The sequence below is a fragment of the Burkholderia sp. FL-7-2-10-S1-D7 genome, assembly GCF_001524185.1.
Taxonomy (GTDB): Bacteria; Pseudomonadota; Gammaproteobacteria; order Burkholderiales; family Burkholderiaceae; genus Burkholderia; species Burkholderia diffusa.
The window spans coordinates 508,200-550,600 of record NZ_LOWY01000100.1; the positions used below are offsets into that span (position 1 = coordinate 508,200).

Genomic DNA, 42,401 nt, shown 5'->3' on the forward strand with positions numbered 1-42,401 from the left:
ACGGCGACAACTGCCAGGTCTATTTCTGGCGCGCCCGCAAGGTCAGCGGCTGGCAGCGCGACGTATGGCGCTTCATGTACCGCAACCGCCTCGAGGGCCTGCACTGGGACGTGCTCGAGCAGGACCGCTACGTCCTCGAAAGCCTCGCGCCGAATGCGCGCGATCACGAATACCTGTACCAGCACGACGTCGGCGTGACGCGCGTGCGCCGGATGCTGCGCACGCGTGCGCAGGAGCATCTTGCCGCGCTCGACGCGCATCGCGCGGCGCAGGCGCAGGCCGCATCGGAGCCGGCAAATGGCTGAGCGCGCTCCGGTCGTGTCGCTCGCGGGTCGCCGCGTGCTCGTCACGGGCGGCGCGCGCGGGCTCGGCGCGGCGTTCGTGACGGCGCTCGTCGACGCGGGCGCGCAGGTCGCGTTCGGCGACGTGCTGGCCGACGAAGGCCGTGCGCTTGCCGCGCAACTCTGCGAAGCGGGCCACGTCGCGCATTTCTTCGCACTCGATATGGCCGATCCGGCGAGCGTCACCGCGTTCGTCGCGCAGGGCGCGGCGGCGCTCGGCGGCATCGACGCGCTGATCAACAACGCGGCGATCACGAACTCGGGCGGCAAGCTGTCGACGGAACTCGACGTGTCGACGTGGGACGCCGTGATGAACGTGAACGTGCGCGGCGTGTGGCTGGTCAGCAACGCGGCGCTGCCGTACCTCGCGCAGTCGGGCCGCGGCGCGATCGTGAACCTCGCATCGGACACCGCGCTGTGGGGCGCGCCGAAGCTGCTCGCGTACGTCGCGAGCAAGGGCGCCGTGATTGCGATGACGCATGCGCAGGCGCGCGAGTTCGGCGCGCACGGCGTGACGGTCAACGCGATCGCGCCGGGGCTGACCGAAGTCGAGGCGACGGCCTACGTGCCGGCCGAGCGCCACGCGTTCTACATGCAGGGCCGCGCGCTGACGCGCGCACAGGTGCCCGACGACGTGACGGGCCCCGTGCTGTTCCTGCTGTCGGACGGCGCGCGCTTCGTGACGGGTCAACTGCTGCCGGTCAACGGCGGCTTCGTAATGAATTGAATTGAAGTTTCACTCTGAATGAAGGAGAGGACGATGGCGGATGCAGATCTCGAACGCAAGTCGTGGGACCAGCCGGAAGGCGCAAGCTTCGGCGACTGGATGGAAGGACGTGTCGCGCGCTACGCGACGCGGCGCTACGACTGGGATGCGCTGAAGTTCCAGGCCGACTACGACCCGAAGTATCGCCGTGCGCAGATGCGCTACGTCGGCACGGGCGGCACGGGCGTCGCGAAGGACGTCAACACGGTGCCGGCCGGCAACTTCACGTTTTCGACGATGGTCATCCCGGCCGGCAACATCGGCCCGAGCCACATCCACATCGACGTCGAGGAGATCTTCTTCGTGCTGCGCGGCAAGATGAAGGTGATCTGCGAGCGCGACGGCGAGACGTGGGAAGCGATCCTCGGCGAGCGCGACCTGATCTCGGTGCCGCCGGGCGTGTATCGCACGGAAATCAACATCGGCGAGGAAGACGCGCTGATGTGCGTGATGCTCGGTTCGCCGAAGCCCATCACGCCGACGTATCCGCCGGATTCGCCGCTCGCGAAGATCAAGCGCTGAGACGGGGCGGATCAAGCAATGAGTGTCATCGACAAACGTGAACGCGACCGCACCGCGGCGTTCGCCGCGCTGCTCGGGCAGTTTCCCGAACAGCGCTGCGCGGCCGGCGCGGCGGGCACGATCGGTTATCGCGAGGCCGGCGCGCAGCATGCGGGCCACGCGCTGCCCGTCGTGCTGCTGCACGGGATCGGCTCGGGCGCTGCATCGTGGGTGCGCCAGCTCGACACGCTTGGCGCGTCGCGACGCGTACTGGCGTGGGATGCGCCAGGCTATGGCGTGTCGACCCCCGTGCACGGCGCGTCGCCGGCGGCCGCCGATTACGCGGCGTCGCTGAACGCGTGGCTCGAGGCACTCGGCATCGAACGCTGCGTGCTGGTCGGGCATTCGCTCGGCGCGATCATCGCAGGCGGGTTGGCCCGTGTGATGCCTGCGCGGATCGCCGGCCTGCTGCTGATCTCGCCCGCGGGCGGTTACGGCAGCGCGCCCGCGGAAACGCGCGACACGCGCCGCGATGCACGCCTTGCCATGCTCGAGGAACTCGGCCCGGCCGGACTCGCCGAGCAGCGCAGCGGCAACATGCTGTCGGGCTTCGCGAGCGAGGATGCGCGTGCGTGGGTGCGCTGGAACATGGCGCGCATCGTGCCGGCCGGCTATGCGCAGGCCACGCATCTGCTCGCGAACGCCGATCTCGCGACAGATCTCGCCGGCTTTCGCGGTCGCACGGCGGTGGCGGTCGGCGCGAACGACGCGATCACGCCGCCTGCCGCGTGCGAGCGCATCGCCGCGGCAGCGCACGTCGGCTTGCAGGTGATTCCGCAGGCAGGTCATGCGGGTTACGTGGAAGCACCGGGGGTTTATTCGTCGCTGATCGACGCATTCTGCCGTCAATGCGATCGTCAACGGGGGCTGGAATGAGCGAACCGTTGCAGCAGCAGGATGCGGACTCCGCGAAGTCCGAGGCCAACTACGTGGTGCCGGGCCTCGAACGCGGTTTGCGAATCCTCGCCGAATTCTCGCCGCGCGAGCCGGTACTGGGCGCGCCGGAGTTGTCCAAGCGGCTCGGCATTCCGCGCACGACGGTGTTCCGTCTGCTGCAGACGCTCGAATCGCTCGGCTTCCTCGAGCGCGCGGACAAGGATCGAAACTACAAGCTCGGCATCGCCGTACTGCGGCTCGGCTTCGAATACCTGAGCTCGCTCGAGCTGACCGATCTCGGCCTGCCCGTGATCGAGAGCCTGCGCGACGCGACCGGTTTCACGACGCACATCGTGATCCGCGACGGCCGCGACGTGGTGTTCGTCGCGAAGGCGCAGAGCCAGTCGCCGGTGTTCAGCTCGATTCGCGTGAACGTCGGCACACGCTTGCCCGCGTATGCGACGACGCACGGCCACGTGCTGATGGGCGACCTGTCGCTGAATGAACTGCGCGCGCTGTATCCGGAAGGCGCACTGAACCGGATGACGAGCGCGACGCCGGAGACGGTCGACGCGCTGTACCAAGTGATCCGCGAGGATGCGCTGCGCGGCTACGGCGTCAGCAATTCGTCGTTCGAACGCGGCATTTCGGTGGTCACGGCGCCGGTGCGCAACGACACGCAGAAGATCGTCGCGTGCATCACCGTGACGGTGCCTCGGCCGGAGATCGACGCGGCGCTGATCGCCGACGGCCTGATCGACAAGGTGCAGCGCGCGGCGGCGGAACTGTCGCGGCGGCTCAATTACCGCTCGGATGACGAGCACACGTTTATGAAGGCTTTAGGACTCCGATGATTGAGATCGATCTGACGGGGCAGGTGGCGGTGGTGACGGGCGGTTCGTCCGGCATCGGCCTCGCGACTGCCGAACGGTTCCTGCAGGCCGGCGCGTCGGTCGCGATTTGCGGCCGCGACGGCGAACGCCTCGCGCGCGCGCAAGCGCTGCTCGGCGAGAAATACCCGGATGCGCAACTGCTCGCCGTGCGCTGCAACGTGCTCGACGAAGCCGATGTGGCCGCGTTCGCGCAGGCCGTGTCCGATCGCTTCGGCCGCGCCGACATGCTGGTCAACAACGCGGGCCAGGGCCGCGTGTCGACCTTCGCGGACACGACCGACGACGCATGGCGCGAAGAGCTCGATCTGAAGTATTTCAGCATCATCCGCCCGACGCGCGCCTTCCTGCCGCTGCTGCGCGACGCGCAGGCGCCGACGATCACCTGCGTGAACTCGCTGCTCGCGCTGCAGCCGGAGCCGCACATGGTCGCGACGTCGTCGGCGCGCGCCGGTGTGCTGAGCCTCGTGAAGTCGCTCGCGACCGAACTCGCGCCGCAGCGCATCCGCGTGAACTCGATCCTGATCGGCATCGTCGAGTCGGGTCAATGGCGCCGCCGCTACGAAGCGCAGGCGCAGGCCGGCGAAAGCTGGGAGGACTGGACGGGCGCGCTCGCCCGCAAGAAGAACATCCCGCTGAACCGCTTCGGCAAGCCCGACGAGGCAGCCTGGGCACTTTTTTATCTCGCAACGCATCTGTCGTCCTACACGACGGGCAGCCATATCGACGTTTCTGGAGGCTTTGCACGCCATGTCTAAAAAAACCACGGTTGGCGAGCTGATTGCCGCCTTTCTCGAGCAGTGCGACGTCAAAACCGCATTCGGTGTCATCTCGATCCACAACATGCCGATCCTCGACGCGATCAACTCGCGCGGCAACATCCGGTATGTCGGCGCGCGCGGTGAAGCGGGCGCGGTGAACATGGCCGACGGCCTGGCCCGCGTGTCGGGCGGCCTCGGCGTCGCGTTCACGAGCACCGGCACGGCGGCGGGCAACGCAGCGGGTGCGATGGTCGAGGCGCTGACGGCCGGCACCGCGCTGCTGCACATCACCGGGCAGATCGAGACGCCGTACCTCGACCAGGATCTCGCCTACATCCACGAAGCGCCGGACCAGCTCACGATGCTCGACGCGATCTCGAAGGCCGCGTTCCGCGTGCGCACGGTCGAGACCGTGCTGCCGACGATCCGCGAAGCGGTGCGCATCGCGCAGACCGCGCCGACGGGGCCCGTGTCGGTCGAGATTCCGATCGACATCCAGGCCGCCGAAATCGAATGGCCGGAAGATCTCGCGCCGGCGCACGTCGCGGTGCGCGAGCACGACGACGCACGCGTCGCGAAGCTCGCCGATGCGCTGGCGGCCAAGCGCCGTCCGCTGTTGTGGATCGGCGGCGGTGCGCGCCACGCCCGTGCGGAAGTCGAACGCCTGGTGAAGCTCGGCTTCGGCGTCGTGACGAGCGTGCAGGGACGCGGCGTGCTGCCGGAAGATCACCCGGCGACGCTCGGCGCGTTCAACGTGCATGCGTCCGTCGAAGCGTTCTACAAGACCTGCGACGCGCTCGTCGTGGTCGGCTCGCGTCTGCGCGGCAACGAGACGCTGAAATACAAGCTCGCGCTGCCGCAGCCGCTGTTCCGCATCGACGCCGACGCGCTCGCCGACAACCGCGGCTATCGCAACGAGCTGTTCGTGCACGGCGATTCGAAGCGCGTGCTGGCCGAGCTGGCCGATCGCCTCGAAGGCCGCCTGTCCGTCGATCCGCAGTTCGCGGCCGATCTCGCGGCGGCGCGCGAGCAGGCCGTCGCCAGCGTGTCGGAAGGTCTCGGGCCGTACAAGAAGCTGGTCGATACGTTGCAGGGCGCGGTGGGCCGCGACTACAACTGGGTGCGCGACGTGACGATCTCGAACAGCACGTGGGGCAACCGCCTGTTGAAGATCTTCGAACCGCGCGCTGGCGTGCATGCGCTCGGCGGCGGCATCGGCCAGGGCATTCAGATGGGCATCGGCGCGGCACTGGCCGGCGCGGCGGCGAAGACGGTCTGCCTGGTCGGCGACGGCGGCCTGATGGTCAACGTCGGCGAGCTCGTGACGGCCGTGCAGGAAAACGCGAACGTGATGATCGTGCTGATGAACGACCAGTGCTACGGCGTGATCCGCAACATCCAGGACGCGCACTATGGCGGCCGCCGCTGCTTCGTGCAGCTGCACCAGCCGGATTTCGCGCAGTTCTGCGCAAGTTTTGGCCTCACGCACTACCGGATCTCGTCGCTCGACCAGGCCGAAGCGATCGTGCGCGAAGGGATGGCGAAGGAAGGGCCGGTGATGGTCGAGGTCGACATGCTGTCGGTCGGCTCGTTCGCATCGCAGTTCGCAGGCCCGCCGGTGAAGAAGGAAGAAACGCCGTCGGAGCGGCAGTATGCGTAACGCCCACGCCCACGCCCACGGGCATGCGCCCGTCGACATCGCGATGATCGGCTTCGGCGCGATCGGTGCGGCCGTGTATCACGCGGTCGAGCACGATGCTTCGTTGCGCGTCGCGCACGTGATCGTGCCCGAGCACCAGCGCGACGCGGTGCAGCGTGAGCTCGGAAGCGCGGTGGAGGTGGTGTCGTCGGTCGACGCACTGGCCCGCCGGCCCGAGTTCGCGCTCGAATGCGCGGGTCACAGCGCGCTCGTCGATCACGTCGTGCCGCTGCTGAAGGCCGGCACCGATTGCGCGGTCGCATCGATCGGCGCGCTGTCCGACCTTGCGCTGCTCGACGTGCTGTCGCAGGCCGCCGACGAAGGCGACGCGACGCTGACGCTGCTGTCCGGCGCGATCGGCGGAATCGACGCGTTGGCGTCGGCGAAGCAGGGCGGCCTCGACGAGGTGCTGTACGTCGGCCGCAAGCCGCCGCTCGGCTGGCTCGGCACACCTGCCGAGGCGTTGTGCGACTTGCGTGCGATGACAGAAGAGAAGGTGATCTTCGAGGGCACCGCGCGCGACGCCGCGCGGCTGTATCCGAAGAACGCGAACGTCGCGGCGACGGTCGCGCTCGCGGGCCTCGGCCTCGACGCGACGCGCGTGCGCCTGATCGCCGATCCGGCCGTCGCGCGTAACGTGCACCGCATCACCGCACGCGGCGCGTTCGGCGAAATGTCGCTCGAAATGAGCGGCAAGCCGTTGCCCGACAACCCGAAGACGTCCGCGTTGACCGCGTACAGCGCGATCCGCGCGCTGCGCAACCGCGCGGCCCGCTGCGTGATCTGAGCGGGCGACGCAGCCATTCGGGCCATTGAACGGCCGCCGGCGCCATGGCGCGGGCGGCCGCGCAGAGACAGATTAGTGGGACTTGTGACATGACTCCATTCGATACGAGCCTCGTACCCAACGGCGACATCCTGATCGGCGGCGAGTGGCGGCGCGGTCGCGGCGCGCCTTACGCGAGCATCTATCCGGCCGACCAGTCGCTGAACATGGAAGTATCGACGGCGAACGCGGAAGACGCGGCCGAAGCCGTCGTGGCCGCCGACGCCGCGTGGCGCCGCGCCGACTGGGCCGGCCTCAAGCCGCACCAGCGCGCGCTGGTGCTGTACCGGATCGCCGACCTGATCATGCAGCGTCACGAGGCGCTCGCGAACCTGCAGCGCCGCGACAACGGCAAGCCGATCGGCGAGACGCGCGTGCTGGTGGCGAGCGCCGCCAACACGTTCCGCTATTTCGCGGCGTGCCTGGAAACGCTCGACGAAGAACTGACGCCGTCGCGCGGCGACTACCTGACGATGAGCGTGCACGAGCCGATCGGCGTGATCGCGGCGATCACGCCGTGGAATTCGCCGATCGCATCCGACGCGCAGAAGCTCGCGCCGGCGCTCGCCGGCGGCAACGCGGTGGTGCTCAAGCCGGCCGAAGTCACGCCGCTCGTGTCGCTCGCGCTGGCCCGCATCTGCGAGGAGGCCGGCGTGCCGAAGGGCGTGCTGAGCGTGCTGCCGGGCAAGGGCTCGGTGATCGGCGACGTGCTCGTGCGCCATCCGCTCGTGAAGAAGGTGTCGTTTACCGGCGGCACCGAAGTGGGCCGCGGCATCGCGCGCATCGCGGCGGAAAAGCTGATGCCCGTGTCGCTCGAACTCGGCGGCAAGTCGCCGACGATCGTGTGCGACGACGCCGATCTGGATCACGCGGTCAACGGCGTGCTGTACGGCATTTTCAGCTCGTCGGGCGAAGCGTGCATCGCGGGTTCGCGTCTGTTCGTGCAGCGCGCGATCTACGACACGTTCATGCAACGCCTCGTCGAAGGCGCGCGCAAGCTGCGCGTGGGCGACCCGACGCGGCCCGACACGCAGATGGGCCCGCTGATCACCGCGAAGCATCGTGAATCGGTGGAGCGCTACGTCGCGCTCGGGCTGGAGGAAGGCGGCCGCCTGCTGTGCGGCGGCGAGCGGCCGTCGGGCGACGGGCGCGAGGACGGCTTCTTCTACCAGCCGACGATTCTCGAAGGTTTGCCGAACAGCGCACGCATCTGCCAGGAAGAAATCTTCGGACCGGTGCTGGTCGCGATGCCGTTCGACGACGAAGCGTCGCTGATCGCGCAGGCGAACGACAGCGTGTTCGGCCTTGCCGCCGGCATCTGGACGCGCGACTACAAGCGCGCATGGCGCATTGCGCGCGCGCTCGAGACGGGCACCGTCTGGATCAACACATACAAGCTGTTTTCGATCTCCACGCCGTTCTCGGGCTGGAAGGAGAGCGGGATGGGCCGCGAGAAGGGCCGTCTCGGCATCCGCGAGTACATGCAGCAGAAGAGCCTCTACTGGGGCTTGAACGACGCGCCGCTGCCGTGGGCGAACTGAGCGAAGGGGAATGACGCAATGAGCATCTTGGGTATCGAGCAGATCACGTACGGTGTCGACGACCTCGCGACGTGCCGGCGCTTTTTCGCCGACTGGGGGCTGAAGGAAGTCGCGCATGACGACACGCGCGCACGTTTCGAAACGCTGAACGGCTGCACCGTGCTGGTCGTCAAGGCCGACGATCCGTCGCTGCCGCCGGCGTTCGAGGCGGGTCCGACGCTGCGCGAAGTCACGTGGGGCGTCGCGACGCAGCAGGAACTCGACGCGCTGCGCACGAAACTGGCCGGCCAGCCCGGCTATTACGCGCACGACGATGCGGTGGGTTGCATCGATCCGAACGGCATGGCGATTCGCGTCGAAGTCACGCGCAAGCGCGAACTCGGCATCACCGGCTCGCCGTCGAACGTGTGGGGCCAGACGCTGCGCGTCGACCAGCCGAGCCCGATCTATCCGCGCGCGGAACCGGTCGAGGTCGGCCACGTGGTGTTCTTCACGAACTGCCTCGACGCGCAGGAAACGTTCTATCACGAGCTGCTCGGCTTCGAGACGTCGGATCGCTATCCGGGCCGCGGCGCGTTCATGCGTTGCGCGCCGCATGGCGGCCACCACGACCTGTTCCTGCTCGCGTTGCCGAATGGCAAGCGCGGCCTGAATCACGTCGCGTTCACGGTGCGCGACATCCACGAAGTGTTCGGCGGCGGCATGCACATCGATCGCTGCGGCTGGGAAACGCAACTCGGCCCGGGGCGTCACCCGGTGTCGTCCGCGTATTTCTGGTACTTCCAGAACCCGGCCGGCGCATTGATCGAGTATTACGCGGACGAAGACGTGCTGACGCCCGAATGGCAGCCGCGCGAATTCGAACCTGGCCCGACCGTGTTCGCCGAATGGGCGGTCGACGGCGGCCTGGACGGCAACACGCGCCGGCAGAAGAACGCGAAGGCGCCGGAAGGCAAGTTCATGACGGAGCGCAAATCATGACCGAAGCGAACACGCAGGCGCCGGCCGTGCCGGGCACGGTCGTCGTGGTCGGCGGCGGCCAGGCCGCCGGCTGGGTGCTGAAGACGCTGCGCTCGGAAGGGTTCGCGGGCCGCCTCGTGATGATTGCCGACGAGCCGCACCTACCGTACGAACGCCCGCCGCTGTCGAAAGCCGTGCTGGCCGGCGATGCCGACATCGAAACGGTGCGCGTCGTGCGTCCCGACGAATTCGACGCGCTGAACGTCGAGGCGTGGCAGCCGGAACGCGCGGCGTCGATCGACCGTGCGCGCCGCGTGGTGAAGACCGAAAGCGGGCTCGAGATCGAATACGACCGTCTCGTGATCGCGACTGGCGGCACGTCGCGTCGCTTGCCTGATGCAATCGTCAGGACGCCGAACCTGCATTACCTGCGCACGCTCGACGAAGCGGCTGCGCTCGGCGAGAAGCTGCGTGCGAGCCGGCGCGTGCTCGTGATCGGCGGCGGCTGGATCGGCCTCGAAGTCGCTGCGACCGCACGCAAGCTCGGCGTCGAAGCGGTCGTCGTCGAAGGCGCTGCGCGTCTGTGCGGACGCTCGGTGCCGCAGATCGTGTCGGACTTCCTGCTCGACCTGCATCGCGCGAACGGTGTCGACGTGCGTCTCGGCGCGGCGCTCGCATCGCTCGATGCGCAACCGGACGACGCGTCGAAGGTGCGCGCGACGCTCGCCGACGGCACGACGATCGACGCCGATTTCGCCGTGGCCGGCATCGGCCTCGCGCTGAACGCGTCGCTCGCGAGCGACGCGGGCCTGGCGATCGACGACGGCATCGTGGTCGACGAATTCGGTGCGACCAGCGACCCGGCGATCTTCGCGTGCGGCGACGTCGCGAACCATCACAACGGCTGGCTGAAGCGGCGCGTGCGGCTCGAATCGTGGGCGAACGCGCAGAACCAGGCGATCGCGGCAGCGAAGGCCGTGCTCGGCGTGCGTGCGCCGTACGCGGAGATTCCGTGGTTCTGGTCCGATCAGTACGACGTGAACCTGCAGATCCTCGGCGATCTGCCGGCCGATGCGCAGCTCGTCGTGCGCGGCGATCTCGCCGCGCGCCGCGCGACGCTGTTTTTCGTAGGCGATGGGCATGTGAGAGGTGTCATCGCCGTCAACAACGCACGCGAGCTCAAGCTCGCACGCAAGTGGATGAACCAGGGCCGGGCAGTGGATACGGAAGCCCTGGCGGACACGACCAAAGCGCTTGCCTGACCGGCGAACGATCCAGGAGACACTCCGCATGAGCACTTTCGACAACGTCGTGGCCGGCAGTGCCACGATGGAAGCTGCCGCCTCCACGCCCGGCGCGATCATCGCGCGGCTCGAGCGGCTTCCGGCCAACGCGATGCAGATCCGTGCGCGTGTGCTGATCGGCACCGCCACGTTCTTCGACGGCTTCGACGTGATCACGATCGCGGCGACGCTGCCGCTGCTGATTCACAAGTGGGGGCTGTCGCCGACGCAGATCGGCATGCTGATCGCGTCCGGCGCGATCGGCCAGCTGATCGGTGCGTTCCTGTTTCCCGCGCTCGCCGAGAAGCATGGCCGTGTGAAGGCGATCGCGTGGAGTTCCGCCGTGATCGGCATCACGAGCATCGCGTGCGGCTTCGCGCCGACGTTCGAGGTGTTCGTGCTGCTGCGGATCTTGCAGGGGCTCGGTCTCGGCGGCGAACTGCCGGTCGCGGCCACGTACATCAACGAAATCACGCGTGCGCACGGTCGCGGCCGCTTCGTGCTGTTGTATGAAATCGTGTTTCCGGTCGGGTTGCTGGTGTCGATGGCGCTGGGCGCATGGCTCGTGCCGCGGTTCGGCTGGGAGATCATGTACTTCGTCGGCGGGCTGCCGTTGATCCTCGCGCTGGTGCTCACGCATCTCGTGCCGGAATCGCCGCGCTGGCTCGCATCGCGCGGGCGCCTCCCCGAAGCCGGGCGCGCGGTCGGTGTGTTCGAATCGTCGGTGCGCGGCGAACTGCCGCCGGTCACGCAGGTGGCCGCGTACGACGAGATGGTCCGCCAGCACCCGAAGCGCCGGATGAGCGACCTGTTCCGCGCCGCGTATCGCAAGCGCACGCTTGCGGTGGCGACGCTCTGGGCGACCTGCGGGTTCATCCAGTACGGGCTGTCCACGTGGCTGCCGACGATCTACAAGAACTTCTATCACGCGCCGTTGCAACTCGCGCTGAATCTCGCGGTGATCGGCTCGGTGATGGGCGTGCTCGGGTCGCTTGCGTCGGCGCTGCTCGTCGACAAGCTCGGCCGCAAGCCGGTGATCGTGTGGTCGTTCGTGCTGTGCGCGCTGTCGTTGGCGTTCGCGGGCATCTATCACGCATCGTCGGTGTATGTCGTCGCGGTGTTCTGCTCGTTGTCGCTGGGGCTGATGGCATCGGGCTTCATCACCGCGTACGTCTATACGCCGGAGCAGTATCCGACGAGCATCCGTGCGTCGGGCTGCGGGCTCGGCAGCGCGTGGCTGAAGATCGCGTCGTTCGCGGCGCCGATGATCGTGCCGCACGCGATCATCGGCGGCAGCCTCGCGCCGGCGTTCTACCTGATCGGCGTCGTGCCGCTGATCGCGGCGGTGACCGTGCACTTCGTCGGGATCGAGACGAAGGGGAAGGTGCTGGAGGCGCTCGAAGCGTAAGTGCATGTCGCCGCGGTGGATGGCGTGAAGGGAAAGGCCCGGGCGATACCGTCCGGGCCTTTGTGCTTTTGTCTGCGGGCATGGGCTGATCCGGCATCTCTTTTCACTTTCTCGACTTGTGCGTATGGCCCGGTCGAACGTACTCTTTGTCGACAACCCCGGCCCACCAGCAGGTTATCGACCATGCAAGCCCATCCTTTGCGTCTTTCCCCCGGCGACGATCTGCGCGCATCGATCGAACAGGCATTGTGTCGGCTCGACGCACACGCGGCATTCGTGATCCAGGGGATCGGCAGCCTGACCGTCGCGCAGTTGCGCTTTGCCGGTGTCGACGCGCCGACCGAACTGCGCGGCGATCTCGAGATCCTGACGCTGGCCGGCTCGGTCTCGCCGGACGGCGCGCACCTTCACATGTCGGTGTCCGACGCGAACGGCCGCGTGTCGGGCGGACACGTCGCGAGCGGTTGCGTGGTGCGGACGACCGCCGAGATCCTGCTCGTGCTGTTGCCCGCACATCGTTTCTCCCGTGAACCCGATGCAGGGACCGGGTTCAACGAGCTGGTGATTCGTCCGGAGTCAGGCTGATCGCGCGCACGGTCTGGCGCAGGTGACCGATGCGGCCTACCCCGGCACGAACACCCCCATCGCCGCGATCGCCATCGCGAGCGTCGCGGCCCAGCCGCCCCACGCCAGCCCGCCGGTCACGGCGAACTCGCCCATGGTGCGTCGGCTGCCGGCCATCAGCATCATTACGACCATGATCGGAACCGCGGTCACGCCGTTGATGACCGCACTCCAGTAGAGCGCGCGGATCGGGTCGAAATGCATGAACGTGATCGCGACGCCGCCCACGATCGCCAACGCGATCACCGCATAGAATTCGGGCGCGACGCCGAGCCTAAGCGCGAGGCTGTTGCGCCAGCGGAAGCTGCCCGCGGCCGCATAGGCGGCCGATCCGGCGAGCACCGGCAACGCCAGCAGGCCGGTACCGACGATCCCGAGCGCAAACAGCATGTACGCGAAGTGCCCGGCAATGGGCTCGAGCGCGCGCGCGGCATCGGCGGACGTCTTCACTTCGATGTGGTGCATGTTGAGCGTGGCCGCTGCGGTCAGCGTGATGAAGAACGCAATGACGTTCGATACGCCCATGCCGACCCACGTATCGAAGTTGATTCGTCGCAACTGCGCGGGTGCCTGATGCGGTGCGTGCCGCAACGCGTGCTGGTTCGGCTCCGCATGCAGTTCCTCGACTTCCTGCGACGCCTGCCAGAAAAACAGATAAGGGCTGATCGTGGTGCCGAGCACGGCGATGACCGTGGTCAGATAGGCGGCGGTCAGCTGGATATGCGGCCGCACGATCGCGCGGCCGACCTCGCCCCAATGGACGGGCACGATGAGCGCCACCGCGACATACGCGAGCAGGACCAGCGCGATCCATTTGAGCAGGCGCGCATAGCGGTCGTACGGCACGAAAATCTGCAGCACGGCCGACACGCCGCCCAGACAGACGACATAGAGTTCCTGAGGGCCGTGCAGCAGGAGATTGACCGCCGCGCCCATCGCCGACAGGTCGGCCGCGATGTTGATCACGTTCGCGATCAACAGCAATGCCACTGCGCTGTAGAGCAGCCATGGCGGGTAGTGCGCGCGCATGTTCGACGCGAGGCCCTTGCCGGTCACGCGGCCGATGCGCGCGCTGACCAGCTGGATCGCCGTCATCAGCGGATAGGTCAGCAGCAGCGACCAGAGCAGTTCGAATCCGAACTGCGCGCCCGCCTGCGAATAGGTTCCGATGCCTGACGGATCGTCGTCGGCGGCACCGGTGACGAGGCCCGGCCCGAGGCGCCGGAGCCACGTTGCCGCGCGCGGACGAGGCTGCGCGGTATCGAGGGATTCGTTGTGGTTCATGTCGGCCGCCCGTGGAAAGGGGGCAACCAAGTCGCAATCGGCGTGCCCGGGCCGTGGGACGGGCGGCGCCGGCGGGTCGATGCGTTTCGAACGCCGAGTGCGGCGCAGAAGAAAACCGGCGTGGCCGAGGCGTGGGAAGCGGGGCTGCGGGAGAAAATGGACCGGGCGCTCGCGAACGCGTGCGGCCGGACGGCGGCGCGAAGGGCGCAACAGCGGGGCGCTACGCGTCGGCACGGGCGACTGGGCGTGCCCGACGTGCCGCGTCGTCCGCTCGACGGTTGCATCGCGCGCCGGATTGACGGCGTATCGCCGGCTATCGGCGGCAGGTCAGTGCCGGCGGTGCGGAATCCAAAAGACGGCAAGCCCCGGGTGTGACCGTCTCTGGGTCAGGGGCGCGACATGAGCGCAACCGGTCCGGCGGCGCCCGTTCGGCGTCAACGGCCAGCCATCGCAACGTCCCGATTGCCGCGCCCGGTCACCAGGCAGCCGGACATGAACGCCTCGCTCTGGCTACTGGCGGCCGCGTTGCCGAAGCCGCGGCTGAGCGCGTCGTATTTCACCTGCTCGGCACCCTGCGAACACGCCATCGGGCTGGCGTCGCGGCCCTGCGCGTGCAGCAGTGCCCGATCGCCGATCAGGTAGGCCAGCAGCGCGAAAAACGCGATGTGTACCACTCGTCTCATGATTCGTCTCCTCGTTGCCGAAGCGTAACGCGGACACGTTTCGTGAAGCACTTGGGGCTTCCCCCGGTAAACGTCTGCTGAAACGGCGGCATGCCGTTGTAATTGCGTCCCGTTCTGGTGTCGCTGGTGCCGCGCGAACGCGTAAGGGGGCGGTGGCCGGCCGCATCGGCGCGCGATTGACGCGAGTTTGACGAATGTCAGGGTGCGGGCAGGGCGAGACGGTCGCGCCGGCACGCGAAGCGATAGCATCAATGCATGTTTCAACGGAACGCGATGCGTGCAAGCGATGGGCGCAGCGGATCCGAACGCAGCAGGCACGTGCCGAACATCGCTATCGAAATAGTGAGGAATCCAAATGCTTAACGTCTCTTCCGTGCTGATCAGTCTCGCGCCGTTGTGGGCCATTCTGCTGATTGCGTCTTCCGCCGCGACCTATCTCGTGTTCTGGCGCAAGGTCATCAAGTAAGCGCCGCACCGTTTATCGCACTGCCGTCACCGGCACATTCGAGATCCGCACGAGCCGATCCATCACGCTGCGACGGAACATCGACAGCATCGCGTGAAACGGATCCTGCCGCGGCGCGACGACGACGATTTCGTCGCAGCCGGTCTCGGCCGCGACGGCCGCGATAGTGTCGGCCACCGGCCCGACCTTCTTCACGATGCTGTACCGGACACCGGCGTCCCGCAACACCCGCTCCGCCATCGCCAGATCGTCGCACGCGAACTTGTCCTCGATCGACTGAAGCCGCGACAGCGGGTGAAACGCCTCGAGCCGCGTCGCCTCGAGCGGCGCCTGCACGTTGATCAGCACGATCTCGGATGCGCAGCGTTCGCGATACAGGAAGGTCGCGTGGCGAACCGCCTGCAGCGAGCGAGGCGAATGTCCGACCGGAACCAGCAGTTTGAGCATGGAAAATGCTCCGTAGTCGAGATGTTCCCAGCGTAGTGCGCCGGCGGATAGCGCGACCTAAATAGATCGGGCGGCCGCGTAAAAATGTCGTCAACGTCCGTCGCCTCGTGTTGCGCCTATTAGAAATATAAGAAATTTTAGTTTATGCGCATAAACGTTTACACCAATCGACCGGGCGGCAGCCCGACGCAGTCCGTCGAGTGGCGCACCAGGCCGATTTAGTCGAATCCTCAATGAATCGCGGCGGAAAATATCGGAGGTTGGCCATCCGGCGTCGCGTAGAGTAGAGCATCGACCGCGGCGCGGCCTGTTTCCAGCGCCTTCCCGGCGCCTTCCCGGCCGTTCGGGACGGACCGCCGCCACCACGCGGCCCGCCATTCCATTCCGATTCCAGGAGACCTCGCATGCCGCACGGCGCCCCGCAGCTTCTCGCTCCCGCTTCCATCACCGTCGACCCGATCGTGCGCCTGTCGGCCGGCGAACTCGCGTCGGCGATCCGCGGGAAGGCGGTGTCGTGCGTCGAGACGATGCGTGCGTATCTCGATCACATCGAGCGCGTGAACGGCGCGGTGAACGCGCTGATCTCGCTGCGCGATCGCGCCGTGCTGCTCGCCGAAGCCGCGGAAAAGGACGCCGCGCTGGCCCGCGGCGAGTATCACGGCTGGCTGCACGGGATGCCGCAGGCGCCGAAGGATCTCGCGATGACCAAAGGGCTACGGACGACCTACGGCTCGCCGATTTTCCGCGAAAACGTGCCGCAGGGCGATTCGGTCGGCGTCGGTCGAATGCGTGCGGCGGGCGCGATCTTCATCGGCAAGACCAACACGCCGGAGTTCGGCCTCGGCTCGCATACGTTCAACGAAATCCACGGCGCGACACGCAATCCGTACGACCTGACGAAGAGTGCCGGCGGCAGCAGCGGCGGCACGGCGGCGGCGCTCGCCGCGCGCATGCTGCCGGTCGCGGATGGCAGCGACTTCGGCGGCTCGCTGCGCAATCCGGCCGCGTTCTGCAACATCTACGGGTTCCGTCCGTCGCAGGGCCGCGTGCCGCGCTGGCCGGGCGTCGACGTGTTTATGCAGCAGCTCGGCATCGAAGGGCCGATGGGCCGCACGGTCGGCGACGTCGCGCAGCTGCTCGCGATCCAGGCCGGCTACGACCCGAACGATCCGCTGTCGCTTGCGGAGGATCCGGCCGTGTTCGCGAAGCCGCTCGACAAGGACCTGCGCGGCGAGCGCATCGCGTGGGTCGGCGACTGGAACGGTTATCTCGCGACCGAGCCGGGCGTGCTCGCGCAGTGCGAAACGGGCCTCGCGACGCTGCGCGAGATCGGCTGCGACGTCGATGCGGCGCTGCCGGCGTTCGCACCCGAGCGCATCTGGCGCCTGTGGCTCGCGCATCGACATCTGTTGTCCGGTGGCGGGCTGCTCGCGCACTATCGCGATCCGGCACGGCGCGCGCTGCTCAAGCCCGAGGCGATCTACGAGGTCGAAGGGCTGCTCGCGATGCAGGCTGCCGAGGTGTTCGACGCGAGCGTCGAGCGCACCGCGTGGCACCAGGCGGTGCTGAGCTTCTTCGATCGCTACGACTTCATCGCGGCACCGACCGCGCAGGTGTTTCCGTTCGACGTCGAGCAGCGCTGGCCGAAGGAAATCGCGGGCCGCGCGATGGACACCTACCACCGCTGGATGGAAACGGTCGTGCCGTGGACGCTGGCCGGCTGCCCGGTGATCAGCGTGCCGGTCGGCTTCAACGACGCGGGGCTGCCGATGGGGATGCAGCTGATCGGCCGGCCGCGCGCGGACCTCGCGGTCTTGCAGCTCGCGCGTGGCTACGAGCAGGCGGCCGACTGGGTCGGCCAGCGTCTGCCGGCGTGGATGGCCGCGTGATGCGTGCCGTGGCGTCGATCGCGGATGCCCGAAACACGCGCCATTGATGCGGAAAAGGAACGAATCCGGGCGCGTGCCCGACATCGCGCGGCAATCGCGGACGAATGCGCGCGGCGAGTCGGGACGGCCGCGCAATTGCAAGCGGCTGCGGCGCGCGATTTCGTTTCGATGTGTTTCAGTCGTTGCGGCGGCGCGCGACGCGCTTCGACAATATTGGCCTCAATCATTCGGGTACGAGGCAAACAGATGAAGCATATTCGCGCGACGGGCAAGCACCTGGCATCGGCGGGCATCGCATTCGGCATCCTGCTGGGCGCCAACGGCGCCGCGCATGCGCAGCTCGACCTGCAGTCGATCGGCTCGGCGCTGCTCGGCGGCGGGCAGCAACAGGCCGCACCCGCGCAGGGCGGCGTCATGCAGCTGATGCAGGCGTACGTCGGCGCGAACCAGCAGGTGCTGGCTGGGCAGTCGTCGCTCGCGTCGGCGATGGGGCTCACCGGCGCGGCCGGGCAGGCGCAGCAGGCCGCCAGCCTGCTCGGTGGCGGCAACGCGTTGACGCCGGCCGTGCTGTCGCAGATGGGCGGCGCGCAGCAGTCGGTGTCGCAGGCGCTCGGCCAGGCGTTCGCGAGCGGCGGCCCGACCCACGGCCCGATCGACAAGCAGGCGTTCAGCAACGGCCTCGCATCGCTCGGCCAGGGCCTCACGCAGTATTCGCAGCTGCAGTCGGGGCTGGGCAACCTCGGTTCGACCAGCGCCGCTTCGCTGCTGCAGTCGGGCCTGAATCCGCAGAACATGCAGGCCGCGTCGTATATCGCGCAGAGCGCGCCGGGCCAGTTGCAGTCGCTCGCGTCGACGCTCAGCCAGGCCGTGCAGTTCGCGACGAGCCAGGGCATTTCGGTGCCGGCGGTCGCGTCGTCCGCGCTGAAGCTGCTGCCGTAACGCTGCCGCACCCCGCGCGCCGTGGTGCCGGCGGCGCGCGGCGAGCCGGGATGGCCCCGCGCAACATGGGGATATCGCGCGATGCTATCGTTGTGCGTTTCCCGTTCCCGGTGCCGGTTCATGACTGACTCGTTCGACCTCCCGCGCTACTTCGCCCGCATCGGCTACGACGGCCCGGCCGAGCCGACGCTCGACGTGCTGCGCCGGCTGCATCTGCTGCACCCGCAGGCGATCCCGTTCGAAAACCTCAATCCGCTGACCGGCGCGCGCGTCGCGCTCGACCTGCCCGCGATCGTCGACAAGGTGATCGGGCGCCGCCGCGGCGGCTACTGCTTCGAACTCAACAAGCTCTTCCACACTGCGCTTACGACCATCGGTTTTCGCGTGACGCCGCTGATCGCGCGCGTGCGCTGGATGCGGCCGCCCGACGTCGTCACCGCGCAGACGCACATGCTGCTGCGCATCGATCTCGATGGCACGACGTGGCTCGCGGACATCGGCTTCGGCAGCGCGACGCTGACCGCGCCGCTGCGCTTCGTGCCGGGCGAGCGGCAGCTGACGCCGCACGGCGCGTTTCGCATCGTCGGCGCGCCGGTCGACGGCGAGTTCGACATGCAGTTCGAGATCCCCGACGGCTGGCAGACGACTTACCGCTTCTCGCTGAAACCGGCCGAGTGGATCGATTACGACGCCGCGAACTGGTTCACGTCGACCTATCCCGAATCGATCTTCGTGAACGATCTGATTGCGTGCCGCGTGCTGCCGGACGGCCGCGCGGCGCTGTTCAACACCGTGTTGACGTTGCGCGACGCGGCGGGCGCGGGGCGCACCGTCACCTTCGACGATGCGGCCGCGTGGGGCGCGTGCCTGCGCGACACGATCGGCATCGATACGAGCGGCTTCGATCTCGACGCGCTGTTCACCCGGATGGCAGCGCGGGTGAACCCGATGTAAGAGCGTGGCGAGCGGCGGGGCGTCGACGTCCGCCGCGCCGCCGGTTCCGGTGGCCCGATTGATATTCGCTAGATTGCTAGCATGCTAGCCGGCATGACCGACGAAGAAGTGAAGCAATTCAACGTGCACCTGCCGCTGAGCCTGATCCGGCAGGTCAAGCATCGTGCCATCGAAACGGAGCAGTCGCTGTCCGCGCTGGTGGCCGACGCATTGCGCGCGTATCTGGCCGCTCCGCAGCCGGGGGCCGGGCCGTCCACCACGGAGGAATGACATGTCATCCGAGCGAATCGAAGCCGTGTACCTGACGACGCACAACTGGGGCAAGTCCGCAAAGTTCTTCCAGGCGCTGGGCTTCACGCCCGGCGCGTGAGGCCGCGGCGATGACCGACCTCCATCGGGACGCCCCCGACAGCACCGCCGAACGCGTCGCGTTGTGGCGCGCGCTGCACGTCGAACTCGATGCGCCGCCGCACGTGCTCGCCGACGAAGTCGGCCTGCGCCTGCTCGCGCCGGCGCCCGGCTGGCATCAGCGCGGCGACATGGATCCGCGGTTCACGCAGCCGTTTCGCGCATCGATCGTCGCGCGGGCGCGCTTCATCGAGGATCTCGTGGTCGAGCAGGCCGCGCGGGGCGTAAGCCAGTACGTGATCCTCGGCGCGGGCCTCGACAGCTTCGTGCAGCGCCGGCCGGAGATGGCGTCGCGCCTGACCGTCTTCGAGGTCGATCCGCCCGGGCCGCAGGCGTGGAAGCGCCGCCGGCTGACCGAGCTCGGCTTCGGCGTGCCGGACTGGCTGCGGTTCGTGCCGGTCGATTTCGAAGCGCAGCAGTCGTGGCGCGACGCGCTCGTGCGCGCGGGCTTCGATCCGGGCAAGCCGGCGGTCGTCGTGTCCACCGGCGTCAGCATGTACCTGACGTGCGACGCGAACGCGGCGGCGCTGCGCGAAGTCGCGTCGCTCGCGCCCGGTTCGACGTTCGCGATGACGTTCCTGCTGCCGCTCGAGCTTGCAGATCCGGATGTGCGTCCGGGGCTCGAAATGGCCGCGAAAGGCGCGCGCGCGAGCGGCACGCCGTTCATCAGCTTCTTCATGCCGGAGGAGATCCGCGCGCTCGCGACGGCGGCCGGCTTCGCACGGGCCGAGCACGTGTCGGCCGCGGAGCTTGCACGTCGCTACTTCGCCGACCGCAGCGACGGTCTGCGTCCGCCGGACAACGCGGAAGAGCTGCTCGTCGCGACGGTGTGATCCCGGCGCGACCCGGGCTCACCCGTCACGCGCGTTCGAGCACGGCCATCTCGCGCACGACCACGAGCAGCACCGCGAGGCTCGCGCCGCCCGACGCGCGCAGGTCGGCGAGCAGGTGCTCGTAGCGCTGCAGCGCGGCTTCGCGGCGTTCGCGCCACGCATGGACGATCGTCTCGGGCGCCGTCGAGTCGGCGGATTCCGCGAGCGCGCTGGTGGCGAGCGTGCGCTTGAGCCGCGCGATTTCCGCGAGCGCGGCCGCGCGCGCCAGCATGTCCCAGTGCGTCGGGGTCGGCAGCGTGGCCGCGCGTTCGCCGATCCACCCGTAGTTCAGCAGCGTGCCGAGCGAGAAGTAGACGCCCGCGACCAGTTCGAGGCTGCGATCGCAGGTCGCGGCCACTTCGGCGATGTCGAGCAGCGCGGCGGAGATGTCGCCGCTCGCGACGCGCACCGCGAGCGCGCTGTCGACGCCGGCATCGACCAGCACGCGCTGCCGCTCGGACAGCGCTTCCAGATCGTCGGCCGGCAGCAGCGACGGCAATTGCGGCGCGATGCGCTGCACCGCGTCGCGGCAGCGCGCGATCAGTCCGGCGACGCCGCCGTTGGCCACCGCGCCCGACTGCAGCTGCCGCAGGAACCACAACGCCGCGCGTTCCAGCAGCCGCGCGACGTCGACGAACATGCGCGCCTGCACATCGTCGGCGACGCGGTTGTCGAGTGCGTCGATGTCGCGCCATACCGCATCGAGATCGAACACGTCGCGCGCCATGATGCAGGCGCGCACGATGTCGCCGGGCTTCGCGTCGGTTTCCTCCATCAGCCGGTGCACGAACGCGCAGCCGACCCGGTTGACGAGCGCGTTGGTCAGGTGCGTCGCGAGGATCTCGCGGCGCAGCGGGTGGCGATGCATCGGTTCGCTGAAGCGCTGTTGCAGCGGCTTCGGGAAATAGTCGACGAGCATCGCGGCGACGAGCGGATCCTCGGGCACGTCGGATTCGAGCAGCGCGTCGTACAGCCACATCTTGCTGTAGGCGAGGAGCACCGCGCGCTCCGGCGACGTGAGCCCCTGTTTTGCGGCCTGCCGTTCGGCGATCTCGTCGTCGGTCGGCAGGAACTCGATCACGCGGTTCAGGCGGCCCGCGCGTTCGAGCCAGCGCATCAGGCGCGCCTCGGCGTCGAGCAGATCGATGCTGTAGCGGCCCGCGATCGACAGCGCCTGCGTCTGGTAGTAGTTGTCGCGCAGCACGAGCAGCCCGACTTCGTCGGTCATTTCCGCGAGCAGGGCGTTGCGTTGCTTCTCGGTCATCTCGCCGTCGGAGACGACGAGCCCGAGCAGGATCTTGATGTTGACTTCGTGATCCGAACAATCGACGCCGGCCGAGTTGTCGATCGCGTCGGTGTTGATGCGGCCGCCGCGCTGCGCGAACTCGATGCGGCCGAACTGCGTGCAGCCGAGGTTGCCGCCTTCGCCGACGACCTTGCAGCGCAAGTCCGCGCCGTTTACGCGCACCGCGTCGTTCGCGCGATCGCCGACCTGCTGGTGGGTTTCGCGCGCGGCCTTCACGTAGGTGCCGATGCCGCCGTTGTAAAGCAGGTCGACAGGCGCTTGCAGGATCGCGCGGATCAGCTCGGTCGGCGGCAGCGCGTGTGCGTCGATGCCGAGCGCGGCCTGCACGGCCGGCGACAGCGGGATCGTCTTCGCGGTGCGCGGGTAGACGCCGCCGCCCGCCGAGATGACGGATGTGTCGTAGTCGGCCCAGCTCGAGCGTTCGAGCGCGAACATCCGCTGGCGCTCCGCGAAGCTCGTCGCCGGATCGGGGTTCGGGTCGAGGAACACGTGCCGGTGATCGAACGCCGCGACGAGCCGGATATGCGGCGACAGCAGCATCCCGTTGCCGAACACGTCGCCCGACATGTCGCCGACGCCGACCACGGTAAAGTCGGTCGTCTGCGTGTCGATGCCCATCTCGCGGAAGTGCCGCTTGACCGATTCCCATGCGCCGCGCGCGGTGATCGCCATCTTCTTGTGGTCGTAGCCGACCGAGCCGCCGGACGCGAATGCATCGTCGAGCCAGAAGCCGTATTCGTGGGAGATCGCGTTCGCGTAGTCGGAGAACGTGGCCGTGCCCTTGTCGGCCGCGACGACGAGATACGGATCGTCGGGGTCGTGCCGCACCACGTCGGGCGGTGGCACGATTGCGGTGCCGGCGAGATTGTCAGTCAGGTCGAGCAGGCCGCGCAGGAACGTCTGGTAGCACGCGACGCCCTCGCGCATCCACGCTTCGCGATCGCTCGGCGGCGGCGGGTTCTTCACGACGAAGCCGCCTTTCGAGCCGACCGGCACGATCACGACGTTCTTCACCATCTGCGCCTTCATCAGCCCGAGCACCTCGGTGCGGAAGTCCTCGCGACGGTCGGACCAGCGCAGCCCGCCGCGCGCGACGCGCCCGCCGCGCAGGTGCACGCCCTCGACGCGCGGCGAGTACACCCAGATCTCGAACATCGGCTTCGGCTCGGGCAGGCCGGGCACCTTCGCCGGATTGAACTTGAACGACAGGTACGGCTTCGGTTCGCCGTTCGCGTCGTGCAGGAAATAGTTGGTGCGCACGGTCGCATTGATCACGCCGAGGAACTGGCGCAGGATCCGGTCCTCGTCGAGGTTCGGCACCTGGTCGAGCGCCGTCTCGATCGCCTTCAGCAGGTGTTCGACCTGCACGTCGCGCGTGGCGCCGGTGGCCGGGTCGAAGCGCAGCAGGAACAGCTCGACGAGTTGCCGTGCGATCGCCGGGTTGCCGGTCAGCGCGCGCTCGATATAGGCATCGCTGAACGTCGAGCCGACCTGCCGCAGGTATTTCGCATACGCGCGCAGGATCGTGACCTCGCGTGCGCTCAGGTGCGCGCGCAACACGAGACGGTTGAAGTCGTCGTTCTCGATCCGGCCGGTCCAGATCCGGTCGAACGCGTCCTCGAACAGGCCCTTCACGCGCTCGATGTCGAATTCGGTATCGTCCGCGAGTTCGAGGCCGAAGTCATGCACCCACGCGGGCGCGGCATCCTGCGTCTGGATCCGGTACGGCCGCTCCTCGTCGACGCGCACGCCGAGATGCTCGAGCATCGGCAGGCTGCGCGACAGCGCGATCGGGTCGCCCGCGCGATATACCTTGAAGCGGAATGCGCGCGCCTCGGCCTCGATCGGGCGGTACAGGTTCATCGCGAGCTGGCCCGACTCCTTCACGCGCTCGATCAACTCGATGTCGCGCACGGCCGTGCGCGCCGGGTAGTCGTCGCGATAGCCGGCCGGGAACGAGTCCGCATAGCGTTGCAACAGGCGGTTGCCTTGTTCTTCTCCGAAGGCGTCGAGCAGCGCGTCCGCGAGATCGTCCTGCCAGCGGCGCGTGACCTGCACGAGCCGCGTTTCGAGCTCGCGCGTGTCGACGTCGGGCATCGTGCCCGGTTCCGCATGGACGACGAAATGAATGCGCGCGATCGCCGATTCCGACAGCAGCGGCGTGAACTCGACGGTAACGCCGTTGTACGCGTCGACGAGCAGCTTCGCGATGCGGCGGCGCAGGTCGGTGTTGTACTTGTCGCGCGGCACGAAAGCGAGGCACGACACGAAGCGGTCGAAGCGGTCGCGCCGCACGAACAGGCGCGTGCGCTGGTGTTCCTGCAGGCGCAGGATGCCGAGCGCGATGTCGTAGAGCTGGTCCTCGTCGGCCTGGAACAGTTCGTCGCGCGGATAGGTTTCGAGCACCGTCACCAGCGACTTGCCGAGATGTCCCTTCGGCAGGAAGCCCGCACGCTTCACGATGTTCGCGCATTTGCGGCGCACGATCGGAATCTCGGTGTACGAACCAAAATACGACGTCGACGTGTACAGCCCGATGAAGCGGCGTTCGCCGGTCACCTTGCCGTCGGCGCCGACCAGTTTGACGCCGACGTAGTCGAGATAGCCGGGCCGGTGCACGGTCGCGCGCGAGTTCGCCTTGGTCAGGAAGATGGGCCAGGGGCCGGTGATGATCTCGGCGGCGGCCGGCGGCAGCGGCGTCACGTCGGGCGCGCCGGGCGTGCGCAGTGATTCGCGCAGCAGGCCGAAGCCGGAGCCTTCCACGCCGCGCAGGCCGAAGCCCGTACTGTCGGACACGAGCGCGTAGTCGCGCTGGCCCAGGAACGTGAAGTGATCGGCGACCATCCACTCGAGGAACGCGCGCGCCTCGATGTCTTCCGCGGTGGATTCGCGGGCCTTCATGTCCTTGATCGTCGCGCGCGCGATGTCGACGATCTTCGGCCAGTCCTCGACCGACGCGCGCACATCGCCGAGCACGCGCGCGATGTCGTCGCGCAGCGTGTGGAGCAGCGCGGCGTCGCCGCAGCGGTCGACTTCGAAGTGAATGAACGACGCGAGTTGCGACTGGCCGTCGCCGGGCGTCGCGCCACCGGCGTCGACACGCTCGATCCCGCCGTCGCTGCCGCGCCAGATGCGGAACACCGGGTGCAGCGCGGAGTGCAGCGCGAGCCCGAGGCGATTGACGGCCATCGTCACCGAATCGACCAAGAACGGCATGTCGTCGTTGACGATCTCGATCACCGTGTGGTCCGAGTGCCAGCCGTGCTGTTCGAGGATCGGGTTGTAGACGCGCAGCCGCTCGCTGCCGGGCACGAATTTCTGGGCGGTTTGCCAGTGCGCCATTGCGGCGCCGTAGAGGTCGGCGATGCCGCGATTCTGCAGATCATCGGCGTCGACGAAATCGTAGTAATGACGCAGGAACGGTTCGACGATCCGGAACGTGGCTTCGGGCAGCCGCCCGCGCGCGAATTCGACGACATCGGAGAGCAGGTGTGCGACGACTTCCTCGTTCTTCGCTTCCATGGCGGTCTCCCGGGTGGCGACTGGCTGCTGCGTGTGTTCGGCATTATGCGCCGATTGATGTGCCGGTTGCGTGACGGAGCGATGTGCGGGCGCACAACGTGGAGCAGGGAAGGGAGGCCGCACGCAACGCCGGTCGCCGGCGTCGCATGGGCGGTCAGGCCAGGTGCGGCGGCGATACGCCTGTCGTCGATCATGCGGCCTCCCTGACGCACCGCATCGTGCTGCGCGTGCGTCCGGAGGTCCCCGCAATGTCACCACGATTCGAACGCACGTCGCCAGGCAGGTTGCACCGGCGCCGAACTTGCGGGAATCAGCGCTCGTCGCTCCACAGCTTGCCGGCCGTCGCCCAGTTTTCCTTCTTCACGTCGGCGAGGATGATGTCGACCGAGCCCGGGTCGCAACCGAGCGTCTCGCACGTGACGCGCGTGATCGCTTCGACGAACGCGCGCTTCTGCTCGACCGTGCGGCCTTCGAACAACTGGATATTGAAAGTCGGCATGACTGAATGCTCCGATGGTTGGGGTGAACGATTCGTATAGAGAGAGGCGATGGCGTCGGTTCAGTCGCGATACGACGGATCGATCCGGTCGAGGCGGCGCAGCAGCGCCGGCCATTCCAGTTCACCCTCGATCGCGCCGCCGTCGCGCAACTGCTCGGCCGTGCGGTTCGCGACGGCCGGCTCGGGCAGCACGAGCGGCCCGCCGCCGGCCTGCGCGCGTATCTGGATGTCGCAGGCCTTGATCAGCGTATCCATCAATACATATGCCTCGGCAACGGTCCGGCCGACCGTCAGCGTGCCGTGGTTGCGCAGCAGCATCGCGGATTTCGCGCCGAGGCTGGCGGTGAGCCGCGCACCTTCGGCCGGCGAGAACGCGAGCGCCTCGTAGTCGTGATACGCGAGATCGCCGTGAAACCGCAGCGCGTGCTGCGACGCGGGCAGCAGCCCGTCGCGCTGGATCGACACGGCGATGCCCGCCGTATTGTGCAGATGCATCACGCAGACGGCGTCCGGTCGCGCGGCATGCACGGCCGCGTGGAGCGCGAAGCCGGTCACGTTGACCGCGTGTTCTCCGTCGCCGATCCGGTTGCCGGCCAGGTCGATCTTCACGAGGTTCGATGCGCGGACCTCGTCGAACGTGAGGCCGAACGGGTTGATCAGGAAATGCCCGGGTTCGCCCGGCACCGTCGCGGACAGATGCGTGTAGATCAGGTCGTCCCAGCCGTTCAGCGCGACGAGGCGGTAGGCGGCGGCGAGATCGACGCGCAACCGGCGCTCGGCGTCCGAGATCGGGCCGCCGGGCTTCACGGTGTCAGGACGGTGTGCGAATGACGACATCGGGTTCTCCGAAGGTGAAGCGGCGCGCGACGATCACCGTGACCCACGACGCGAGTGCGAACGGGGCCGTGAACGCGGGGAGGCCCGCGCGCGTCGCGAGCCACTGGATCAGCGCGGCGAGTGCGGCGGCCGCGAACGCCGCGCGCGGGCCGCGCGACATCAGCGCGAGCGCGGCGAGCGCGCCGTTGAAGCCGAGCAGGCCATCCGCGAACGACGCACCATTCGCGCCGGACGCGACCAGCAGCACGGTCGACACGATCGCGCCGCCGAGCGCGAATGCGGCCGCGCGGCGCGACGCGACGGCGAGGGCGGCGACGATCAGCATGCCTGCCCATGGGCCTTGCGCGAAGGTGGTCTGTGCAATGCCCGAAAGCAGCGCGTCGGCGATGGAGGGCAACGTAAGCGGGGCACCTGCCGTCGCGTTGCTTGCATGCTGCGGTGCGACAAACGGCAGCCACAGTGCGGTGATGACGAGGCACGGGCTCGAATACGGGCACTGGCGCCAGCGGGCGAGCGGCACGCGCATCGCGCGCTGCACGAGCGCCGCGCCGATCGAGACCACCGGCACCAGCGCGATGGCGGCGAGCGAAGAAGGTGCGAACAGTACGGCGATCAGCGCGGCGAGCGCGCCGTTGAAGCCGTGCAGGCCTTGTTCGACGTCGCGGCGCTCGGCGCCCGTGAGCACGGCGGTCATGCTGGCGGCGGCCGAGCCGACCAGTGCGGCGGACGCAAGCCGCAAGTCGGTCAGTGCCAGCGCGGCGAGCAGCAGCGCGCCGCTGACGGCATTCGCCTGCAGGACGATCTGCCCGATGCCGCGCAACAGGGTATGCAGGTCGATCGTCGGCGAGGCAGGGTGGGCGGTGGGCATGGCGGCGGTGAAGCAGGAAGAGCCGCGAGCATAGGACACAATCCCGTGCACCGGAATAGGGAATTCTGGATAGTCAGGATTTGTGGCGGATGCCCCGAATTGGGGAACGCCCGGGGGCTGCGCACTGGCGTTTTCGGGCGAATTGCTGGCTTCGGTAGCGAATTCCGGCAATGGCCGGTTCTTTTGGCCCAGGTACGCGTCGTGGGTCACGCCTTCGAGCGGGGATTCGTGCGACGATGCCCGGCATCGGACCAACCGGGAGGCGAAGGAATGCGCGCGGTGCGTTGGGCGTCGCTCGAGGGCGACGGCGTCGAACATCTGACGTTCGACCGGAGTGGCGGCGGCATCGTCGTCGAAAGCGCGGTGGTCGGCCAGCGGTACGGCCGCGCATACGGGCTTGCGTATCGCGTCGAGTGCGATCCGCACTGGCGCGTGACGTACGCGGTGCTCAAGGTGATGGGCGGCGGCACGCTGACGTTGCACGGCGACGGCGCCGGGCACTGGCGCGACGGGTCAGGGCGTGCATTGCCGGAACTGGACGGCTGCGTCGACATCGACATCGCGGCGACGCCGTTCACGAATTCGCTGCCGATCGGCCGCCTCGGTCTCGTGCGCGGCGAGCGGCGGCCGATCGACGTCGCATACATCTCGACGCCGGACTTGACGGTGACGCCGGTCAAGCAGGCGTACACGTGCGTCGAGGCCGGCCGGCGCTACCGCTACGAAGGCATTTTCCGGAATTTCACGGCGGAAATGGACATCGACGCCGACGGGCTCGTGATCGACTACGAAACGCTGTTCAAGCGCCTGCCGGCATTGCGCTGAACCGCCGCGCGCGTTGCCGTCGCGACCGCCGGCCTTTCATGCGCCGCCGCGAACCGGTCGATCCGCGCCGCGATCAGCTCCGGATTGCGCATGACGATCCAGTGCGCGCCGTCGATTTCCTCGCGCACGTGCTCGCCGAGCCAGCGATCGAGATCGACCGACATCTCGGGCGTCACGTAGCGGTCGCGCACCGGCACGAGGATCTGCACCGGCGCCTGCGCGTACCGCTCGCGCGGCTTTCTCGCCCGCGCGAGGAAGTTCGCGCGGTAGAGCTGCAACCCGTTCAGCGCGTTCTTCAACTGCGCGGGGTCGCGCTCCGGCCGCACGCGCTCGGTCAGCTGCAGCCAGCGCGGCCACAGCGCGGCGCCGCCGAGGCGCCAGACCAGCGACGGCACGACCGGCAGGTGGAAGAACGCGATGTACCACGACTTCAGGCTCTGCCTGAGCCGCATCTTCGCGCGGAACACGTGGTCGAGGCACGGGCCGGAGATCGACGTGTAGGACGCGATCCGGCCGCGGAACGCGGGGTCCGTCACGGCCTCCCAGCACTGGATCGACCCCCAGTCGTGGCCGACCAGATGGAACGGCCGGTTGCCGCAGGTCGCGTCTGCCACCGCCTTCAGGTCTTCCGCGAGCCGCGCAAGGGCGTAGTCCGCGCGGCGGCGCGGCGCATCGGATGCGCCGGCGCCCCGCACGTCGTACGCGATCACGCGATAGCGCTTCGCGAGCCGCGCGCGGACCGGCGCCCACACGGCCGCCGAATCGGGATAACCGTGCACGAGGATCAGCGGCGGCGCGCGCCGCGGGCCGCTGACGTACACGGCGAGGTTCACGTCGCCGGAGCGGACGGTCAGCATCTCGTGTGCGCGCGCCACGACGTCATGCCTGCGGAACCGGATGCAGCGGCACGCGGCGCGGGGCGGCCTGCGCGGCATGGCGCGCGTTGGTCGCGTCGATGTTCGCGAGCAGCGTGTCGAGCTCCTGCAGGTACTGATGGTTGTCGTGGTCCCACGGATGGAAACCCGGACGGAAGTAGTCGAGCCATTCGCGGGCGATGCTCGGGAACACGCCGTGCCTCGGGCTGTACAGATACTTCACGAGGCGCCACATGCCACCGAACTTGCCGTGTTCGCGACGGTGCGCACGCATCAGGCGAACGTGGAAGTCGAACACGATCGCCCAGAACAATACCGTCGTCGTCAGCATCGTGCCCGTGCGCAGCAGGTAGCTGCCGAGGCCCGGCTTCATCACGGCGTTCCATACGTCGTACGACACCGCCTTGTGCTCGGTTTCCTCCATCGCGTGCCACATCCACATCTGCTGATAGCCTTCGACCGATCCGTCGATCCGGTGTTCGTGGCCCGACAGCAGCTGGTTCGCGAGGATCGCCGTGTAGTGCTCGAGCGCGATCGTGATCGCGAGCTGCATCGAATGCGGCAGCGTCTTCTTGAAGAAGCCGAGGATCGTCCACAGCCGCTTGTCGAGCTTGTGCGCGGGCAGGCCGGACGCCTGCAGCAGGTCGTTGTATTCGATGTGCTCGCGCGTGTGCATCGCTTCCTGGCCGATGAAGCCGAGCACCTGCTTCTTCAGCTCCGGATCCTCGATGCGGTCGCGGTAGTTGCGCACCGAATCCATGAAGAAGCGCTCGCCGGCCGGGAACAGCAGCGACAGCGCGTTCATGAAGTGCGTGACGGGCACGCCCTGGACGTGCCAGTCCTTCGCGCGTTCGGGCGGCAGCGCGAAACGGATGTCGCGCCGCACCGGCATCATGTTCGGGGTCTTCATGATTGTTCTCCTCCCTGATTGCCTGCATTGTTGTAGGTTGCGTGAAGCGGCGTGGCCGCCGGCGCGCCGTAGCGCGCGGCCGCGCGGCGGGCCTTCGCGGCCTCGCGGCGCGTCGCGAGCACGACGAGCGCTTGATACGCGGCCGGCAGGGTGCGCGCCATCCAGTCCGCGGCCTTCGCGTCGCGGCCGATCAGCACGCGGCGCTTGTTCTTGCGCACGCCGGCGAGGATCGTGCGCGCGGCGTCGTCGGCGGTCGTGATGAAAAACTTCTCGAAGCTGTCCTTGCCCTGCTGCTCGCTCTCGACGATGAAGCCGACCATGTTCTTCGCGACGCGGCTCGATTGCGCGATGTTGGTGCGGATGCCGCCCGGATGCACGCAGGTGGCCGACACGCCGCACTTCATCATGTCGAGTTCCTGCCGCAGCGATTCGGTGAAGCCGCGCACCGCGAACTTGGTCGCGTTGTAGCCGCTCATCCCCGGCTGCGCGAAGATCCCGAAGATGCTCGACGTGTTGATCACGTGACCGTCGCCCGATGCCTTCAGGTGCGGCAGGAACGCCTTCGTGCCGTGCACGACGCCCCAGAAGTTGATGTTCACGATCCACTCGAGATCGCCGTATTCCATGCCTTCGATCGTGCTCGACAGCGCGACGCCCGCGTTGTTGAAGATCAGGTTGACCTTGCCGTGTTCCTGCGCGGTGTCGTCCGCCCACGCGAACATCGCGTCACGGTCGGCGACGTCGAGCACGCGCGTCGACACGCGCACGTTCGGCGCGATCGTACGGACGATCCGCTCGGTTTCCGCGAGGCCGACGCCGTTCTTGTCGGCGAGCGACACGTGGCAGCCGGCCTGCGCGAGCTGCACGGCGAGCGAGCGGCCCATGCCCGAGCCCGCGCCCGTGATCGCGGCGACCTTGTTGGCGAAATCTCTCATGTCGGTGGCTCCTTGTCTGACTCAGGCCGCTTCGGCGGAAGTGGAAGCGGAAGCGGCGGGCGCGACGACGGGCCGCGCGCTCGTGTCGTGGTGCGGCGCGCGATACGCGTGGTAATCGGCGATCGAGAAGTGCGCGGTCGCCTGGCGGAAGCGCCAGGTGAAGTCCGGCCACAGCGTCGTGTTCTTGCCGGTGCGCGGGTCGAGGTACCAGCTCTTGCAGCCGCCCGTCGACCAGATCGCCTTCTTGAGCCGGCCCTGCAGGTCGCTGTTGAACTGCGCCTCCACCAGCGGGCGCACCTCGATCGCGTCTGCACGTTCGCGGCGCATCGCGTTCAGCGCGCCGAGGATGTATTCGATCTGCGACTCGATCATGAACACCATCGAATTGTGGCCGAGGCCGGTGTTCGGACCGACGATCATGAAGAAGTTCGGGTAGCCCGGCAGCGTCGTGCCGAGATACGCGTGCGCGCCGTCGCGCCAGGCGTCGACGATGTCGAGGCCGCCGCGGCCGATGATCGCGCCGCGCGGATACGGATCGGCGACCTGGAAGCCCGTGCCGTAGATCAGGCAGTCGACTTCATGACGGCGGCCGTCGGTCGTCACGACCGCGTCGGCTTCGATGTGGTCGATGCCGGTCGTGATCACGTCGACGTTCTTGCGCGACAGCGCCGGGTAGTAGTCGTTCGAGATCAGCACGCGCTTGCAGCCGAGCGTGTAGTTCGGCGTGACGGTCTTGCGCAGTTCCGGATCGGGAATCTGCTTGCGGATATGGCGCAGCGCGAGTTTCTGCACGTTCTTCATCAGCGACGGATGGATCGCGAAGCCGAGCACGCGCGATTCGAGCATCCAGTAGATGCCGCTGCGCACCACCTTCTGCGTGAACGGCAGCGTGCGGAACAGCCATTTCTCGAAGCCGGTCAGGTTGCGGTCGGGCTTCGGCATGATCCACGGCGGCGTGCGCTGGAACAGCGCGAGCTGCTTCACGCGCGGCGCGATCTGCGGCACGAACTGGATCGCGCTCGCGCCGGTGCCGATCACCGCGACGCGCTTGCCTTCGAGCGCGTAGTCGTGATCCCACTGCTGCGAATGGAACGCGCGCCCCTTGAAGTTCTCGACGCCGGGAATCGCCGGCAGCGCGGCGCGCGACAGCCCGCCCATCCCCGACACCAGCACACGCGCCGACAGCCGCTTGCCGTTCGCGAACGTGAGGCGCCAGCGTTGCGCGGCCTCGTCGTATTCGGCGCGCTGCAGCTCGTGGTTCAGGCGCAGGTGCGGGCCGACGCCGAAGCGCTGCACGCAGTCTTCCAGATATGCGCGGATCTCCGGCTGCGGCGCGAACATGCGCGTCCAGCGCGGGTTCGGCGCGAACGAGAATGAATAGACGTGCGATTGCACGTCGCACGCACACCCGGGGTAATGGTTGTCGCGCCACGTGCCGCCGACCGACGCGGCCTTCTCGAGGACGACGAAGTCGGTCACGCCTGTCTGCCGCAGGCGGATGGCCATCCCGAGACCGGCGAAGCCGGTGCCGATGATGGCGATGTCGATGGTTTCGTCCAGGCCGTCGTGGCCGGGCGGGCCGAAAGGCAACGTGCGAGCATTCATCCGGGTGTCTCCGATTTGGCTCATTTTTTAATGTTACATTGGTTGATGTAACGATAGTGGGTGAGCCTGGAAACCGCAAGAGGCTAGAAGCGGCGCTCTAAGTGCCAGAAGCCGCGCGGGAAAGGGCTGAGCGGGGTTTGGAACGGAACGGTTTCCGCATTGCGGAATGCTCGGAAACGGCCGTCGGCAGGGCCGGAGAAGCGGGAGACGAGGCCGCCGGCGCGCGGCGGCCTGTTTGAAACGCTATCGGGGACGGATCGAACGGGCGACCGTCTCATGGAAAACCCCGGCGACGATCGTGACCTGCGCGAGCGCGTAGAGGCCCCAGATCAGGTAGTCGATGCCGGGAAAGCCGCCGAGGAAGCGTCCGACGCCGATCAGCGTGTCGGAGCCGACGAAGATCAGGCTGCCGACGGCGACCAGCGGGCCGCGCGTGCGGGCCGCGAGCGCGAAGCTCGCCATCGCGCACAGCACGAGCATGTAGACGGCGACCGGCGCGAGCAGCTCGCCCAGGTGCGGAAGGAAGGCCACGTAGAACGCCGGCGCGGCGATCCAGAGCCCGATCAGCGCCGCGATGCGCCAGCCGTGCGGCCGCGCGCGCCAGCGCACGAAGATCGCGCAATAACACAGATGAGTCAGCAGGAACGCGCCGAGGCCGAGGACGAACGACAGCGGCCAGTCGGGCAGCGCGAGCAGCACGTCGCCGAGTACCGCCGTGGCGAGCGCCGCGCACAGCCACGCGCGTTCGCGCGGTGCCGCGCAGGTGCTGCCGGCCGCGAGCAACAGGATGCCCATCGCGGCTTTCGCGGCGGCCTGCCCGGGATAGGGCGCGGCGGCGAGCGACAGTCCGTACAGCAGCGCGGCGGCGACGGCGAGCGGCCAGAGCCGGCGATAGGTGGCGGGAAGCGTGGCGATCAAGGCGGGTGTCTCCGGATTGTTGCGGTCCGCGGTGGACGGCGCGCCGTCGTGGGCGCGGCTGCCGGCCATTATCCGGAAGAACGGCCGGGTAAAAACCGGCGAATCCTTCTAGGCGCGGCATGGCGACGGTACGGCGATGTGGCGGCCTCGGTTCGGGCCATGCGGCGCCGGTACGCCTGCCGCCGCGCCGGGTGTTTCGATGCGTTTGCCCCGGTCGAACCGGGGCAACGCTGCGGTTTCGGCTTGCTATCATCGCCGCGTATCGACGTTGTCCCGCCCGGCCGCGCTACAGGGTTCGCAGGCCGGCGCGACGGCCGCGCCCGGCGAGGGCACGCCGCCGCGTTTTCAATGAATCCGTGCCGGGTCCCGCCAGCGCACCCGATGCAGAGGCTGCGTGCGGTCCTCATGACCAACAGGTTCGACATGACCGAACTGCTACACGGCGACGGCGCGATCCGTCGCACGACGCCATACGGCTCCTCGATCGAAAACACCTATGCGGGCGTACTGTCGTTCATGCGCCGCACCTATTCGCGCGCGCTCGACGGCGTCGACGTCGCGATTTCCGGCGTGCCGCTCGACCTCGCGACGACCTATCGCTCGGGCGCGCGGCTCGGCCCGGCCGCGATCCGCGCGGCGAGCGTGCAGCTCGCGGAGCTCCATCCGTATCCGTGGGGCTTTGATCCGTTCGAGGATCTCGCGGCCGTCGATTACGGCGATTGCTGGTTCGATGCGCACAACCCGCTGTCGATCAAGCCTGCGATCGTCGAGCATGCGCGCACGATCCTGCGCTCGGGCGCGAAGATGCTGACGCTCGGCGGCGACCACTACATCACGTATCCGCTACTGGTCGCGCACGCGGAGCGCTACGGCAAGCCATTGTCGTTGATCCACTTCGATGCGCACTGCGATACGTGGGCCGACGACGAGCCGGACAGCCTCAATCACGGCACGATGTTCTACAAGGCGGTGAAGGAAGGGCTGATCGATCCGGCGACGTCGGTGCAGGTCGGCATCCGCACGTGGAACGACGATTTCCTCGGGATCGAGCGGCTCGATGCCGCGTGGGTGCATGAGCATGGTCCGCGCGCGGCGGTGGAGCGGATCGTCGACATCGTCGGTGCGCGGCCCGCGTACCTGACGTTCGATATCGACTGTCTCGATCCGGCGTTCGCGCCCGGCACGGGGACGCCGGTCGCGGGCGGGTTGTCGTCCGCGCAGGCGCTCGCGATCGTGCGCGCGCTCGGTGCGGTGAATATTGTTGGCGCGGATGTCGTCGAGGTTGCGCCTGCTTACGATCACGCGGACATCACCGCAATTGCGGCAGCGCATGTCGCGTGCGATTTGCTGTGCCTCTGGCGGCAGAAGAAGGTGGTGGGGGGCTGACGCGGGTTGGCCGGCGTGCACGGCCATGTCATGCAAAAGGCCGGCGGGACGGGTGCCCGCCGGCCTTTTTTCGTGCGCTGCGCGCAACGTCGACGGATCGATGGCCGTGGGTGGATTGCTTGCCGGGGGGCGAGCAGAAAAACGCGTCGCGCGCTTTCCTGGCGGGGGCTTCCCGACCCTGAGCCGCCGTTGGTTGCGTTAGCGGCTACCCGCCAACGGAACCCGAAGGGTGCCGCTGGGCGAAGTTGCCGACTCAGCGCTGGCGACAGGCATCCAGCCGGAACGATTCATGGCACTCACAGAATGCGTCCACGATGAGGCCGTCACGCCACGCCTCAGCGGGACTTGCTGGCGTCGGTCCCGAGGAAGGGAAACGCGGGTGCGCGTTGAAAGTCCCTGGAGACTTCGCCGCCGAATGGATTGCGCTGATCCTTGCCGAGGTCGAGACGTTTGACAGGTGCGCCGGCGGAGAAGTCGACCTTGTTGAGATCGACCCAGAAAGTACTCGGAGTGACGGCCGATTCGAAGAAGTAAAGCATGCGCTTGTGATCGGCGACGGTGCGCCAGCGTGTGGACGATATGTTCGGCTCGTCCGGGGTGGTGATCCCGAACGGCACCGACACGTTACGGATCACGCTGAAAACGCTGGCAAGTGCAATGGCGGGGTCTTCACTCTTGGGGATAGCGTTGACGTAGAACGAGGCGCGCGCGAACCGGTCAGCAGAGCGATTGGTGCCAGGTAGCCAGACTGTGCCACCTATCTGCTTCCAATATTCGTTCAGTGCAAGCTGCTCGTCGAAGGTCGGTGAGTTGGTCATGACCTGGTACTGCCGACCATGATGGATGATCTGCTTGCCGCCGATGTACTCGACGATGGCGCTGTCGCCAGTCGCGTCCGACATGGCGAGGTGCAGTGTGGCGAGGCGCTGCTCTCCGGGGACGTTGTCAGTGACGATTGTGAACGGCTCTTTCTCAAGTGCAGCGACGGCTTCCGCGACGGTCGCAAAATTGTCCAGCACGTACTGCGCCCATGCGGCGATGGTGAGTCCCGGTTTCGAGTTTTTGTCGAAGGGGGGATATTGCGACTCGACGAGCCAGAGCAGTTCAGCAGCTAGCCCCTTTTCGTTCATGCCATCGGTGGTGGAGACGTCATAACCGGTAGCCACGACGCTACCGTATTTGGCGGTCCATTTGAGAGAGTTCGGACCGGATTCACCGGTGCGGACAATGCCACGCGGCAGGATGTAAAGATTAGTGGCGACGTCGAGCTTCCAGTCCATCGATCGGGCGGTGATAACGTCGTCGTTGTCACCGAGATAGACGACGCGTGTGCAGGCTAGCGATCCGGCTGGATCGACGAGGAGTGTCGCTGCTGCGGCGAGACAGGTCAGAACGACGCAAAAAGGGCGGCGCATGGCAATTCCTCACGCTGTGTTGGTGATTACAGATTGCTCGACGCCGACGCTCGCTGCGAAGGCGACTCGTGGCCGCCTGCCGCGCATTGATTACTCGGGCAATATCGCGCCGACAACGTCTGAGGAAAAGGGAAGTATTGGATTTCCGTAATGCAGTTGTCAACTGGGCCGTTGCAGTCAAGTGTGAGATCGGAATGCACGCTGGTTTGTACCTTCTCTCCTTGCGGCGCAATTTCGTTACTCTTTCAGCGGAGTACGATCGGCTCCTCAAAGCCGATAAGCGGCCATTCTCGATAGCGCAGTGAATGTCGCTTCCTGGTTGGCGGCGGTCAAAAGCAAGTGATCGTTGCCGTCCCGTACCAGTCGCTTGAGAGTCGGCGCCTTCAATGGCGACTTTCAGATGCGGATTCAACCCGTCAACAGGTGATCGATAAATGCGGCCAATGCCAGCCGCACGTTCCAATGATCGATTGCCGACATGCAGATTAAACATTCCCGGCAAGCCCACTCGTCGGTCAGTCGAATAGGCCTTCAGCCCATAATCTGCGCGCGGGGCACATCAGCTATCAGCCACAGACGCGCCGCTCTTACGGCAAGATGGAGTGGCACTGCGTTGCTGTGCAAGCTGGACTGCATCGCCCCTTCTTGTCGCCGCTGAAAAAGCGAAAGTCCGGTGCAAAGCCGGGGTTACATAAACGGGCCGATGCAATCGCTGTCAGGCCGACGATGCCGAGGACGCGTTGCTGCCCGCGCGGCGACGGTACAGCCCGAGCGTCGCGCACAAGCTGCAGAGCGCAGCGAAGCTCAGCCAGTAGCCTGGTGCGGCCTTGTCATGCAGGACCTGAATCAGATACGTCGATACCGCCGGCGTAAAGCCGCCGAACAGCGCCGTCGCGAGACTGAACGCCAGCGAGAAGCCCGCGACGCGCACTTCGACCGGCATCACTTCGGTGAGCGCGGCGACCATCGCGCCGTTATACATGCCGAAGAAGAACGAGAACCACAGCAGAACGATCAGCATGCGCGCGAAGCTCGGTGCATCGGCGAGCCAGGACAGCGCCGGATAAGCCGTGAAGATCGCCAGCACGGAAATGGCGAGCAGCAGCGGCTTGCGGCCGATGCGGTCGGAAATCGTGCCGCCGATCGGCAGCCAGACGAAATTCGATGCAGCCACAAGCAGCGTGACCATCAGGCTGTCGGAGGTGGACAGCTTCAGCTCCGACTTACCGAAGGTCGGCGTATAGACGGTGATGAGATAGAAGGTGGTGGTGGTCATCGCCGTCAACAGCATGCCGCCGATGACGGTGCGCCAGTTGGCGAGCAGCATCGCAAAAATCTCGCGCGCCTGCGGATGATGCCGCCGCGCTTCGAACGCTGCGGTCTCCTGCAGCGAACGGCGCAGCATGAACAGGAACGGCACGATCGCGCAGCCGATGAAAAACGGCACGCGCCAGCCCCATGCGCCGATTTGCTGCGCTGACAGCCACTGGTTCAGCCCGTAACCGATGGCCGCCGCCACGACGATGGCGACCTGCTGGCTCGCCGACTGCCAACTCGTGTAAAAGCCCTTGTTATCGGGCGTCGCCATTTCCGCGAGATACACTGACACGCCGCCCAGTTCCGCGCCCGCCGAGAAGCCCTGCAACAGACGCCCGAGCAGCACGAGCGCCGGCGCGAGCAGGCCGATCGTCGCGTACCCGGGCACGCAGGCAATCAGAATGGTGCCGCTCGCCATGATCGACAGCGTAACGATCAGCCCGGTGCGTCGTCCGACCTTGTCGATATACGCGCCGAGAAAGATCGCACCGAGCGGACGCATCAGAAAGCCCGCGCCGAACACCGCGAAGGTGAGCATCAGCGAGGCGAACTCGCTGGTGGACGGGAAAAAGATCTTCGAGATCGACGTCGCGTAGAAGCCGAACAGAAAGAAATCGAACTGTTCGATGAAATTGCCGCTGGTCACGCGCAGCACGGCGGCGGCCCTCGTCATGGGCGAAACGCCGGACGTAGCGGCGATCGATTCTGTGCGGTTCATTGCGTCTCCTGCTTCTTATCTATAGTGATGGGCGCCCAAGGCGCCCGAGTGACTGCTAATCCGAACTGAGGCTCAGCGTGTTGCGTTGCCGCTTCTCTATCGACGATTTGAGCAACGCCGCCGAGCGGAAGATGCCGTGCGCGAACTTGCCGTAAGGCAGCGTGGCGAACAGCGCCATCACGATGCCGAGATGAATCGCGAGCAGCGACGGCATCGCCGAGGTCATGCGGAGCGCGAGCAGCGCGAGACCGGATGCGCTCGTCAGTAGCAGGAGCGCGATGAAGCCGCGGTCCATCGGACGCTGACGGACATCGCCCCGCTCCGGAACGCGTTTCAGGTTCAGCCACAGCAGTCCCGCCGACCCCGCAATCAGTCCAATGCCGCCCGCGGTTCCCAGCAGCACAGGTACGCTCAGAAACGGATACGGCGCGTCCAGACCGAATGCATAGTGATAGAGCGTCGCAACTGCGGTTGCCGCAAAGCACAGCATGAAGCCGTAGAACGTCAGGTGATGGAAACGGCGCCGCGCCAGTGTGAAGGCATCGCTCTCTTCGTTGCAGCCGTCGCCGTGGCCGCCGTCCAGGTACGTGAGCGTCAGCGCGTTCTTGGCCGCTTCCGCGACGGCTGGCGCGCTTGCCGTTCCTGCCGACACGTCGCGCCAGAAGCGCGTGACGCCAACGCCGAGCGCGAGAATGGCGAACAGGAAAACGATGCCAAACATCGCCGCGAGCAGGTTGTGCGGGAAGATCGCGTAGAAGTTCGCTGGCGCGACATCGCCCGACAAGCCGCCGTGTAATGCCGTACCGAGCAGCAGAAACAGCGCGAGTCCGGCCGCCAGTGCAACCGACAAAGTCAGGCCGTTGCGTTTGTACAGCGCGCCGAACGACGCGGGAAACGCGTATTCGGTGTAGGTTTCGAGTCGGACTTCGGCCATCGCTTTCGGCACGTTCACGCCGAATTCGTGCGGCGGCGCGTATTGGCACGCGTGATAGCACGCGCCGCAGTTGTGGCAGAGATTCGCCAGATAGTTGACGTCCGACTTGCCGAATTCCAGGCGGCGCGTCATGGCCGGGAACACGGCGCAGAAGCCTTCGCAGTAGCGGCAGGCGTTGCAGATCTGCATCTGCCGTGCCACTTCGGCTTCGCCTGCGCTCATCGGCACAATGGGGATCACGCGCGCCGTGATGCCGTGAGAAGTTTTTTTCGTATCGACCGATAACGCCGTGCGCATGCGTTCGGGCGCAAGCGGGTCAGACTGCTGCACTGGTTGCCTCCGTCGTTTTGAGTGCGGCGCGCGCGGCCTGCGTCCCGGCAATGCGCCCGAAGGCTGTGCCGATCGACATGCCGACGCCCGCTGTATAGCCCTTACCGAGCACGTTGCCGGCCATCATTTCGCCGGCCACGAACAGGTTCTCACTGGCTTTGCCGCCGAAGTGAACCTGCGCGCGGTCATTGGTCTTTAGTCCGAGATACGTGAACGTGATGCCCGGCCGCAACGCATAACCGTAAAACGGTGGCGTCTCGATGCGGCGCGCCCAGTGCGTCTTGGGCGGCGCGAGACCTTCGGTGTGGCAGTCGTCGAGCGCGGTGTGGTCGAAGGTGCCGTCGCGGCATGAATCGTTGTAGCGCATGAGCGTTTCCATGAAGCGCGCTTCCGGCAGCCCGAGCTTGCGCGCGAGTTCCGGCAGCGTATCGGCCTTTTCGCCCGGAAACACCGGCGGCATGAAGTGGCCGATTGCTTTCGAGTCGATGATCGAATAGCCGATCTGCCCCGGTTGATGCGCAACGAGCCGCCCCCAGATCGCATAGCGCTTCGGCCAGAAATCCTCGCCTTCGTCGTAAAAGCGCTCGGCGTCACGATTCACCACGACGCCCAGCGACACACAGTCGATGCGCGTGCAGATGCCGCCGTCATACAGCGGCGCGCGTGCATCGATGGCGACGCAGTGCGACTGCGACGGGTCGCCGATCATGTCCGCACCGGCGTTGGTCATATGCTTGATGAGCACGCCCTTGTTGAAGCGCGTGCCGCGAATCAGAAAGTTGTCGGCGGGCCATTCGCCGCGCTCGTTTTGCCCCCACGCTTCGCGCAGCCACTCGCGATTTGATTCAAAGCCGCCCGCCGCCAGCACGCAGGCGCGCGCCTCGAAGCGCTGGCTGCCGCTGCGCGCCGCGATGAAGAGGCTGCCGTCAAGTTCAAGCGAATCGACGGGTGTTTCATAGCGGATATCAACGCCGAGCGCTTCGGCGCTGCGGTAATACGCGTTGACGAGCGCCTTGCCGCCACCCATGAAGAACGCGTTGGTGCGTGCCACGTGCAGCGCGCCGGACAGCGGCGGCTGGAAGCGTACGCCGTGTTTCTGCATCCACGGCCGGCACGACGACGACGCGCGGATCGTGAGCCGCGCGAGATGCTCATTCGTGATGCCGCCGGTGACTTTCAACAGGTCCTGCCAAAACTCCTCTTCCGGATAGGCATCGACGAGTACGTCTTGCGGCGCATCGTGCATGCAGCGCAGATTGCGCGTGTGTTGCGAGTTGCCGCCGCGCCATTCGCGCGGCGCGGATTCGAGAAGCAGAACCGAGGCGCCCGCTTCGCGCGCCATCAATGCGGCACACAGCGCGGCATTGCCTCCTCCGATTACGAGCACATCGACCATCAGACTTGTCTCCTTTTGGACAAATCGTAAAGGTCTCGTGCCCGCGTCGCTACCAGCCAGCCGTCAAGGGGTCTTCACTTTTTGTGAAGGCTGAGGCTCCCGCAGCCGTGCACCGGGCCAGCGGCCTTCCTGCACCAGTTGACGGGCGACATCGGCGAGCACCACGCGCGCAGCGAGACCGGCGGGAGACAGTTCGTCGTCGGAGACGCTGGCGAGCATGTTGGGCCGTGTGGCGTATTTATCCGCGACGGGCACGCTCTTCAGTATCACGTTCTCGGGCCTTGCGAGCGCCGCACCAGGTTGTATGGTCGCGCCGATGCCGGTGCGGACGAAGTCCATCAGGAGTGCAAGGCCGTCGACTTCGGCGACGATGTTCGGCTCGTATTCGGCGCGCCTGAACGCTGATAACAGCAGCGAACGCAGCCCATGCGTGCCGCTGGGAAGAACGAGCGGAAGCCTGCCGAGATTTTTCAGCCGGACGGATGCGCTCGTCGGCATGCCATCGAGATCGCCTGCGCCGATCAGGAACAGCCGCTCGTCCAGCAGCGGCAGCACGCTCCAGCGTTGCGCGGACTCCTCGCGGAACAGCACGGCGAGATCGATCTGACGCGCGCTCAGCATGGATGCAAGATAGCCAGAGAGACTTTCGACCATGTGCAGCCGCACATCGGGATAGCGCGAGCGCATGGCCTGCATGAATGCGACACCTAGCACGCTCGCTGTGCTCGGCGCCATGCCAACGCTGACATGGCCCGACAGACGGGCTGCGCGTGCAGCGAGCGCGGCATCGTCGATATGACGCAGCGCGAGTTGCGCCTGACGCCAGAACGCCAAACCTGCGTCGGTTGGAACGACGCCGCCCGAGGTCCGTTGCAGCAGGCGCGTGGACAGTTCACCTTCGAGACGGCTGATCTGCTGACTCAATGCCGAGGTCACCACGCCGAGTTCCAGCGCCGCCTTGCCCATGCTTCCGTGTTCCACGGCGCTGAGAAAATAGCGTAGTTGTCTGAGTTCCATTCGGCGATCGGTCAGGAGGGTTAAGCGGGTATTTTGACAGAACGTCGTCGAACAATCCTCGGCATAGGCGCCACAACGCGTCCCCTATAGCGTCTGCGACCGGCGTGAAAACGGACTCTTGAATGACATTCCAACGGCCCCGTTGAACGACCGCTCCTGGCCGAACCCGGTCGGTGGCCGCTCCGACGAACCGCGACTGGCTCAATCCGACCCTAAACGGTCAGTCGGACTTTCCGTCAGCGGCCATTCAGCGCGGAGCATTGCTGCTGGTAGGATTTACGTCCGGTTGGATGAAGCGGAGCAATTCAGC

Annotated in this window: 37 protein-coding genes and 1 pseudogene (1 of these 38 only partly in view); 21 read left to right on the top strand and 17 right to left on the bottom strand. The window is 67.1% G+C overall.

The genetic code is table 11. From position 1 onward, the window contains the following. The 13 genes from WS75_RS30390 to WS75_RS30450 all read left to right on the top strand — a co-directional run. A protein-coding gene (locus tag WS75_RS30390; protein WP_059686257.1) for an aromatic ring-hydroxylating dioxygenase subunit alpha crosses the window boundary here: on the top strand, positions 1-305 show its end. Its footprint begins 772 nt before the window's first position; only the last 305 of its 1,077 coding nucleotides appear in the window; its start codon lies off the left edge, out of view; it ends in the stop codon at positions 303-305. Continuing rightward, complete coding sequence (locus WS75_RS30395) at positions 298-1,068, top strand: SDR family oxidoreductase (RefSeq protein ID WP_059686259.1); 771 nt, start codon at positions 298-300, stop codon at positions 1,066-1,068. Before WS75_RS30390 ends, WS75_RS30395 begins: the two co-directional genes overlap by 8 nt. Positions 1,069-1,101: 33 nt before the next feature. Then, positions 1,102-1,629, top strand: coding sequence for a cupin domain-containing protein (locus WS75_RS30400; RefSeq protein WP_009692519.1), 528 nt, complete (start codon positions 1,102-1,104; stop codon positions 1,627-1,629). An 18-nt stretch (positions 1,630-1,647) separates the two neighbouring features. Then, positions 1,648-2,544, top strand: a complete 897-nt coding sequence (locus WS75_RS30405; RefSeq protein WP_059686262.1) for an alpha/beta fold hydrolase — start codon at positions 1,648-1,650, stop codon at positions 2,542-2,544. Continuing rightward, the gene (locus WS75_RS30410; protein ID WP_059686265.1) at positions 2,541-3,398 is read left to right on the top strand and encodes an IclR family transcriptional regulator; all 858 of its coding nucleotides are present in this window, start codon (positions 2,541-2,543) and stop codon (positions 3,396-3,398) included. Before WS75_RS30405 ends, WS75_RS30410 begins: the two co-directional genes overlap by 4 nt. Further along, positions 3,395-4,192 (top strand): SDR family oxidoreductase, encoded by a 798-nt coding sequence (locus WS75_RS30415; protein ID WP_059686267.1) that lies wholly within the window; start codon positions 3,395-3,397, stop codon positions 4,190-4,192. The genes WS75_RS30410 and WS75_RS30415 overlap by 4 nt, the downstream gene beginning before the upstream one ends. Further along, a complete protein-coding gene (locus WS75_RS30420) occupies positions 4,185-5,855 on the top strand; it encodes a thiamine pyrophosphate-binding protein (protein WP_059686269.1) in 1,671 nt (556 codons plus the stop codon). Before WS75_RS30415 ends, WS75_RS30420 begins: the two co-directional genes overlap by 8 nt. Beyond that, positions 5,848-6,681 carry an aspartate dehydrogenase gene (locus tag WS75_RS30425; RefSeq protein ID WP_059686271.1) on the top strand — a complete coding sequence of 278 codons (834 nt, stop codon included), beginning with the start codon at positions 5,848-5,850 and terminating at the stop codon, positions 6,679-6,681. Before WS75_RS30420 ends, WS75_RS30425 begins: the two co-directional genes overlap by 8 nt. 89 nt (positions 6,682-6,770) lie before the next feature. Beyond that, positions 6,771-8,261, top strand: a complete 1,491-nt coding sequence (locus tag WS75_RS30430) for an aldehyde dehydrogenase (protein ID WP_059686273.1) — start codon at positions 6,771-6,773, stop codon at positions 8,259-8,261. A gap of 18 nt (positions 8,262-8,279) precedes the next feature. Then, complete coding sequence (locus WS75_RS30435; RefSeq protein WP_059686275.1) at positions 8,280-9,242, top strand: VOC family protein; 963 nt, start codon at positions 8,280-8,282, stop codon at positions 9,240-9,242. After that, the gene (locus tag WS75_RS30440; protein WP_059686277.1) at positions 9,239-10,483 is read left to right on the top strand and encodes an NAD(P)/FAD-dependent oxidoreductase; all 1,245 of its coding nucleotides are present in this window, start codon (positions 9,239-9,241) and stop codon (positions 10,481-10,483) included. The genes WS75_RS30435 and WS75_RS30440 overlap by 4 nt, the downstream gene beginning before the upstream one ends. A gap of 28 nt (positions 10,484-10,511) precedes the next feature. After that, positions 10,512-11,912 (top strand): MFS transporter, encoded by a 1,401-nt coding sequence (locus WS75_RS30445; RefSeq protein WP_059686278.1) that lies wholly within the window; start codon positions 10,512-10,514, stop codon positions 11,910-11,912. A 183-nt stretch (positions 11,913-12,095) separates the two neighbouring features. Continuing rightward, a complete protein-coding gene (locus tag WS75_RS30450; RefSeq protein WP_059686280.1) occupies positions 12,096-12,497 on the top strand; it encodes a PPC domain-containing DNA-binding protein in 402 nt (133 codons plus the stop codon). Positions 12,498-12,533: 36 nt separating this feature from the next. On the opposite strand, the gene WS75_RS30455 is transcribed toward WS75_RS30450, so the two are convergent. The 3 genes from WS75_RS30455 to WS75_RS30465 all read right to left on the bottom strand — a co-directional run bounded on the left by WS75_RS30455 (position 12,534) and on the right by WS75_RS30465 (position 15,416). Beyond that, the gene (locus WS75_RS30455) at positions 12,534-13,820 is read right to left on the bottom strand and encodes an Nramp family divalent metal transporter (protein WP_059686282.1); all 1,287 of its coding nucleotides are present in this window, start codon (positions 13,818-13,820) and stop codon (positions 12,534-12,536) included. 434 nt (positions 13,821-14,254) lie between these two features. Further along, entirely contained in the window at positions 14,255-14,503 is a 249-nt protein-coding gene (locus tag WS75_RS30460; RefSeq protein ID WP_059686285.1) for a hypothetical protein, read from the bottom strand. A 478-nt stretch (positions 14,504-14,981) separates the two neighbouring features. Next, positions 14,982-15,416: a universal stress protein gene (locus tag WS75_RS30465; protein ID WP_059686288.1), complete on the bottom strand. Its 435-nt coding sequence runs from the start codon at positions 15,414-15,416 to the stop codon at positions 14,982-14,984. 404 nt (positions 15,417-15,820) lie between these two features. On the opposite strand from WS75_RS30465, the gene WS75_RS30470 reads away from it, so the two are divergent. From WS75_RS30470 to WS75_RS30495, 6 genes and pseudogenes are all read left to right on the top strand, one after another. Continuing rightward, positions 15,821-17,305 carry an amidase gene (locus WS75_RS30470; RefSeq protein WP_059686290.1) on the top strand — a complete coding sequence of 495 codons (1,485 nt, stop codon included), beginning with the start codon at positions 15,821-15,823 and terminating at the stop codon, positions 17,303-17,305. A 246-nt stretch (positions 17,306-17,551) separates the two neighbouring features. Beyond that, a complete protein-coding gene (locus WS75_RS30475) occupies positions 17,552-18,244 on the top strand; it encodes a hypothetical protein (protein WP_059686292.1) in 693 nt (230 codons plus the stop codon). A gap of 120 nt (positions 18,245-18,364) precedes the next feature. Beyond that, positions 18,365-19,198: an arylamine N-acetyltransferase family protein gene (locus WS75_RS30480; protein ID WP_059686294.1), complete on the top strand. Its 834-nt coding sequence runs from the start codon at positions 18,365-18,367 to the stop codon at positions 19,196-19,198. Between the two features lie 93 nt (positions 19,199-19,291). After that, positions 19,292-19,468, top strand: coding sequence for a ribbon-helix-helix domain-containing protein (locus WS75_RS30485; protein WP_059686296.1), 177 nt, complete (start codon positions 19,292-19,294; stop codon positions 19,466-19,468). A 1-nt stretch (position 19,469) separates the two neighbouring features. Further along, positions 19,470-19,553 (top strand): annotated as a pseudogene (locus WS75_RS30490) (VOC family protein); the annotation flags it as partial. Positions 19,554-19,578: 25 nt separating this feature from the next. After that, the gene (locus WS75_RS30495; protein ID WP_059686298.1) at positions 19,579-20,439 is read left to right on the top strand and encodes a class I SAM-dependent methyltransferase; all 861 of its coding nucleotides are present in this window, start codon (positions 19,579-19,581) and stop codon (positions 20,437-20,439) included. 25 nt (positions 20,440-20,464) lie between these two features. Here WS75_RS30495 and WS75_RS30500 read toward each other — a convergent pair whose 3' ends face one another. From WS75_RS30500 to WS75_RS30515, 4 genes are all read right to left on the bottom strand, one after another. Next, a complete protein-coding gene (locus WS75_RS30500; protein WP_059686300.1) occupies positions 20,465-25,306 on the bottom strand; it encodes an NAD-glutamate dehydrogenase in 4,842 nt (1,613 codons plus the stop codon). A 310-nt stretch (positions 25,307-25,616) separates the two neighbouring features. Beyond that, a complete protein-coding gene (locus WS75_RS30505; RefSeq protein ID WP_014898956.1) occupies positions 25,617-25,805 on the bottom strand; it encodes a 4-oxalocrotonate tautomerase in 189 nt (62 codons plus the stop codon). 60 nt (positions 25,806-25,865) lie between these two features. Further along, positions 25,866-26,642 (bottom strand): class II aldolase/adducin family protein, encoded by a 777-nt coding sequence (locus WS75_RS30510; protein ID WP_059686302.1) that lies wholly within the window; start codon positions 26,640-26,642, stop codon positions 25,866-25,868. Continuing rightward, positions 26,617-27,510, bottom strand: coding sequence for an urea transporter (locus tag WS75_RS30515; RefSeq protein WP_059686304.1), 894 nt, complete (start codon positions 27,508-27,510; stop codon positions 26,617-26,619). Before WS75_RS30515 ends, WS75_RS30510 begins: the two co-directional genes overlap by 26 nt. Positions 27,511-27,780: 270 nt before the next feature. Here WS75_RS30515 and WS75_RS30520 point away from each other — a divergent pair, with 270 nt between their 5' ends. Next, a complete protein-coding gene (locus WS75_RS30520) occupies positions 27,781-28,335 on the top strand; it encodes a putative glycolipid-binding domain-containing protein (protein ID WP_059686306.1) in 555 nt (184 codons plus the stop codon). Here the strand turns inward: WS75_RS30520 and WS75_RS30525 are convergent. The 5 genes from WS75_RS30525 to WS75_RS30545 all read right to left on the bottom strand — a co-directional run bounded on the left by WS75_RS30525 (position 28,296) and on the right by WS75_RS30545 (position 33,578). Beyond that, positions 28,296-29,210: an alpha/beta fold hydrolase gene (locus WS75_RS30525; protein ID WP_059686429.1), complete on the bottom strand. Its 915-nt coding sequence runs from the start codon at positions 29,208-29,210 to the stop codon at positions 28,296-28,298. The genes WS75_RS30520 and WS75_RS30525 overlap by 40 nt on opposite strands. Positions 29,211-29,214: 4 nt before the next feature. Further along, complete coding sequence (locus tag WS75_RS30530) at positions 29,215-30,120, bottom strand: metal-dependent hydrolase (protein WP_059686308.1); 906 nt, start codon at positions 30,118-30,120, stop codon at positions 29,215-29,217. After that, a complete protein-coding gene (locus WS75_RS30535) occupies positions 30,117-31,055 on the bottom strand; it encodes an SDR family NAD(P)-dependent oxidoreductase (protein ID WP_059686310.1) in 939 nt (312 codons plus the stop codon). Before WS75_RS30535 ends, WS75_RS30530 begins: the two co-directional genes overlap by 4 nt. A 21-nt stretch (positions 31,056-31,076) precedes the next feature. Beyond that, the gene (locus WS75_RS30540) at positions 31,077-32,660 is read right to left on the bottom strand and encodes a flavin-containing monooxygenase (protein ID WP_059686313.1); all 1,584 of its coding nucleotides are present in this window, start codon (positions 32,658-32,660) and stop codon (positions 31,077-31,079) included. 243 nt (positions 32,661-32,903) lie between these two features. After that, entirely contained in the window at positions 32,904-33,578 is a 675-nt protein-coding gene (locus WS75_RS30545; RefSeq protein WP_059686431.1) for a lysoplasmalogenase, read from the bottom strand. Between the two features lie 423 nt (positions 33,579-34,001). Here WS75_RS30545 and speB point away from each other — a divergent pair, with 423 nt between their 5' ends. Next, a complete protein-coding gene (gene speB / locus WS75_RS30550; RefSeq protein ID WP_059686433.1) occupies positions 34,002-34,964 on the top strand; it encodes an agmatinase in 963 nt (320 codons plus the stop codon). Positions 34,965-35,299: 335 nt separating this feature from the next. Here speB and WS75_RS30555 read toward each other — a convergent pair whose 3' ends face one another. From WS75_RS30555 to WS75_RS30575, 5 genes are all read right to left on the bottom strand, one after another. Then, complete coding sequence (locus WS75_RS30555) at positions 35,300-36,379, bottom strand: linear amide C-N hydrolase (protein ID WP_059686316.1); 1,080 nt, start codon at positions 36,377-36,379, stop codon at positions 35,300-35,302. 715 nt (positions 36,380-37,094) lie between these two features. After that, entirely contained in the window at positions 37,095-38,414 is a 1,320-nt protein-coding gene (locus tag WS75_RS30560; protein ID WP_059686318.1) for an MFS transporter, read from the bottom strand. 55 nt (positions 38,415-38,469) lie between these two features. Then, positions 38,470-39,678, bottom strand: a complete 1,209-nt coding sequence (gene tcuB / locus WS75_RS30565; RefSeq protein ID WP_059686320.1) for a tricarballylate utilization 4Fe-4S protein TcuB — start codon at positions 39,676-39,678, stop codon at positions 38,470-38,472. After that, on the bottom strand, positions 39,665-41,074 hold the full coding sequence (tcuA, locus tag WS75_RS30570) for an FAD-dependent tricarballylate dehydrogenase TcuA (RefSeq protein ID WP_059686322.1): 1,410 nt from the start codon (positions 41,072-41,074) through the stop codon (positions 39,665-39,667). Before tcuA ends, tcuB begins: the two co-directional genes overlap by 14 nt. Before the next feature lie 63 nt (positions 41,075-41,137). Further along, positions 41,138-42,091 (bottom strand): LysR family transcriptional regulator, encoded by a 954-nt coding sequence (locus WS75_RS30575; protein ID WP_059686324.1) that lies wholly within the window; start codon positions 42,089-42,091, stop codon positions 41,138-41,140. Positions 42,092-42,401: the final 310 nt, after the last annotated feature.

Excerpts from the sequence above, each read along its gene's own strand:
- WS75_RS30520 (WP_059686306.1), top strand. The coding sequence starts at position 27,781 with ATGCGCGCGGTGCGTTGGGCGTCGCTCGAGGGCGACGGCGTCGAACAT.
- WS75_RS30470 (WP_059686290.1), top strand. The coding sequence starts at position 15,821 with ATGCCGCACGGCGCCCCGCAGCTTCTCGCTCCCGCTTCCATCACCGTC.
- WS75_RS30420 (WP_059686269.1), top strand. The coding sequence starts at position 4,185 with ATGTCTAAAAAAACCACGGTTGGCGAGCTGATTGCCGCCTTTCTCGAG.
- WS75_RS30505 (WP_014898956.1), bottom strand. The coding sequence starts at position 25,805 with ATGCCGACTTTCAATATCCAGTTGTTCGAAGGCCGCACGGTCGAGCAG.
- tcuA (WP_059686322.1), bottom strand. The coding sequence starts at position 41,074 with ATGGTCGATGTGCTCGTAATCGGAGGAGGCAATGCCGCGCTGTGTGCC.
- WS75_RS30410 (WP_059686265.1), top strand. The coding sequence starts at position 2,541 with ATGAGCGAACCGTTGCAGCAGCAGGATGCGGACTCCGCGAAGTCCGAG.
- WS75_RS30445 (WP_059686278.1), top strand. The coding sequence starts at position 10,512 with ATGAGCACTTTCGACAACGTCGTGGCCGGCAGTGCCACGATGGAAGCT.
- WS75_RS30425 (WP_059686271.1), top strand. The coding sequence starts at position 5,848 with ATGCGTAACGCCCACGCCCACGCCCACGGGCATGCGCCCGTCGACATC.
- WS75_RS30535 (WP_059686310.1), bottom strand. The coding sequence starts at position 31,055 with ATGAGAGATTTCGCCAACAAGGTCGCCGCGATCACGGGCGCGGGCTCG.
- WS75_RS30435 (WP_059686275.1), top strand. The coding sequence starts at position 8,280 with ATGAGCATCTTGGGTATCGAGCAGATCACGTACGGTGTCGACGACCTC.
- WS75_RS30430 (WP_059686273.1), top strand. The coding sequence starts at position 6,771 with ATGACTCCATTCGATACGAGCCTCGTACCCAACGGCGACATCCTGATC.
- WS75_RS30510 (WP_059686302.1), bottom strand. The coding sequence starts at position 26,642 with ATGTCGTCATTCGCACACCGTCCTGACACCGTGAAGCCCGGCGGCCCG.
- WS75_RS30455 (WP_059686282.1), bottom strand. The coding sequence starts at position 13,820 with ATGAACCACAACGAATCCCTCGATACCGCGCAGCCTCGTCCGCGCGCG.
- WS75_RS30560 (WP_059686318.1), bottom strand. The coding sequence starts at position 38,414 with ATGAACCGCACAGAATCGATCGCCGCTACGTCCGGCGTTTCGCCCATG.
- WS75_RS30495 (WP_059686298.1), top strand. The coding sequence starts at position 19,579 with ATGACCGACCTCCATCGGGACGCCCCCGACAGCACCGCCGAACGCGTC.
- WS75_RS30515 (WP_059686304.1), bottom strand. The coding sequence starts at position 27,510 with ATGCCCACCGCCCACCCTGCCTCGCCGACGATCGACCTGCATACCCTG.
- WS75_RS30475 (WP_059686292.1), top strand. The coding sequence starts at position 17,552 with ATGAAGCATATTCGCGCGACGGGCAAGCACCTGGCATCGGCGGGCATC.
- WS75_RS30460 (WP_059686285.1), bottom strand. The coding sequence starts at position 14,503 with ATGAGACGAGTGGTACACATCGCGTTTTTCGCGCTGCTGGCCTACCTG.
- WS75_RS30450 (WP_059686280.1), top strand. The coding sequence starts at position 12,096 with ATGCAAGCCCATCCTTTGCGTCTTTCCCCCGGCGACGATCTGCGCGCA.
- WS75_RS30415 (WP_059686267.1), top strand. The coding sequence starts at position 3,395 with ATGATTGAGATCGATCTGACGGGGCAGGTGGCGGTGGTGACGGGCGGT.
- WS75_RS30540 (WP_059686313.1), bottom strand. The coding sequence starts at position 32,660 with ATGAATGCTCGCACGTTGCCTTTCGGCCCGCCCGGCCACGACGGCCTG.
- WS75_RS30480 (WP_059686294.1), top strand. The coding sequence starts at position 18,365 with ATGACTGACTCGTTCGACCTCCCGCGCTACTTCGCCCGCATCGGCTAC.
- WS75_RS30500 (WP_059686300.1), bottom strand. The coding sequence starts at position 25,306 with ATGGAAGCGAAGAACGAGGAAGTCGTCGCACACCTGCTCTCCGATGTC.
- WS75_RS30575 (WP_059686324.1), bottom strand. The coding sequence starts at position 42,091 with ATGGAACTCAGACAACTACGCTATTTTCTCAGCGCCGTGGAACACGGA.
- speB (WP_059686433.1), top strand. The coding sequence starts at position 34,002 with ATGACCGAACTGCTACACGGCGACGGCGCGATCCGTCGCACGACGCCA.
- WS75_RS30395 (WP_059686259.1), top strand. The coding sequence starts at position 298 with ATGGCTGAGCGCGCTCCGGTCGTGTCGCTCGCGGGTCGCCGCGTGCTC.
- WS75_RS30440 (WP_059686277.1), top strand. The coding sequence starts at position 9,239 with ATGACCGAAGCGAACACGCAGGCGCCGGCCGTGCCGGGCACGGTCGTC.
- WS75_RS30555 (WP_059686316.1), bottom strand. The coding sequence starts at position 36,379 with ATGCGCCGCCCTTTTTGCGTCGTTCTGACCTGTCTCGCCGCAGCAGCG.
- WS75_RS30405 (WP_059686262.1), top strand. The coding sequence starts at position 1,648 with ATGAGTGTCATCGACAAACGTGAACGCGACCGCACCGCGGCGTTCGCC.
- WS75_RS30465 (WP_059686288.1), bottom strand. The coding sequence starts at position 15,416 with ATGCTCAAACTGCTGGTTCCGGTCGGACATTCGCCTCGCTCGCTGCAG.
- WS75_RS30485 (WP_059686296.1), top strand. The coding sequence starts at position 19,292 with ATGACCGACGAAGAAGTGAAGCAATTCAACGTGCACCTGCCGCTGAGC.
- WS75_RS30530 (WP_059686308.1), bottom strand. The coding sequence starts at position 30,120 with ATGAAGACCCCGAACATGATGCCGGTGCGGCGCGACATCCGTTTCGCG.
- WS75_RS30400 (WP_009692519.1), top strand. The coding sequence starts at position 1,102 with ATGGCGGATGCAGATCTCGAACGCAAGTCGTGGGACCAGCCGGAAGGC.